Origin of the sequence: Streptomyces sp. NPDC018029 (assembly GCF_044327655.1) — a bacterium.
Taxonomy (GTDB): domain Bacteria; phylum Actinomycetota; class Actinomycetes; order Streptomycetales; family Streptomycetaceae; genus Streptomyces.
On the sequence record NZ_JBIRFV010000002.1, the window covers coordinates 517,825 to 573,842 of the forward strand.

The following is a 56,018-nucleotide window of genomic DNA, read 5'->3' on the forward strand; positions in this document are numbered from 1 at the left end:
CTTCAACCTGCTCGATACGAGGATGGACACGAGGTGGAGCAGGGTCTGGAGCATCGCGATGCCCGCGAGGACCGCGACGCCGACGCGCGAGAAGAACAGGTCGCCCCGGGCCTGGTCCACGATCGCGAGGACCAGGATCAGCAGGGACGCCTCGACGCCGAGGATCAGCCGGTGGAACTTCAGCGCGGCGGCGGCCTTGCGGGCCAGCGCCATGCCGGAGGAGCGCGGCTCGGACGCCGACTCCTTGACCGGCTCCTTGCCCGTCTGGTGCCGGGCGACACCGACGAGGTCGGTCTCGGCCTTGATCAGGATCGCGCCCAGGGCGGCCAGGGTGCCGAGGAAGGCCCACAGCCAGTCGATGCGCCCGGAGCCCCACAGGTCGGCGGCGCGCAGGCCGAAGCCGACCAGGACCGCGGCGTCGCACAGGTAGGCGGCGACCCGGTCCAGGTAGACGCCCGCCATCGAGTACTGCTTCTTCCAGCGGGCGATCTCGCCGTCGACGCAGTCGAGCAGCAGGTACAGCTGGACCGCGAGCACGCCGAGCACGGCGCCCGTGATCCCCGGCACCAGCAGGGCCGGGGCGGCGAGGGCGCCGGCGACGGTCATCACGTAGGTCAGCTGGTTGGGCGTGACCCGCGTGTTCACCAGGTGCCGGTCGATGCGCAGGGAGACCTCGCGCATGTAGAGCCGGCCGGCCCAGTGTTCGCCGCTGCGCCGGTCCTTCACCCCCGGGGGGTGAACAACCGGGCGGAGCTCAGCTACCGATGGCTTTTGCATAGTCGGCGTATGCGTCCCTGATCTGGTCGGTGGACAGGTCGAGGTGTTCCAGGATCGTGTAGCGGCCCGGCCGGGTCTGCGGAGCGAACTCCACGACCCGCACGAACTCGTCCACGGTGAACCCGATCTCCTCCGGCAGCACGGGCAGGCCGTGGCGGCGCAGCACCTGGGCCATGTACGCGGACTCCTCGCGGGCACCGCGCAGGTGCATCGCGAAGGCCGCGCCGAGGCCGCACTGCTCGCCGTGGCTGGCGGCGCGCTTGGGGAAGAGGAGGTCGAAGGCGTGGTTGATCTCGTGGCAGGCGCCCGACGCGGGGCGGGAGTCGCCCGAGATCGACATCGCGATGCCGGTGAGCACCAGGCCCTCGGCGAGCACCTGGAGGAAACCGTCGTCGCCGACGCCGCCGGGGTGGCGCAGGACCGCCTCACCGGCCTGCCGGGCCATCGCGGCCGCGAGGCCGTCGATGTCCTCGCCGCGCTCACGGGCGGCGAGCTCCCAGTCGCGGATCGCGGAGATGTTGGACAGCGCGTCGCCGATGCCGGAGCGGACGAAGCGGACCGGGGCCTCGCGGATGATGTCGAGGTCGATGACGACCGCGATGGGGTTCGGCACGCCGTACGAGCCGCGGCCCGCGTCGTTGTCGAGGGTCGCGACCGGCGAGCAGAGGCCGTCGTGCGACAGGTTCGTCGCGACGGCGACCAGCGGCAGGCCGACGCGCGCCGCGGCGTACTTGGCGCAGTCGATGATCTTTCCGCCGCCGAGGCCGACGATCGCGTCGTAGCGGCCGGACTTCTTGATGGCGTCGGCGAGCTTGATGGCGTCGTCGAGCGTGCCGCCACCGACCTCGAACCACTCCGCGCCGCTCAGCGAGGGCATCAGCCGCTCGCGGAGCACCGCGCCCGAGCCACCGCTGATGGCGATGGCGAGTTTGCCGGTCGACGAGCAGATCCGCTGGTCGGCGAGGACACCGGCCAGGTCGTCGATCGCCCCCGGCCGGATGTCGACGACGACCGGCGAGGGGATGAGCCTCGTCAGTACTGGCACGCGATCTCCCGGCCCTTGGCGAGGTCGTCGTGGTTGTCGATCTCGACCCACTTGACGTCGCCGATCGGGGCCACGTCGACCTTGAAGCCGCGGTTGACGAGCTCCTGGTAGCCGTCCTCGTAGTAGAGGTCGGGGTCGCGCTCGAAGGTGGTCTTCAGCGCGTCGGCGAGCTCCTCGGCGGCGGAGCCCTCGATGAGGGTGACGCCGATGTACTCGCCGGTGGCCTCGGAGGGGTCCATCAGCTTGGTGATGCGCTGCACGCCCTTGGCGTCGTCGACGATGACCTTCATCTCCTCGTCGGCGAGCTGCTTCACCGTGTCGAGGGCGAGGATGATCTTCTGGCCGTTGCCGCGGGCGGCGAGCAGCGTCTTCTCGACGGAGACCGGGTGCACGGTGTCGCCGTTGGCGAGGATCACGTCGTGCTTGATGGCGTCACGACCGCACCACAGGGAGTAGGCGTTGTTCCACTCCTCGGCCTTGTCGTTGTCGATCAGGGTCAGCTTGAGGCCGTACTTCGCCTCCAGAGCCGCCTTGCGCTCGTAGACGGCCTCCTTCTTGTAGCCGACGATGATCGCGACCTCGGTCAGACCGATCTCGGCGAAGTTGCCGAGCGTCAGGTCGAGGATGGTGGTCTCACCGTCGACGGGCACCAGAGCCTTGGGCAGGGTGTCCGTGTAGGGGCGAAGACGCCGTCCGGCGCCGGCCGCCAGCACGAGGCCGATCATGCGGGTTCTCCTTCATCGTGTACGGCGGGTGCGCCCTGTTTCTCGGCGGCGACCCAGAAGCGGATGCTCTCGACGAGCACCACGAGTGCCACGGCCACGGCGAGTGCCGTGAGCGCGACGGGAAAATCTGTGGCGGGCAGCAGGGCTGCGGCCAGCGCGACCACGAGGATCCGGCCTTCCTGGCCGCCGATCGCCCGCACCAGCCAGCGCGGAGGCGCGCCGGCGCCGCCCTTGATGCGGTACACCGTGTCGTAGTGATGGTAGGCGACCGCGGCCACCAGCCCGAAAGCCGCCGGAAGGGCTCCGTTCACCTCGGCCTTGGCCGCGAGGACCAGGATCGTGCCGTATTCGGCGGCGCGGAAGAACGGCGGGACGAGCCAGTCGAGGGGGGCCTTGAGGGGCAGGATCAGGGCGAGGCCCGACAGGGCGATGTACAGCGCGGCGGCGGCCACGACCACGGGGCTGCCGTAGGGGTTGGCCAGCGCCGTGCCGACGAGCCCGGCGCCGCCGACGAAGGCGAGCACCGGGGCGGGACGCAGCCAGGTCACCCGTGGCCGGAGGGCGGAGAAGGCCGAGGCGAGGGGGCCGTTGTCGGCGAGGTCGGACAGCGCCGTCGCGGCGCGGTCGGTGCGGGTGGCCTTGCGGGTCAGCGACCGCAGGACGCGTCCGGCGGTGGTGTAGCAGGCGGCGAGGGCGCAGCCGATGAGCAGGACGACGAGGGTGATGCGCGGGGTGGTGAGCGCGGTGAGCACCGCGATCATCGCCCAGCGTTCGCCGATGGGCAGGACTATCATCCGGCGCACCCAGACCGTCCAGCCGACGCTGTCGAGCTTGTCCGAGAGGGCCGCCGTGGGGCTGGTGTTGGCGGTCGCGTCGTGGTTCGCCTCGTTGAAGGAGAAGTCGACGACGTGCCGGCAGGTCTGCAGGACCATCGCGCCGAGCGCCAGCGCCCACACGTCGTCGCCGCCGCGTGCGGCGCCGAGCGCGAGACCCGCGTAGTAGGCGTACTCCTTGGCGCGGTCGAACGTCGCGTCCAGCCAGGCGCCGAGCGTCGAGTACTGCAGGGAGTAGCGGGCGAGCTGCCCGTCGGTGCAGTCCAGGACGAAGGAGAAGAGCAGCAGCAGGCCGGCCGCGACGAAGCCGCCGCGCGTCCCGGTCGCCGCGCAGCCCGCCGCGATCAGGGCGGTGAGCAGCGAGGCGGTGGTGACCTGGTTCGGGGTGAGGCCGCGGCGGGCGCACCAGCGGGCGATGTAGCGCGAGTACGGGGAGATGCAGTACGTCGTGAAGAAGCCGTCCCGTGACTTGACCGCGGTGCGCAGGCGTACCGCCTCGTCGTCCACGGCCGCCACGGCCTGGCGTGCCTCGTTCCGCGTCTGGGGGTCGCCGGGCACGGTGGCGACGAGGGTGCCGAGCTCGGGGCGGTGCACGTCCGTGGCGCCGGACTCCATGGCCGCGGCGACGGAGTCCGGGAGCGCGTCGAGCGTCACGACGCCGTTCGCCGTGCCGACGGTGGCCCGCAGCGCGCGCGTCAGTGCGGCGCGGGCCGCCGGCTTGGCCGTGACGGCGCCGGGCAGCGCGGCGGCGGCGAAGCGGGGGTCGGTGAGGGCGAGGCGCAGCGCGTGGACGTGTCCGACGAAGCGCGCGTCGACGACCGCGACCCGCTGGTCGGCGGGGACGGCGGCGAGCAGCGCCTCGGCGTCCGCCGCGTCGGAGGCGACCCGCACGTCGAAGCCGAGGGACCGCAGATCGCCTTCGAGCGGCGACCCGGGGACCGGCTGACCGGTGAGGATGGCGGTCGACAGACGAACTCACTCCTTGAGTACCGGCGCGGCTCGCGCCGGGCACATGCGTAAGGGGAGCGCCCCTGGCCATGGCGGCCGGGCGGCACGTCGGCAGAGGCTATCGGATGATGGGAAGCGGGCGTTCATCACCCGTTCACGCCCTGATAGAGCCTGTGTCAGGCTCCTGGGGCGGCCTGCGAGGGCCTCGGCCTTCACGATCATCATGGTGGATGGGGGGCCGCGCCCACAAACCGCGCCCGTCCCGTGCCCGGCTTGCCCGGATAGGGGCCACATGCCCGGCGCCCCGGGCCCGCACAGGGAGTTCGCTTAGGGTGGGCGCCCATGACATGGCTGATCACAGGCGGGGCTGGATACATCGGGGCACATGTGGCGCGGGTCATGGCCGGTGCCGGGGAGGACGTCGTCGTGCTCGACGACATCTCGTCGGGGGTGCCGCGGCGGCTGCCCGCGGACATGCCTCTCGTCAAGGGCTCCTCGCTGGACGGGGAGCTGCTGCGCCGGGTCTTCGCCGAGCACCGCGTCACCGGTGTGGTGCATCTCGCGGCCCGCAAGCAGGTCGGGGAGTCGGTGGAGCAGCCGTTGCGCTACTACCGGGAGAACGTGGGCGGTCTGACGACGCTGCTCGAAGCGGTCGCCGAGGCCGGCATCAAGCGGTTCGTGTTCTCCTCGTCGGCCGCGGTGTACGGCAATCCGCCGGACGTCGAGCTCGTCCGTGAGGACGCGCCCTGCGTCCCGGTCAGCCCTTACGGCGAGACCAAGCTCGCCGGTGAGTGGCTGGTGCGGGCGGCCGGGCGGGCGCACGGCATCGCGACCGTATGCCTCCGCTACTTCAACGTGGCGGGCGCCGCGGCGCCGGAGCTGGCGGACACCGGCGTCTACAACGTGATCCCGATGGTCTTCGACCGGCTGCGGCGCGACGAGGCGCCGCGGATCTTCGGCGACACGCATCCGACGCCGGACGGCACCTGCGTGCGCGACTATGTGCACGTCTCGGATCTCGCCGAGGCCCACCTCGCGGCGGCCCGCAGGCTGACGGGAGGCGCCGAAGGTGATCTGACCGTGAACATCGGCCGAGGTCGCGGTGTTTCCGTACGCGAACTGGTCACGCTGATCGGCGAGGTGAGCGGCGACACCCGGCCCGCGCTCGTCGAGCCGGCCCGGGCCGGTGACTCGCCGCGCGCCGTGGCCGACGCGAGCCTGGCGGCCGAGGAGCTCGGCTGGACGGCCCGGCGCGGGGTGCGCGAGATGGTCGAGTCGGCCTGGGCGGGATGGTGTCTGCACCACCCCGAGGCGCGCCGCGACTGATCGTCGCGAGCCCCTGACCTGCACCCCTCGGCTTGACGGCAATCGTTGCCATTTTCGCAGGTCAGCGGAGTGATAACGGTGTTCAGTGCCGCGTTGCCAGATACCCCCCACCCGTAGTTCACTGTGGCTCGCGACCAGCGAACAGCAGACCGATGACCGACGCGGGAGGGCCGCTCCATGGGGGCTGGGCACGATCACGGACACACGCACGGGGCGCCCGCCACGGGCACCGCGGCCAACGCCTACAAGGGGCGGCTCCGGACAGCGCTCTGCATCACGATCACCGTGATGCTGGCCCAGATCGTGGGCGGCATCGTCGCCGACTCGCTCGCGCTCGTCGCGGACGCGACGCACATGGCCACGGACGCCGTCGGCCTCGGCATGGCCCTGCTCGCGATCCACTTCGCGAACAGACCGCCCACCGAGAACCGTACGTTCGGCTACGCCCGCGCCGAGATACTCGCCGCGCTCGCGAACTGTCTGCTGCTGCTCGGCGTGGGCGGCTACGTGCTCTTCGAGGCGGTCGAGCGGTTCATCACGCCCGCGGAGACCGAGGGCGGCCTCGCGCTCTACTTCGGTGTGTTCGGTCTCGTCGCGAACGTGATCTCGCTCTCGCTGCTCATGCGCGGCCAGAAGGACAGCCTCAATGTGCGGGGCGCCTTCCTGGAGGTCGTCGCGGACACCCTCGGCTCGGTCACGGTCATCGTCGCGGCGGTCGTGATCATGCTCACCGGCTGGCAGGCCGCCGACCCGATCGCCTCGCTCGTCATCGGCTTCATGATCGTCCCGCGCACGGTGAAGCTCCTCAAGGAGACGCTGAACGTGCTCCTGGAGTCGGCGCCCAAGGACGTCGACATGGCGGAGGTGCGGGCCCACCTGCTCGACCTGCCGGGCGTCGAGGAGGTCCACGACCTGCACGCCTGGACGATCACCTCGGGCATGCCCGTGCTCTCCGCCCACATAGTGGTGAGCTCCGACACCCTCGACTCCATCGGGCACGAGAAGATGCTGCACGAGCTCCAGGGCTGCCTGGGAGACCACTTCGACGTCGAGCACTGCACCTTCCAGCTGGAGCCGAGCGGTCACGCGGAGCACGAGGCGAAGCTCTGCCACTGACGGCGCCTCCCCCGGCCCCGGTGCTAGAGTCGGTGGAGTTCTTGGGTTCCCGGAGGTGGGTCGATGACTGTCACGGCTGACGCCGCTCTGCGCGGCGACACGTGCATCCCCACTTCCCGGGCGCGCGTCTGACCTCACGTACCCCTCAGTTCGTACGTCAGGTCCGCGGGTCCTCCACTCAAGGATTTCCACGTTGACTGACAACGCTTCCCTCAACCATGCCTTCTTCGCCCTGCACCACCGTCTGCCGCGGCAGGGCCCCGGCTCCGACGCCACCACCCGGCGGCTGCTCTCCCTCGCGGGGGCGCTGCCCGAGCGGCCGCGCGTGCTCGACCTGGGCTGCGGGCCCGGCCGGGCCGCGCTCCTGCTCGCCGCCGAGGCCGGCGCCGAGGTGACCGCCGTCGATCTCCACGAGCCGTTCCTCGACGAGCTCCACGCGGCCGCCGAGGCGCGCGGGCTCAGCGGATCGATCACCACCGTCAAGGCCGACATGGCCGAACTCCCCTACCCCGACGGGTCGTTCGACCTCGTCTGGGCCGAGAGTTCGGTCTACGGCATCGGCTTCGACACCGCGCTGCGCGCTTGGCGGCGGCTGCTCGCGCCCGGCGGGGCGCTCGTCCTCACCGAGTGCGAGTGGACGGCCGCCGAGCCGTCCGCGGCGGCCCGCACCTTCTGGGAGCGGCACTACGCGCTCCGCACGGGCGAGGCGAACATGCGGGCCGCGACCGGCGCCGGGTACTCCGTGCTCGGCGTGCACCCGCAGCCGGAGTCCGACTGGGACGAGTACTACGGCCCGCTCGGCGCGCGGGCCGACGCGGCGGACCCGAGCGCTCCCGGCATGGCCGAGGCGCTCGCCGCCACCCGCGAGGAGATCGCGATGCGGCGCGAACACGGGAGCGAGTACGGCTACACGGGGTACGTCCTGCGGCCGACGGACTCCTGGCCGACCCGCCCGGAGACCGCGGCCGACGTCGCCGCCGTGCACGCCGTGAACGCCGCCGCCTTCGAGACGGAGGCGGAGGCCGACCTGGTCGACGCCCTGCGCACGGACCCCGAGGCGTGGCTTCCCGGCCTGTCGTACGTCGCGGAGGCGCCCGACGGTTCGGTGGCCGCCTACGCGCTGATCACCCGCTGCCGGGTGGGCGGCGCGCCCGCGCTGGCGCTCGCGCCCGTCGCCACGCTGCCCGAGTACCAGCGGACGGGGGCCGGTTCGGCGATCGTGCGGGCCGTGCTCGACGCGGCACGCGCGCGTGGAGAGCGGCTCGTCCTCGTGCTCGGGCATCCCTCGTACTATCCGCGGTTCGGTTTCAGGCCCGCTTCGGGGTACGGGATCCGGCCAGGTTTCGAGGTGCCCGACGAGGCGATGATGGCGCTCGTCCTGGACGGGGCCGACGATTCCGCGCGGCTGCCGCGGGGCATGATCCAGTACCCGGCCGCTTTCGGGGTCTGACGCTCCGGCGGGCGCACGTCTGACAGCGCCCCGCGTGTGTCCCGCCGTGCTCCGGCTCGGCGGGACATGCGGGTCCCATGAGTGCCCGGGGTGTCCGGAACGTACGGCAGACTTGGGACTCGAAGACCGAAGCGAAGGATGCGTATGCCGATCACACCTGCCACCGCGGCGAACACCTCGTCGAGCGGCACCGGAGAAGCCATCTTGCTCGAACTCGTCGACGAGGACGGCAGGACCATCGGCACAGCGGAGAAACTCTCCGCGCATCAGGCGCCCGGGCAGCTGCACCGGGCGTTCTCCGTCTTCCTCTTCGACGAGCAGGGGCGCCTGCTGCTGCAGCAGCGCGCCCTCGGCAAGTACCACTCCCCCGGTGTCTGGTCGAACACCTGTTGCGGCCATCCCTACCCGGGCGAGGCGCCGTTCGCCGCGGCGGCCCGGCGTACGTACGAGGAGCTGGGGGTCTCGCCGTCGCTGCTCGCCGAGGCGGGCACGGTGCGCTACAACCACCCGGACCCGGCCTCGGGGCTCGTCGAGCAGGAGTTCAACCACCTGTTCGTGGGCATGGTGCAGTCGCCGCTGCGCCCCGACCCCGCCGAGATCGGCGGGACCGCGTTCGTGACGGCCGCGGAGCTGGCCGAGCGGCACGAGCGCGAGCCGTTCTCCGCGTGGTTCATGACCGTGCTCGACGCGGCACGGCCCGCGATCAAGGAGCTGACCGGCCCCGCCGCGGGCTGGTAGCCGGTCCGTCAGCCGAGGCCGGGCTTGAGGGGCAGAGCCGCCCAGATGACCTTGCCCCCGCTCGCGGTGTGCTCGACGTCGCAGGCGCCCCCCGCCTCCGCCGTGATCTCACGGACGAGCAGCAGCCCCCGCCCGCCCGTCTGGCCGTGGTCCGCCACCAGGGCCGTCGGGCGGTAGGGGTGGTTGTCCTCGACGGACACCCGCACCCACTCGGCGCCGACCGCGACCTCCACCGCGAGCATCGGCGAGAGCAGCGCCGCATGGCGCACCGCGTTGGTGACCAGCTCGGAGACGATGAGCAGCAGGCCCTGCAAGAGGTCGTCCGGAGCCGGTACGCCCTGCCGGGCCAGCAGGTCGCGCACCGCGTGCCGCGCCTGGGGGACGGAGGCGTCGACGGCGGGGGCGGTGAAGCGCCACACGCCCTCGTACGGCGCCGGCCCGCCGCCTCTGGGGAGTGGATCGGGCCCGCTCCCGTCGCTCTGCATCGTCCGGTCGCCGTCCTCGCGCTCGATTGTCGCCACACATCGAGTGTTGGGAAAGCTCTGGTCCGGACCGCGCCACTGACCAGAAGTCAGCGACTATCGACGGATTTTGACCGACGGCGCATGACGCCGTCAGCTGTGCGACTGGTCCTGCTCGCCCTGCCGTGCATGGTTCGCCTTCGCGTGTTCTTCAGGTTGTACGAGGCTGACGATGCGGCGTCCGCCGATGCCCGTGGCGAGCAGGCCGAGACCGTCGAAGAGCAGCGTCAGGGAGAAGAAGCACCCGATGACGTACTGGCTGCTGCTGGGCCACTCGGCGAGCACCAGGATGCCGATCAGCAGGCCGAAGGCGCCCTGCAGGAGCGTCAGGGCGAACTGCGGGCCGCGCACCACCAGGCTGCCGACCAGCCGGAACACCCCGCCGGTGAGGAAGAGCAGGGCCGCGAACATGGTCAGCGCCTCCGCCGCCACCTCGGGTCTGCGGATGATCACGACGCCCGCCGCGAGGTTCAGCGCGGCGACCACGACGCCCAGCCAGAAGAAGCTGCTGCCCCGCGACTGGACGGCGTGCAGCAGGCCGACGACGCCGCCGACGAGCAGGAGCCAGCCGAACAGGAGCATCGAGGTCAGCGTGGCGAAGCCGGTGTAGACGAGGCCGACGACGCCGGCCACCGCGAGGATCACGCCGAGCAGGGCGAGCCAGCCGAAGCTGCGGCTGACCGTCCTGGCCTCCGTGGTGGCTCTGTCGTCCCTGGGTCCGGCCATCGGCGTCTCCCTCTCGCTCGGCCCCCTTCTTGATCGTACGTTCGAGGGGTGCGGATAGCATCCGGCGCATGGAGCCGCAGCTGAGGCAGACCGTCACCGACGGCGTCGCCACCGTCCTCATCGACCATCCGGCCAAGCGCAACGCCATGACCGCGGACATGTGGCGCCAGGTGCCGCCGCTCTGCGCCGCGCTCGCCGCCGACCCGGCCGTGCGCGCCGTCGTGCTCACCGGCGCGGGCGACACCTTCTGCGCGGGCGCCGACATCTCCACGCTGCGTGAGTCCCCGGGCACCGCGCAGGAGCTCGCGGTGCGGGCCGAGGAGGCCCTGGCCGCCTTCCCGAAGCCGACGCTCGCGGCGGTGCGGGGCTACTGCGTGGGCGGCGGTGCGCAGCTGGCCGGGGCGTGTGACCTGAGGTTCGCGGACGAGGGCGCCTCGTTCGGTGTCACACCCGCCAAGTTGGGCATCGTCTATCCGGCGTCGTCCACCCGGCGCCTGGTGTCCCTGGTCGGGCCCGCGACCGCCAAGTACCTGCTCTTCTCCGGGGAGTTGATCGACGCGGAGCGGGCGCTGCGGACCGGCCTGGTGGACGAGGTCCTGCCCTCCGGCGAACTGGCCAAGCGCGTCGCGGAGTTCACCCGCGTCCTCGCGTCGCGCTCGCAGCTGACGCAGGCGGCGGCCAAGGAGTTCGCGGCGGGGCGCACGGACCGGGACGCGTACTGGACGGAGCAGGCACGCGGGAGCGGCGACACCGCCGAAGGTGTCGCCGCGTTCCTGGAGCGGAGAAAGGCGCACTTCACCTGGACCGCGCGGGGCGAGTGAGCCCGGCGGGGCCGATCGCCCACTGGTGAGCCCGGCGAGGCCGGGCGCCTACCGGAGGAAGGGGCTTTCCTCGCGGAACTTCGCGACGAGGTGCGCGGGCGCCTTCTCCGGGGACCCCGCGTCGTAGGGCGGCTGCGGGTCGTACTCGGTCAGCAGCTGTACGGTCTGCGCGTGCTCGTCGCCCGCGATCCGGCCGGCCAGGGTGAGGCCCATGTCGATGCCCGCGGAGACGCCGGCCCCCGTGACGTACTTTCCGTCGAAGACCACCCGCTCCCCCGTCGACTCGACGCCGAGCCGGTCCAGTTCGGCGAGGGCGAGCCAGTGGGAGGTGGCGCGGCGGCCCTTGAGGAGGCCCGCGGCGGCCAGGGCGAGGGAGCCCGTGCACACGGAGGTCGTCCAGGTGGTCGTGGCGTCGACCGCGCGGAGCCAGCCGAGGAGCGGCTCGTTCTCCAGCTGGTCGCTCCGTCCGGGGCCGCCGGGGACGACGACGATGTCGGGGCGCCGCACCTCGGCGAAGGACTTGTCGGCGACGAGGGCGAGGCTGCCGGTGTCGTCGCGCACCGGGCCCGCCTGCTCGGCCACGAAGACGGTCTCGGCGCCGGGGAGGCTGCTCAGGGTCTGGTAGGGGCCGATGGCGTCCAGGACGGTGAAGCGCTCGTACAGGGCGATGGCTATCTGCATGGGGTCTCTGACTCCTGTCGGTGTGGAACGGCGGAAGGAACGGTCGGAACAGGGTGGAAGCGGCGGCGGTACTCGGCGGGTGCGGCGCCGAGGACCTTGACGAAGGCGCGGCGCATGGCCTCCGGGGTGCCGTAGCCGCAGGCGCGTGAGACCTCCTCGATCCCGTCGGAGGTGTCCTCCAGGAGCCGGCGGGCGTGTTCGACGCGGACGCGCTCGACGTACTTGCCCGGCGTCAGCCCGGTCTCCGCCAGGAAGGCACGGGCGAAGTGGCGGGGCGAGAGCCGGGCGCGCGCGGCCAGCGCGTCGACCGAGAGGTCGTCGGCCGGGTGCTCGGTGATCCACTGCTGGACCTCGCGCAGCGGTTCGCGCCGTGCGGTCTGCGCGGCGAGCTGCGCGCTGAACTGCGCCTGGTTTCCCGGGCGCCGCAGGAAGACCACGAGATGGCGGGCGACCGTGAGCGCCACCTCGCGGCCGAGGTCCTCCTCGACGAGCGCCAGGGCGAGATCGATGCCTGCGGTGACGCCTGCGGACGTCGCGACATGGCCGTCGCGCACGTAGATGGGGTCCGGGTCGACCTCTACGCCCGGGTGCTGTTCGGCGAGGCGGTCGCAGTACGCCCAGTGCGTCGTCGCCCTGCGCCCTTCCAGCAGGCCGGCCTCGGCGAGCCGGATCGCTCCGGTGCAGACCGACACCAGGCGCTCCGCGCGCGGGCCGTTCTCGCGCAGCCAGCCGGTCAGGCCCGGGTCCGCCGAGCACGTGCCGAGACCGCCCGGGACCACCAGGGTGTGCGGCGCCGGGGCGTCCGCCAGGGTGGAGTCAGGGGTCAGGGTGAGGCCGCTGGACGTGCGGACGGGGCCGCCGTCGAGGGAGGCGGTGCGGACGAGATAGCCGCCCTTGCGGTCGGCGAGGCAGAGGTCAGCGCCCGTGAAGACCTCCACGGGCCCGGTGACATCGAGGCTCTGGACGCCGTCGAAGAGGACGACCAGGACGGTTCGCTGGGCCATGTCTCCGAGTCTTGTCCCGCCGCCCGATGTCCGCAATGACGAAGAACCCACCTTTCCTGCCATACCGGGGAGCCGGTCCGGGGAGCCGGTCCGGAGACGGCGTGTGAGCCGACCTGTGAGCCGACCTGGGGACGCCATACCAACCAGTAGGTATCGTGCGGGCATGACCTCTTCGACTACCTCGTCCGCGCCCGCCGCCCTGGAGCCGCGCGCCGGCCGCCGCTGCCACAACGTGCTCAACGCGCTCCACTCGACGCACTACTTCTCGCCCGACGTCGGGCGGGAGCTGGGCGCCCTCGGGATAACCCACCGGCACGCCGTCAACTTCGCCGTGCGCGCGGCGGCCCTGGGCGCCGTCGGCCCCGGGACCGTGGCCGCCACCTTCTACAACTACAAGTACGAGCTCGTCGCCGCGCACGTCCCCGGGATCTGGCGGACGGCCTCCCCCGAAGACGTCCTCGCGGCGCGGCTGCGGGCCGTCGACACGACGCTGCGGCGTCTCCTCGGCGACGAGCTCGTCGCCTCGCCGGAGATGGCGGAGGCCGCGGGCCTCGCGCTGCGCGCCGCCGAGGCCTGCACCCGCGGCGCCCGTCCGCTGTACGCAGCCCACGCCGACCTGCCCGTCCCCGAGGAGCCGCACCTCGCCTACTGGCACGCGGCGACGCTGCTGCGCGAGCACCGCGGCGACGGGCACCTGACCGCGCTGCTCGACGCCGGACTCGACGGTCTCGAAGCCCTGGTGAGCCACACCGCGACCGGCAAGGGCACCAGCCCCAAGTGGGTCTTCTCCACCCGCGGCTGGAACCAGGAGGAGTGGGACGCCGCCACCGAGCGGCTGCGCGCACGCGGAGTCCTCGACGGCGAGGGCGAGTTGACGGAGGACGGCGTGGCGCTGCGCCGGGACATCGAGGCGCGGACGGACCACCTGGACCGGGCCCCGTACGAGCACTTGGGCGCGGCGGGCGTCGAGCGTCTGACCGAACTCGGCACCCTGATCACCGGCACGGCGCTGCAGGCCGGCGCGTTCCCCGCGGATCTGCTCGGCAAGCGCTGAGCGCCGTTCAGGCATGGCTTGGCCGAGCTGAGGTACCCGGTCGTCTCCTGGCCGCCACCCCGGCCGTGTCGGGAGACGAAAGGGGAAACCTCATGTTCCGTGCCATCGCGGACGTCCTGCGCCAGATAGCCGGCGCCATCGCCACCGTCGTCACCCTGCCGTTCCGGGCCCTCGCCCGCCTGTTCGGCGGAGCTTCCAGCACCGCGGGGCGGGCCGGGCGCGGCGGCGGCCGCCGATCCGGGCGCATGGGCCGGGCCCGCCGGGTCTGATCCTCTCTGTCGGCGCCACCTGCCACAATTGCCCGGCAACCTGAGCGAGAAGGCGGTACCGGAACGTGGCAGCTTTGAAGACGTCCACCCCAGCGTCCATCGAGAGCAGGATCGCCGAGGAGCTCGGCGTACGGGAGCGGCAGGTGAAGGCCGCCGTCGACCTGCTCGACGGCGGCTCGACGGTGCCCTTCATCGCGCGCTACCGCAAGGAAGCGACCGAGATGCTCGACGACGCGCAGCTGCGCACGCTCGAGGAGCGCCTGCGCTACCTGCGCGAACTGGAGGACCGGCGCGCCGCCATCCTCGAATCCGTCCGCGAGCAGGGCAAGCTCACGGACGAGCTCGAGGCGCGGATCCGCGAGGCGGACACCAAGGCGCGGCTCGAGGACATCTATCTGCCCTTCAAGCCGAAGCGGCGCACGAAGGCGCAGATCGCCCGCGAGGCGGGGCTCGAGCCGCTGGCCGACGGGCTGCTCGCCGACCCGACCGTTGAACCGCACGCCGCCGCGGCCGCGTTCGTCGCCGCCGACAAGGGCGTCGCGGACTCGCAGGCCGCGCTGGATGGGGCCCGGGCGATCCTCGCCGAGCGGTTCTCGGAGGACGCCGACCTGATCGGTGAGCTGCGCGAGCGCATGTGGGTGCGCGGCCGCCTCGTGGCGAAGGTGCGGGAGGGCAAGGAGGAGGCGGGCGCCAAGTTCGCCGACTACTTCGACTTCGCCGAGCCCTTCACCGAGCTGCCCTCGCACCGCATCCTCGCCATGCTGCGCGGCGAGAAGGAGGACGTCCTCGACCTCGTCCTGGAGCCGGAGGAGGCCGACGCCACGCCGGGCACCCCTTCTTCGTACGAGGGGATCGTCGCGCACCGCTTCGGCATCGCCGACCGGGGGCGCCCGGCCGACAAGTGGCTCCAGGACACCGTGCGCTGGTCCTGGCGTACCCGGATCCTCGTGCACCTCGGCATCGACCTGCGGCTGCGCCTGCGGACGGCCGCCGAGGACGAGGCCGTCCGGGTCTTCGCGTCCAATCTGCGCGATCTGCTGCTCGCGGCGCCCGCGGGCACGCGCGCGACGCTGGGCCTCGACCCCGGTTTCCGTACGGGTGTGAAGGTGGCCGTCGTCGACGCCACCGGCAAGGTCGTCGCGACCGACACGATCCACCCGCACGTCCCGGCGAACAAGTGGGACCAGTCCCTGGCGACGCTCGCGCGGCTCGCCAAGGAGCACGACGTCGACCTGATCGCCATCGGGAACGGCACGGCGTCCCGCGAGACCGACAAGCTCGCCGGTGAACTCATCGCCAAGCACCCGGAGTTGAACCTCACGAAGGTGATGGTCTCCGAGGCGGGCGCCTCGGTGTACTCGGCTTCGGCCTTCGCCTCGCAGGAGCTGCCGGACCTCGACGTCTCGATCCGCGGCGCGGTGTCCATCGCGCGGCGCCTCCAGGACCCGCTCGCCGAGCTGGTGAAGATCGACCCCAAGTCGATCGGCGTCGGCCAGTACCAGCACGACCTGTCGGAAGTGAAGCTCTCGCGCTCGCTGGACGCGGTCGTCGAGGACTGTGTGAACGGCGTCGGCGTGGACGTGAACACGGCGTCCGCCCCGCTCCTCGCGCGTGTCTCGGGCATCGGCTCGGGCCTCGCGGAGAACATCGTGGCGCACCGCGACGCGAACGGCCCGTTCAAGAGCCGCAAGAGCCTCAAGGACGTGCCCAGGCTCGGCCCGAAGGCGTACGAGCAGTGCGCGGGCTTCCTCCGCATCCGCGGCGGCGACGACCCGCTGGACGCCTCCAGCGTGCACCCCGAGGCGTACCCCGTGGTGCGCAAGATGGTGAAGTCGGCGGGGGGTGAGGTCGCTTCGCTGATCGGCAACACGAGTGCGCTGCGCTCGCTGAAGCCGGAGCAGTTCGTGGACGACGTCTTCGGTCTGCCCACCGTCACCGACATCCTGAAGGAGCTGGAGAAGCCCGGGCGCGACCCGCGTCCCGCCTTCAAGACGGCGACCTTCAAGGACGGCGTGGAGAAGATCTCCGACCTGACCGCCGGGATGATCCTCGAAGGCGTCGTGACGAACGTCGCCGCGTTCGGTGCCTTCGTGGACGTGGGCGTCCATCAGGACGGTCTGGTGCACGTCTCCGCCATGTCGAAGACGTTCGTCAAGGACCCGCGGGACGTCGTGAAGCCCGGCGACATCGTCAAGGTGAAGGTCATGGACGTCGACGTCGCTCGTAAGCGGGTCTCGTTGACGCTGCGTCTCGACGACGAGGCGGCTGCTTCCGGCGCCTCGGACGAGACGCAGCCCAAGCGGGGCGGGCGGCCGCCCAGGCAGCGGCAGCAGGGCGGCCAGGGGCAGCGCTCCGGTCAGGGGCAGCGCGGTCAGCGGCAGCAGCAGCGGCAGGGGCCGCCGCCCGCCAACGACGCGATGGCCGAGGCGTTGCGGCGGGCCGGGCTCGTGGATCCCAAGCGGGGCTGACGCTCAGCAGCGGGGCTGACGTGCGGCGCCGGGCGTGAGGTGCGCGGAGGTCAGAGTGGCGGTTCCGTCACTTTGCCCTCCGCCACCGCCAGGCGGCGCGTCACCCGGACCGCGTCCAGCATCCTGCGGTCGTGCGTGACCAGGAGCAGCGTTCCCTCGTACGCCTCCAGGGCCGACTCCAGCTGCTCGATCGCCGGCAGATCCAGGTGGTTCGTCGGCTCGTCCAGGACGAGGAGGTTGACCCCTCGGCCCTGGAGCAGGGCGAGGGCCGCACGGGTCCGCTCGCCGGGAGAGAGCGTGGCCGCCGAGCGCAGCACGTGGTCCGCCTTCAGGCCGAACTTGGCGAGCAGCGTGCGCACTTCGGCCGGCTCGGTGTCCGGTACGGCCGCGCAGAACGCGTCCAGCAGGGACTCCTTGCCGTGGAACAGCGCGCGCGCCTGGTCCACCTCGCCGACGAGGACGCCCGAGCCGAGGGCCGCGTGGCCCGCATCCAGCGGGACGCGTCCCAGGAGGGCGGCGAGCAGCGTCGACTTGCCCGAGCCGTTCGCGCCGGTGATGGCCACACGGTCCGCCCAGTCGATCTGCAGCGTGACCGGGCCGAGCGTGAACGCGCCCCGGTGCACCTCCGCGTCGCGCAGGCTCGCGACGACCGCGCCGGAGCGGGGTGCCGCCGCGATCTCCATGTGGAGCTCCCACTCCTTGCGGGGTTCCTCGACGACGTCGAGGCGCTCGATCATGCGCTGCGTCTGGCGGGCCTTCGCCGCCTGCTTCTCACTGGTGTCGCTGCGGAAGTTCCGGCCGATCTTGTCGTTGTCGCCGCCCTTGGCGGCCTTGCGGCGGGCGTTCTTGACGCCCTTGTCGGCCCAGGAGCGCTGCATCTGGGCGCGGCTCTGGAGCGCCGCCTTCTTGTCGGCGTACTCCTCGTAGTCGCCGCGGGCGTGGCGGCGGGCCGTCTCCCGCTCCTCCAGATACGCGTCGTAGCCGCCGCCGTAGAGGTTGATCTGCTGCTGGGCCAGGTCGAGTTCGAGGACCTTGGTGACGGTGCGGGTGAGGAACTCGCGGTCGTGCGAGACCACGACGGTGCCGGCGCGCAGCCCTCGTACGAAGCTCTCCAGGCGCTCCAGGCCGGCCAGGTCGAGGTCGTTGGTCGGCTCGTCCAGGAGGAACACGTCGTAGCGGGAGAGGAGGAGCGAGGCGAGGCCCGCGCGGGCCGCCTGGCCTCCCGAGAGCGACGTCATCGGCTGGTCCAGGCCCACGGTGAGGCCGAGCGAGTCGGCGACTTCCTCGGCGCGCTCGTCGAGGTCCGCGCCGCCGAGCGCCAGCCAGCGCTCCAGGCTGGTGGCGTACGCGTCGTCCGCGCCCGGGGCGCCGTCGACGAGGGCCTGGGTCGCGTCGTCCATGACGCGCTGGGCCTCCGCCACGCCGGTGCGGCGGGCCAGGAAGGCGCGGATGCTCTCGCCGGGGCGGCGGTCGGGCTCCTGGGGGAGGTGTCCTACGGAGGCGGCGGGCGGCGAAAGCCTCAGCTCACCCCCTTCGGGGGCATCCACCCCCGCGAGCAGCCGCAGCAGGGTGGACTTCCCCGCTCCGTTGGCCCCGACGAGACCGATGACGTCGCCGGGGGCGACGACGAGATCCAGTCCGGAGAACAGGGTGCGGTCGCCGTGGCCGGCGGCGAGATCTTTGGCGACGAGGGTTGCGGTCATCAGGGGGTGATTGTAGGTGAGGGGTGGGTGGGGGGTGCATCGGGTTTTGGGCGGGGCGGGGCGGGTTCTGGCGGGGCGCCTTGGGCGGGGGCGCCTTTGCTTCGTCTGTGGGTGCGGGGCCGCGGGGGTATGTACGTACTCGCCATCACTGCGCGCCACGCCTCAAGAACAAAGACGCCACAGTGCGCTCAGTGCTCCGTGCGCACATACCCCCACGTCCCCTCCCGTCTCCATCGCGGCTGCGCCCCGGTGGGGGTTCACCACCCCTTCGGGCGCGGTTGCGCCTGTGGCCCGGTTGGGGTTCACCACCCCCTCGGGCACGTTTGCGCCTGCGGCCCGGCGGGGGTTCCTCGGGCGCACCTCGCCTTCGCTCTCCTGCACGGCAGCTGCGTCACGGGGCGACCCCCACCCGCCCGTCCCCACCCCCCGGGGCGTCGCGGGGAACACCGGCCCACCCGCCCCTACCCCCGGCGGGACGTCGCGGGGCAAACGGGTGGGTGGGTGGGAGGTATCCGCCGCGGAGCGGCGGGCTTGGGGGCCTACCCCAGCGGGGCGGGGCAGGCCGGGGTCACCAGGACGCTGGTGGAGGTTCGGGCTACCACGTAGGCGTTGCCCTTCGTGGACTTGGGGGCGAGGGGAACCTCGTGGTGGCCCGGCTCCAGGACCTCGTCGAAGACTTCGTGGACATGCGTGCGGGAGAGCCGGTCCACGCGGTACGTCGTGAGTCGGACCCGGCACGTGGAGGTGACGTCCAGCTGTGCCGAGGCCGGATCCGCCGCGAGACGGGTGAGGCGGCGCTGTTCCCGCGGGCTGCGGTCCAGCGCGTACTCGATCTGGGCGACGAGGAGCGGGATGATGGGCGCGAGGCCGTCGACGTAGGCGACGTCGACACCGGCCGCGTCGAAGGCCGACCGTACGGCCCGGCGCGTGGCGTCGGGGATCGTGGGTCCGAAGGCGACCGCCCCGTACGTGCGGAGCTCGTCCTCCGGGACTCCCTCCGCGTCCGCCGCGATCTCCGCGCCGATGCCGATCGTGCGGAGCGCCGCCGCCAGCTTGGCGAGCACCGCCACGCGGGCGCCGATCAGCAGGACGCGGCGGCGGGTCTGCCGCTCGCTCTCGGAGAGCAACTGGTGCAGCGCGGCACGGTATTCGGCGCCCCGGAAGCGGAAGGGCCCTATGCCGTGGTAGCCGTTGAGCTCCAGATCGGCGGGTTCGGCCGTCTGCCAGGCGAAGTCGCGCCAGACGAAGTCGTCACTGCCGTCGCCGCTCCGCTCGATCACCGCCGTGACGGCGCCGCACTCGAGACCCTCGCACTCGGGGCAGCCGTATATGACGTACCGCCCGTCGCCCAGCGGCGCCTCGGCCTCCAGGAGCAGCCTGCGGACGTGCGCGGTGAAGATCGCCGGGGGGATGTCGGCGGCCAGCGGCGACACCGCGTCGAGGTCGGAGAGCTGGAAGAGGAGGGGGCGCCCGTTCACGATGAAGTCGACGAAGTCGCGGTGTACTTGGTAGTCACCGTTGGCGAGAACTCCACCGGCGCGCATGGCCGGTGCCAGACCGAAGGTCGCGTACTCGGCAGACATGCTGTGAGTATCCCCACCTGACGTGCGATGTGAGCACGGCATCACGGATTCCGCTGCGGGGCGTGCCCGGCGGAGCGGAATGAGTGGGCCCAGGAGGCGGCGCGGACGGTGGGCCCCGCCTCCTGGGGCGGCCGGGTCAGCGGGGGTCGGCCGGGTCGTTGTCCTGTTCCGGTCCGTCACCGTCGCCGGTGTCGTCGCGGGCGGGGCCGATCCGGAGCTCGAAGTCACCGTCGTGGTGCTCGTGGCCTGCGATGACGGCCTTTTCGAGGACCTCGGTGCCGTGCTCGCCGCGGACGATCAGCGGGTCGTGGCGCAGGTCCCGCATGAGGGACACGCACATGCCGATCATGACGAGGGTGAACGGTGCGGCGACCAGGATCGTGAGGTTCCGCAGGCCCGTGAGCGCGTCGTCCGAGCCGTCGCCGATCAGCAGCATGATCGCCGCGACGGCGCCGGTCACGAGGCCCCAGAAGACCACGACGAACCGGCCGGGTTCGAGGGCACCCTTCTGGGAGAGCGTGCCCATCACGATGGACGCGGCGTCGGCACCGGAGACGAAGAAGATGCCGACGAGGATCATCACGAGCAGGCTGGTCACGGTGGCGATCGGGTACTCGTGGAGGAGGCCGAAGAGCTGGGCCTCCTGGGACATGTCGCCCTTGAGCCCGCCGCGGTCGGAGACGGTCATGGCGCTGCCGCCGAACACCGCGAACCAGATGAGGCTGACGGTGCTGGGCACCAGGATGACGCCGCCGACGAACTGACGGACCGTACGGCCGCGGCTGATGCGGGCGATGAACATGCCGACGAAGGGCGTCCAGGAGATCCACCAGGCCCAGTAGAAGACCGTCCAGCTGCTCAGCCAGTCCGCGACGCCCTTGCCGCTGGACGCCTCGGTGCGGCCGATCAGCTGCGGCAGGTCGTTGAGGTAGGCGCCGATCGACGTCGGCACCATGTCGAGGATGATGACCGTCGGGCCCGCGATGAAGACGAAGACGACGAGCAGCCCGGCGAGCACCATGTTGATGTTGGAGAGCCACTGCACGCCCTTCTCCACACCGGAGACGGCGGACGCCACGAACGCCACGGACAGCACGGCGATGATCACGACGAGCAGGCCGGTGCCCGCGGTCTTCATCCAGTCGAGCTCCTCGATGCCGCTGCCGATCTGCAGGGCGCCGAGGCCCAGCGAGGCGGCCGAGCCGAAGAGCGTGGCGAAGATGGCGAGGATGTCGATGACCCGTCCCCAGGCGCCGCGTGCGTGCTTCTTGCCGATGAGCGGCTCGAAGACGGCGCTGATGGTCTGCCGGCGGTTGCGGCGGAAGGTGCTGTACGCGATGGCGAGGCCCACGACCGCGTAGATCGCCCACGGGTGGAGCGTCCAGTGGAAGAGGGTGGTGGCCATCGCGGTCTCCATGGCCGCGGGCGCGTCCGCCGGGTCGGTGCCCGGCGGTGGCGTGGTGAAGTGGGCCAGGGGTTCGCTCACCCCATAGAACATCAGGCCGATGCCCATGCCGGCACTGAACATCATGGCGACCCAGGAGACGGTGCGGAACTCCGGGTCCTCGCCCTCCCGGCCGAGCGTGATCTTCCCGTACCGGCTGACCGCCAGCCAGAGCGCGAAGACGACGAACCCGGTGGCGGTCAGCATGAAGAACCAACCGCCGTTGTGCATCAGACCGTTGAGCATGTCCGTGGAGACATTCTCGAGCGAGTCCGTCGACACCGCGCCCCAGATCACGAACGCGAGGGTGAGCACGGCGGTCACGCCGAAGACCACCCGGTCCGTCTGTGGGGACCGACCGCCGGGGGCGGGCGCCATGATGTCCGGCGACCCTCCCCCGTCGTCCGCTTTATGTTGATCCTGCGTCACAAGTGACACCTTTCAAGGGGTCGATTGGGTCGAGACTTTGTTCTCCGCTACCCCCTACCACATGTGACGCACCTCTCACCTGCTCAACAGACCATGTCGGGCCGACCTGTGACCATGTGATACGGCGCACGCTCGTCGAGCAGCAGCGGCACGAGAGCCCGTGCCGACTGCCGCAGCGGGACGTACGCGCCGGACTTGAGGCGCTTCACGGTGACCCCGTGCAGGGCCAGTTCGTCCTTGATGTCGCCGTACTGGGCGGCGGTCAGGCGGTAGCCGCAGGGCGGGTTCTGGATGGTCTCCGACGGCTCGGCGGGGTCGTTGTCGGCGCCGCCGACGTAGACCGGGCCGCGGTCGCGGTAGCCCTCGGCGCGGGCCGCGCCGGTGGCCGCCTCCAGCTGTCGGCGGCGTTCGTCCGTGTAGTCGAACAGCCCGCCGAGCGCCGACAGCTGGGACGTCACGCGGCGCCGGTTGTTCAGCGCCTCGTCCTTCTTCTCGGCGTCCGTCAAGGGGTCGACGCGGCTCTCGATCAGGAGGCCCGCGGCGTGCTTGATGCCGGACATGTTGCGCAAGATGCGCTCCTGGCCGTCGCCCGCGACCTGCTTGATGGGCTCGCCGGTGACGGGGTCGGTCCAGATTCCGTACGTGCCGGTGGTGTGGCCGTCGCGCTCGGCGGCCGGTCGCACGTACGCCTTGGACAGGGTCTGCGCCTCGCCGTGCACGGCCTCGTCGGTGTTGAGGTTGCGCGGCCAGAGGTCGAACAGGTCCTTGTCGTAGAACTTGGGGGTGGCGCCGTACTCGTGCAGGTCGTAGATGACGTCCGGCTTGCGGTCGCGGATCACGGCGGCCAGGGCGCGGGCCTCCGCGGTCTTCAGGGAGAGGTGGTCGCGGTTGATGTCGACGCCGTCGGAGTTGCCGCGGGTGTCGGCGGCGCGGCCGTCCGGGTTGGCGGTGGGCACGACGAGGAGCGTGGTGCGGGAGAGGAAGCGCTTGGTCTTCTTGTCCTTCGCGTAGGCGAGGTCGCGGATCGTGGACAGGCATGCCTCGCGGCCCGAGGGCTCGTCGCCGTGCTGGCTGCAGATCAGCAACACGGTGTTCTTCGTCGGGCGTTCGCCGATGCGGACCAGCTGGACGGGGCGGTCCTGCTTGGTGGTGCCTATGCGGGCGACCGAGACTCTCTTCGCGGCTTTGTCCACCGTGGCGAGGAGGTCCTGTTCCTCGGGCTGACTGGTCCAGCGCGCGCCGTTCGTCTCCTCGAATCCGGTACGGGGCGGGGTCGGCGTCGCCTGTGCGGGCGCCGTCAGGAGCGGTGCGGCGAGCGCGGCGGCGGCGCAGGCGAGCGCCAGGGTGCGGATGCGGGGTGTCATGAAGTGGTGCCTCCGGGGATGGGGTTGAGCGGACGCGGCGGGGCCACGCCGTCGAGGCGGGACTCGCGGGGAGCGACGGACTCGGTGGTCGTGAACGCCTTCGCGCCGCCGGCCAGCGGCACCTTCGCGTAGGTGCGGGCCAGGTCGAGGGTGAGCGTCGGTGTGTCCGCGGGCGGCTCGATCAGGTTCCTGTCGGTGCCCGCGACGATCAGTGCGAGCCGGTGGCCCTTGGGTACGACGTGGTCGGTCGCGGCGAGGTCGAGGGTGATGGTGTGCGGTTTGCCCGGGGTGAGCGGGCGGCCGTGCCGGGCGTCGGCCCAGTTGCCGAGGTCGGCCCAGCCGCGGCTGAAGATGGTGTAGTCGACGGCGGCGGTCTTGGCGCGCGTCTCCTTGAAGCAGGAGCTGTCACCCGTGGTGCTCGCGCCCCAGCAGGTGCGTTCGGGGAGGGTGGTGATGCCCTCGCCCGCGGCGGCGTAGTCGCGGATGGTGTCGGGTCCGAGGTCGACGAGGACCGCGGAGAGATGGGCGGTGCGGGTCGTCGGGGTCGCGGTGACGGTCACCGTCGATGAACCGGACAGGCGCAGGTCGCGGGCGAGCGGCTTGCTGACGAAGCCCGCCTTGCTCGGAGTCGATGTGTCGATTCGCTCGGCCCAGTCGGTCTCGTCGAGACCCGGGTCGTCGGTGAAGGTCTCGGTGCCCTTGCCCGGGCGGGTGCCGAGGGTGCCCACGCCGGGTGCGGCGCCCTTGGCGGGGCGCAGCTTGACGGCGTGCGTGCCGCGCGGGGGCCAGACGCGGTCGGTGCTCCAGCGGTCCGGGGCGCGCTCGATGTCGGCCATCGGTTCGCGGTCGATGCCGTTGTCGTATCCGAGGAGTTCGTGGTCGAACCAGCGGTGCAGCGTGCGCACCCACTCGGCGCGGCGGAAGTCGAAGGGGTCGACGTGGCCGGCCTGGCTGAGCCAGATCTTGCGGTCGACGCCGTGCTCGGCGAGGGCGTCCCACCACTGGCCGAAGTGCTTGGTGCGGACGTTGAGATCCTGCATGCCGTGGACGACGAAGACGCTGGCGCGCACCTTGTCGGCGTCCGGTACGTGGTTGCGCTCGCTCCACAGCCGGGTCCAGTCGCCGGTGCGGGGCGCACCGTCGATCAGCCGCTGCTGCACGGCGCCGCAGCGGGCGCGGGCCTCGGGGCTCTCCACGTAGTTCGACAGCCACTCGGGGCCGCCGTCGTAGAGCGGGGCGCCCTTGGCGAAGTAGTAGTCGTACCAGGAGGAGATGGCGCCGATGGGCACGATGGTCTTGAGCCCCGGCACTCCCGTGGCGGCGACGCCCTGCGCGACGGTTCCGTCGTAGCTCTTGCCGACCATGCCGGTGGCGCCGTTGCTCCACGACGCCGTCGCGCGTTCCCCGCCGGTGCGGCTGGTGTAGCCGCGGGCGCGGCCGTTCAGCCAGTCGACGACGGCCTTGGCGGACCGGACGTCGGAGCGTCCGCCGACGTCGACGCAGCCGTCGGAGCGGTTCGTGCCTGCGAGGTCGACGGCGACGTAGCCGTAGCCGCGGGGCACGAAGTAGTTGTCGTAGTAGAGCGGGAAGCGGACGGGGTCGCCGTTCTCGTCGTACGTCTTCTTCTGGCTCTCGTTGCCGCGTCCGCAGCAGGCGTAGTACGGGCTCGCGTCCATGATCACGGGTATCCGGCGGCCAGTGCGGTCGAGTTCACGGGGTCTGACTATGTCGACGGCGACGCGGTCGGTCCTGCCGTCCGCGTCGCCGTCGATCCTGGTGTCGACCCATACGGATTCGCGTATCGCGTCCTCGTACGAGTACACGGGTCTGCTCTCGCCCGGCTTGCGCGGGGCCGGGGCGGCCCCCTGCGCCGCGCCCGGGGACATGAGGGTGGCCATCAGGGCGGCCAGGGCCGCCGTAAGCAGCGTTCTCCACAGGAGTCGGGTGCGTCGCGCACGTATCGGCATGGCGCGGAAGGTACACCGGTGAACCCCCGTGCGACAGAGGGCCGCACGCGGTCGCGACAGGTGCATGGGACAACCAGGCACATGTCGGCCGAATGGCGATCGTGTGACGTCCGAGGCCATGGACATGACGTGTGCGGGCGGGGCTGAATAGGCTCCAGGACCAAGACGAACAGATGTTGTGCCCCTACGACTTGGAGCTCTTGTGCACCGCAGACTCATCGCCCCGGGCGCGCTCGCGGCCTCTCTCCTGCTGGCGATCCCGGCATCGGCGGCGGACTTCTCCCCCGGGGCGCCGGGCATCGGCGACCCCTACTACCCGGCGAGCGGCAACGGCGGATACGACGTCTCGCACTACGACCTGCGGCTGAAGTACCAGCCCAGGACGGACCTTCTCGAAGGCACGGCGACACTCAACGCCCGCACCACGCAGGACCTCTCGCGCTTCAACCTCGACTTCGGGCTCAAGGTCTCCGAGGTGCGGGTCAACGGCAAGAAGGCGAAGTTCAAGAAGACCGGCGACCAGGAGCTGGAGATCACCCCGCAGGCCGGGCTGCCGAAGGACACGGCCATCACGGTCGTCGTGCGGTACGCGGGCAAGCCGTCCGAGCTGAAGATCAACGGTTACACGGCCTGGCACCGGACGCCGGACGGCGGCGTCGCGGCGCAGGAGCCGGAGGCCGCCGTGTGGTGGTTCCCCTCCAACGACCACCCGCTGGACAAGGCGACGTACGACGTCTCCGTCTCCGTGCCCGACGGCACCCAGGCGATCTCCAACGGCGTGCTCCAGGCGCAGAGTTCCCGCCTCGGCTGGACCCGCTACAGCTGGCGGTCGAACAAGCCGCAGGCCAGTTACCTCGCGACGCTCGCGGTCGGCAAGTTCGACATCACGACCGACAAGACGGAGAGCGGCCTGCCCGTCCTGAACGCGTACAGCAAGGATCTGGGTGACAACGCCGGTGCGGCACGGGCCAGCATCGAGCGGACCACCGAGATCACCGAGTGGCTGGAGACGGTCTTCGGGAAGTACCCCTTCAACGCGCTCGGCGGCTACGTGCCGAACGTGAAGAGCAGCTACGCCCTGGAGACGCAGACCAGGCCCTTCTACAGCCCCGCCGCGTTCGCGAACGGCTCCAACGCGTCGATCGTCGTCCACGAGATCGCCCACCAGTGGTACGGCGACAGCGTCTCCGTGCACCACTGGAAGGACATCTGGGTCAACGAGGGCTTCGCCCGCTACAGCCAGTGGCTGTGGTCGGAGAAGGAGGGCGAGGGCACCGCGCAGGAGCTTGCGGACTACGTGTACTCCCTGCGCCCCGCGGACGACCCGTTCTGGAAGGTCAAGCCGGGTGACCCCGGCCCCGACAACCAGTTCCACGGCGCGGTCTACGACCGGGGCGCGCTCGCGCTGCAGGCGCTGCGCAACGAGGTCGGCGACGAGGCGTTCTTCAAGATCCTGAAGGGGTGGCCGAAGAAGCACGCGTACGGCAACGCCAAGGTCGGCGACTTCGTGAAGTACGCCGAGAAGATCTCGGGCAAGCCGCTCGCGGAGCTGTTCGACACGTGGCTCTACCAGCCGTCGCGCCCGGCGGCTCCCGCCGCGCGGGACGCCGGGATCGCCCGGTCGTCGGCCGCCCCGGCGAAGCCGAAGTCGTGGAAGCAGATCGCCGCGACGAACGGGGTGCACGACCACGGCCACTCCGACAAGCACGGTCACTGAGGACCGGGTGCGCCGCGCCGTCGGGGTCTACCGCCCGGCGGCGCGGTGCCGTGCCCTCGCCTTGCGGGCCGCGGGCAGATAGCGCAGGCGCTCCGGCAGGAGGGGCACCACGGTGCGGACCACCCGGCCGAAGCGGCGCAGCCTGCGCTCCTGCGCGGCGGTCCAGGGCAGGCCTATCGCCTCGCGGGCGTCCGGCGGCATCAGGCCGATCGTGACGAAGCGGCGGAAGCGGGCCAGCGGGGGCAGCAGTACGGGCCACAGGGCGCGCAGCAGCAGGCGTACGGGGAGCGGGCCGCGGTCCGGTGGCGGGACGGGCTGGTCGGTGGCGGTCAGTTCGGCGGCCACCCGCGTGAGTTCGAGCTCGTCGGCGAGGACCTTGCGGTAGTACGGCCAGAACTCCTCCAGCGTCTGCGGCATGTCCCGGTCGTGGAGGCCGAGGACGCGCCCGACCCTGAGCCACTCCGCGTACAGCTGCCGTTCCTGTGCCTCGGTGAAGGGTCGGCCGAGGTACCTCTGCGCGTGCTGGTAGACGGGGAAGCCGGTGGCGTGGACCCATGCGTAGTTCGCGGGGGTCAGTGCGTGGTAGCGGCGGCCGCGCGTGTCCGTGCCCTGGATGGTGCGGTGCAGTGCGCGCAGCCTGCGGCCCTCCGCGGCGGCCTCTTCCCCGCCGTACACCCACAGCAGGACCGAGCGCACCGAGCGCTCGCCCCTCCCCCACGGGTCGGTCCGGAAGACGGAGTGCTCGTCGACGCCCGCGCCGACCGCCGGGTGCGCGACCTGCATGGTGAGCGCGGGCGGCAGCATCAGGAACATGCGGATGTCGCCCGCGATGCTCCAGAGGATGCCACCGGGCGGGGGCGGTTCCGGGTCGCGGTCGTCGGCGTGGTGGTTCATGTGACGTGCTCCTCGGCCGTGCCCGGTACGTGCGTGTTCCAGTATGCGACCGCGGGCGGACGGGCCGTCAGCGCGCCAGGGCGTACGCGTCCAGGATGACGTCGAGGACCGCGTCGGGTTCGCGGACCGTCGGGAAGTGGTCGCTGTGTTCGAGGCGGACGAGGCGGCAGCCGGGGATGCGCTGCGCCATCGTCTCGTTCACGCGGACCACCTCGGGCTGGTCGAGTTCCCCAAGGGCCAGGACGCACGGAACGTCGAGCTCGCCGAGCCGGTCGTAGACGGGCGGGTCGGGGACGTTGTGGGGGTGGTTGGCGAACCAGGCCGGGATCACCGCCCTGATGTGGGCCTCCACCTCCGGGTCCGCTCCCCCGGCGCCCGCGGCGCCCGACGTGCGCCTGAGCAGGGCCACGATGCCGTCGATGTCGCGCGCCTCGGCGAGCCGGCCCATCTCGGCCATGAACTCCGCCGGGACCAGGTCGGCGGCACCGGTGACACCCGGGACGACCAGGGCGAGGCTCGCCACCCGCCCCGGGTCGCGGAGCGCGAGGCTGAGGGCCGTCGCGCCGCCCATGCTGGAGGCGGCCAGGACCGCGCGGGCCACCCCGTAGTGGTCGAGGACGGCGATCAGGTCCTCCACCAGGGAGTACGAGGAGGTCGGGGCCGGCGACCTGCCGTACCCCCGCGCGTCGTAACGGATCACCCGGTGCCGCTCCGTGAGGCTCGGCAGGATGCCGTCCCAGATGCGGGAGTCGCCGACTCCGGGGTGCAACAGGACCAGGGGAAGGCTGCCGCCTTCCGTGCCGCTCGGTTCACCCGAGTCGTGCGACCACAGTTCGCCGTCCTTGACCGAGACCATGACGTCCATGTCCCGAGTCTCCGGCTGCGGGGGCCGGGCCACCAGTGGGGGCGGCGGACGAGGGCGTGAATGCGTACGCCTAGCGACCGGAACCCGTCGGATCGGGCCCCGGCTCGGACCACGCGTCGGCGCGTGGGGCGGTCCGCGGGGCCTCCGCGATGCGGCCCGCCACTTCGGACGCCCACTCGGAGATCTGGCGGCGCAGCTCCGCCTCCGCCTCGGCACGCTCGGCCTCCTCGCGGGCCTGGCCGGTGGCGAGGGGTCCTGCGTCCTCCCACGGCCCGTCCGCGCGCGCCTCGGAGAGCAGCATTCCGCGCGGCTCCCGCCGGCTGCCGTCCACCGGCGGCGCTGCAAGTACGGGGACCCGGCCGGCGCCGGACAGGAGACGTACGGCGAGGAGGCAAAGGGCACAGAGCAGGGCGATGGGGCCGAGCTGCGTGGGGCCGAGCCACGTGGGGACGAGCTGCACGGGGATGAACTGCATGTCGGGGCTCTACCCGCTCATCCGTGCGCAACAACGCACACATGCGGGCCAGTTGCCCGGTGCGACCGATGCCGCACCGGGCCGAGCCGTCCTCCGCGCAGCGGCGCGCTGTCAGCTGTCCTTCGGCACCGTGAGGCTCTGCGCCTCGCGCTCCACCCGGCGCCGCACGCCGAACCAGCCGACGACCAGGGCCGCGCCCACGACCGGGATGAGGAACAACGTCTTGCGGCCGACCTCGGCGTCCTTCCACATCAGGCAGAGGACGGCGAGCAGGAACGCGATCGTCACGTACTCGGTGATGCCGCTGAAGGGGAGCTGGAACTTCGGCCGGGTGATCTCGCCGCGCTTCGCGCTGCGCACGAAGGCGAGGTGGCAGACCATGATCGTGATCCAGGTGCCGATGATGCCGAGCGAGGCCACGTTCAGGACGATCTCGAAGGCCTTGCCCGGAACCACCTTGTTGAGGCCGACGCCGACGACACCGAGGGAGGCGGTGAGCAGGATGCCGCCGTAGGGCACCTGGTTCCGGTTCATCTTGGCCGTGAACCTCGGGGCGGACCCCGCCATGGCCATCGATCGCAGGATGCGGCCCGTGGAGTAGAGGCCGGAGTTCAGCGAGGACATGGCGGCGGTGAGGACCACGAAGTTCATCACGTCGCCGGCGGCCGGTACGCCGATCTTGGACAGGACCGTCACGAACGGGCTCTGGTCGGCCGAGTACACCGTGCCCGGCAGGAGCAGCGCGAGCAGGACGACGGAGCCGACGTAGAAGAGGCCGACGCGCCACATGATCGAGTTCACCGCGCGCGGGACGATCTTCTGCGGCTCGGCGGTCTCGCCCGCCGCGACGCCGACCAGCTCCAGCGAGGCGTACGCGAAGACGACGCCCTGCATCACGATCACGACCGGCATCAGACCGTTCGGCATGAGGCCGCCGTGGTCGGTGATCATGTTGAGGCCGGGCGTCTCGCCGCCCACCTTGTGCTGGCTGGCCAGCAGGAAGATACCGATGATCATGAAGGCGCTCAGTGCGGCCACCTTGATGATCGAGAACCAGAACTCCATCTCGCCGAAGTACTTCACCGAGACCAGGTTCACCGACAGCACGACCGCGAGGGCGATCAGCGCGAGCACCCACTGGGGTATGTCGGTGAAGAAGCTCCAGTAGTGCGTGTACAGCGCGATCGCCGTGATGTCGGCGATGCAGGTGGTCGACCAGTTGAGGAAGTACATCCAACCGGCGAAGAACGCGCCCTTCTCGCCCAGGAACTCACGCGCGTACGAGACGAACGAACCGGACGAGGGCCGGTACAGGACCATCTCGCCGAGCGCCCTGACGACGAAGAACGCGAAAATGCCGCACACGAGGTACGCGAGGGCGAGCGCGGGGCCCGCCGAGTGGAGGCGGCCGCCCGCCCCCAGGAAGAGGCCGGTGCCGATCGCGCCACCGATCGCGATCATGTTGACGTGACGGGCCTTGAGGTCCTTGCTGTAACCGGCGTCGCCCGCGTCCGCGGGGGCCTGGCGCGCATCGGTGCGGGATGCGTCCAGGACGGCCGAATCTACGGCTTCCTTGCTCACGTGGGGGATCTACTCTCTGGTGCCCGGAAGAGCTCCGGGGTCCGGATGTGCTCCGGCCCGCGACACCCCTGACGCGCGCGGACCGACGGGACACCTTCCCCCACACATCGCCCCCCACGCGGTGGCACACGTCACATAGCGGGACTTCTCACATGCTGGTCAGGGGGTGTACAGAGCATCGATGACCTGCATGTACTTGTCACGGATGACCCGGCGGCGCAGCTTCAGGGACGGCGTCAGCTCGCCGGTCTCCGGGCCCCACTCCTCGGCGAGCAGCCGATAGCGCTTGATCTGCTCGGTGCGGTTCAGGCGCGCGTTGGCGGCCTCCACCGCGCGGGCCACTTCCGCGAGGACCGCCTCGTGGGTGACCAGCGTGGCGAGCTCCCCCTCGATGCCGCGCGCGGCGGCCCAGGCGGGCGCCATCTCCGGGTCGAGGACGAGCAGCGCCACCAGATACGAGCGGCCGTCCCCGTGGACGAGGGCCTGCCCGATCAGCGGGTGCTCCTTGAGCGCGCTCTCGACGAGGGCGGGCGCGACGTTCTTGCCCGTCGAGGTCACGATCATTTCCTTCTTGCGGTCGGTGAGCCAGAGGTAGCCGTCCGTGTCGAGCCGCCCGATGTCGCCGGTGGCGAACCAGCCGTCGGCGTCCCGCGCGTCGTCGACGCCGCCGTCCGGCCGCAGGTATCCGTCGAAGACCGTCGCGCCGCGCACCAGGATCTCGCCGTCGTCGGCGACGCGTACCTCCAGGCCTTCGAGGGGGCGGCCCACCGAGCCGATCCTGAACCCGTCGGGACCGTTCGTCGTGACGACGCCGGAGGTCTCGGTGAGCCCCCACGCGTCCATGATCACGAGGCCGAAGCCGGCCCAGAACCTGGCCACGTCCACCGGCATCGGCGCCGACGCGCTCGCCGTCCACACGAGGCGGTCGAAGCCGGCCAGGGCGAGCAGCGGGTCGAGCACCTTCTCCTTGGCCTCCGCATACGCCGCCGCCAGCTCGGCGGGCGGCTCCTCCCCGCGCTCCCGGCAGGCGACGTGCGCGCGTGCCGTCTCGTTCGCCGCCTCGATGGCGCGGCGCCGCTCCTCCGGCAGCCCGGCGAGCGCGGCCCGCACGGAGGCGGCGAGCTTCTCCCACACGCGCGGGACGCCGAAGAACTGGGAGGGACGCAGCTCGCGCGCGGTGGCGGCCACGTGCGCGGGGTCGGCGCACAGATAGACGTGGGCGGCGCGGAGCACCGGCAGGTAGATGCCGAGCAGACGCTCCGCGATGTGCGCGAAGGGCAGGTAGCAGATGTGCCCGACGTGTGCGGGGAGCTCGACGACGCCGTCCAGGGCGATGCCGTTGAGGATCACGTTGCGGTGGGTGAGGCGGACGCCTTTGGGGTCGCCGGTGGTGCCCGAGGTGTAGACGACGGTGAGCGGGTCGGTCGGGCGGTTCTCACGCCAGGCCTTCTCGAAGGCGTCGGGGTTGAAGAGGCGGCTGCCGGTGGCGTGCAGGGAGCCGTACGTGCGGTGTTCGCCCGCATCGGCCGCCTCCACGACGACGAGGCGCTCCAGCGGTGCCGTGGCGTCCGACAGGAGGGGTTCCCAGCGCGGCAGTTCGCGGGCGCCCTCGACGATCGCGAAGCGGGCCCGGCTGTGCCGGACGATGTGCGCGACCTGCTCGGGGGCCGACGTGCCGTACACGGTGACGGGCACGGCACCGAGGTGCACCAGGGCGAGGTCGCTCAGCCAGTGCTCGGGGCGGTTGCCCATCATCATCAGGACGTGCTCGCCGCGCTCGACGCCGAGCGCGGCGTAACCGGCGGCGAGGACGGCCACCTTGCGCCGCGCCTCGCGCCAGGTGAGCGTCGACCACTCCTCCCCCGCACGCCACGAGAGCGCGGGCAGGTCGCCGTGGTCCTCGGCGTTGCGGAGCAGCAGGGCGGGGAGCGTGATGTCGGCAGGATCTCCGGGGAGTCGCAGGATCGTGGTCATGACCGCCTCCTGGTGCCATCGATTGGGCCGGAGGGTTTCACAACACTGGTGTGCCAGCAATACTGTTGCACCGGATTGACGCACGAAGCGGGGAGACGTCCCCCGAGCCGACCGGGGAGGGATGGCGCCGCCATGACGACCGACACCGAGGGTGTCGCGACCGGGGCCGAGGAGCCGACGCTCACGGTCGACGAACTCGCCGCGCGCGCGGGCGTCACGGTCCGCACGATCCGCTTCTACAGCACCAAGGGGCTGCTCCCGCCCCCGGTCATCGGGCCGCGCCGCGTCGGCCACTACGGCCAGGAGCACCTGTCCCGGCTCGCGCTCATCGAGGAGCTCCAGCACCAGGGCATGACGCTCGCCGCGATCGAGCGGTATCTGGAGCAGCTGCCCGCGGACCTGAGCGCGCACGACCTGGCCATCCACCGTGCCGTGGTGGCCTCGTGGGCGCCCGACTCGGCGGAGGACGCCCCGCACGCCGAGCTGGAGCGCAGGGCGGGCCGCGCGCTCGACGACGAGGACCTGGACCGGCTCGCGGCGATGGGCGTGATCGCCCGCACCCCGGTGCCGGGCACGTACCGCGTGGACCTCGGCCTGCTGCGCCTCGGGGTGCAGCTCCTGGACGTGCCGATTGCGCACGAGACGATCCTGGCGGCGCGCACGGTCCTGATGGAACACACCCGCGAGGCCGCGCACGAGCTGTCCCGGCTCTTCCGTGACGAGGTCTGGGGGCCCTACCGCGAGCGTGAGTCGGACCCCGAGCACGTGGCGGCGATGCGGTCGCTCTCGGCCCATATGCAGCCGATGGTGGTGCAGGCGCTGGTGACCGCGTTCCAGCGGTCCCTCAAGGAGGAGCTGCGGGAGTGGCTCAAGGAGGGCTGAGCCACTCCCGCGGACGGTGACGGGCGACGGACGACAGGTCAGTCGTCGCTGAACGTCTCGCCGTTCTCCGCCTTCTCGATGAGCAGCGCGGGCGGCGTGAACCGCTCTCCGTAGCGCTCGGTGAGCTCACGCGCGCGTGCCACGAATCCGGGCAGACCGCCTTCGTAGCCGTTGATGTACTGCAGGACGCCGCCCGTCCAGCCCGGGAAGCCGATGCCGAGGATGGAGCCGATGTTGGCATCGGCGACCGACGTCAGGACGCCCTCCTCCAGGAGGCGTACGGTGTCGAGCGCTTCGGAGAAGAGCATGCGCTCCTGCATGTCCTTGAACGGGATCTCGTGCCCCGGCTTGGTGAAGTGCTCGCGCAGGCCCGGCCAGAGCTTGGCGCGCTTGCCGTCCACGTAGTCGTAGAAGCCCGCTCCCCCGCTCCTGCCGGGGCGCTCGAACTCGTCGACCATGCGGTCGATCACGGTGTCCGAGGGGTGGCCCGCCCAGGTGCCGCCCGCCTCCTCGACGGCCTTCTTCGTCTCGTTGCGGATCTTGCGGGGCAGGGTGAGGGTCAGCTCGTCCATCAGGGACAGGACCTTCGCCGGGTAGCCCGCCTGGGCCGCCGCCTGCTCGACGGACGCGGGCTCGATGCCCTCGCCGACCATCGCGACGCCTTCGTTGATGAAGTGCCCGATGACGCGCGAGGTGAAGAAGCCGCGCGAGTCATTGACGACGATCGGCGTCTTGTTGATCTGGCGCACCAGGTCGAAGGCGCGGGCGAGCGCCTCGTCGCCGGTCCGCTCGCCCTTGATGATCTCGACGAGCGGCATCTTGTCGACGGGCGAGAAGAAGTGGAGCCCGATGAAGTCGACGGGCCGCGAGACGCCCTCCGCGAGCGTGGTGATGGGCAGCGTGGAGGTGTTGGAGCAGAGCAGCGCGTCCGGTTCGACGATGTCCTGGATCTCCTGGAACACCTTGTGCTTGAGCGAGGTGTCCTCGAAGACCGCCTCGATCACGGCGTCACAGCCCGCGAGGGCCTGCGGGTCCGCGGTCGGCGTGATGCGGGCGAGCAGCGCGTCCGCCTTCTCCTGGGTCGTACGGCCCCGCTGGACGGCCTTGGCGCAGAGCTTCTCGGAGTACCCCTTGCCCTTGGCTGCGGCTTCGGCGGAGACGTCCTTGAGGACGACCTCGATGCCCGCGCGGGCGCAGGAGTACGCGATGCCGGCGCCCATCATGCCCGCGCCGAGCACGGCGACCTTGCGGACCTGGCGCGGCTCGATGTCCTTGGGACGGTTGGCGCCGGAGTTGACGGCCTGGAGGTCGAAGAAGAACGCCTGGATCATGTTCTTGGCGACCTGGCCCGTGACCAGCTCGGTGAAGTACCGGGCCTCGATGGTCAGCGCGGTCTCGAAGTCGACCTGGGAGCCCTCGACGGCCGCCGCGAGGATGTTCCGCGGGGCCGGGTAATTGGCCCCCGCGGTCTGCTTCTTGAGGTTGGCGGGGAAGGCAGGGAGGTTCGCCGCGAACTTGGGGTTCGCCGGGGTGCCGCCCGGGATGCGGTAGCCGGGCCTGTCCCAGGGCTGCTGCGACTCGGGGTTGGCGTCGATGAAGGCGCGGGCCTTCTCGATCATCTCCTCCGGAGTGGCGGCCACTTCGTGGACGAGGCCGTTCTCCAGGGCGCGCTTCGGGTTGTACTGCGTGCCCTGGAGGAGCACTTTGAGGAGTGCGTCCGTGATGCCCATGAGGCGCACGGTGCGGGTGACGCCGCCGCCGGCCGGGAGCAGGCCGAGGGTGACCTCGGGCAGGCCGATCTTGGAGCCGGGGGCGTCGAGGGCGATGCGGTGGTGGGAGGCGAGGGCGATCTCGTAACCGCCGCCGAGGGCCGCGCCGTTGATGGCGGCGACGACGGGCTTGCCCAGGGTCTCGATGCGGCGCAGCGAGTTCTTGATCGCGTTGCCCGTGTCGAACGCCTGCTGGGCGTTCTCCGGGCCGACCTTGATCATGTCCTTGAGGTCGCCGCCCGCGAAGAAGGTCTTCTTCGCGGAGGTGTAGATGAACCCGCGGATGGCGTCCTTGTCGGCCGCGACGGCGGCCTCCGCGCGGTCGGCGATCGCCGCGATGGAGTCCTTGAACGCCTGGTTCATGGTGTTCGCGGACTGGTTGGGGTCGTCGAGGACGAGGGTGACGACACCGGTGTCGTCCTGTTCCCAGCGGATCGTTGTGCTTGCGGTCATGTCTGTTTCTCCGTGAAGTCTGTGGCAGGCGGAATCTGGGAGGAGATCGCCGGGGCTCGTGGCCGACTGGCGGTGGGTGGGGGCTGGTCGCGCAGTTCCCCGCGCCCCTGAAAGGCGCACTTCGTGCGCCGTCTCAGGGGGCGCGTCCGGGAAAGGCGCGGCGAAGCCGCAGGCCTTCAGGGGCGCGTCCGGGGAAGACTGCGGCGAAGCCGCGTGTCTTCAGGGGCGCGGGGAACTGCGCGAGCAACCACGACGCACCCGCGGTCGGCGACGCACCCCGGCCCCTACGGCGCGACCCCTACAGCCGCTCGACGATCGTGGCGATGCCCATCCCCCCGCCCACGCACAACGTGGCCAACCCGTACCGGAGATCCCTGCGCTCCAGCTCGTCCACCAGCGTCCCGAGGATCATCGCCCCGGTCGCCCCCAGCGGGTGACCGAGCGCGATCGCACCCCCGTTGACGTTCACCTTGTCCAGGGACAGCCCCATGTCCTTCACGAAGCGCAGCACGACCGCCGCGAACGCCTCGTTGATCTCGACGAGGTCGATGTCGTCGATGGTGAGCCCGGCCTTCGCGAGCGCCTTGCGGGTCGCGGGCGCGGGCCCGGTCAGCATGATCAGCGGCTCGGAGCCGGAGACCGCCGCGGAGACGATCCGCGCACGCGGCGCGAGGCCGTACCGCTCGCCGATCTCCTTCGTGCCGATGGCGACCAGTGAGGCGCCGTCGACGATGCCGGAGGAGTTGCCCGCGTGGTGGACGTGGTCGATCTCCTCGACCCAGTGGTACTTCTGCAGCGCGACCGCGTCGAAGCCCCCCATGTCGCCGATGTCCTTGAAGGACGGCTTCAGCTTGGCCAGGGAGTCGGCGGTGGTGCCGGGCCGCATGTGCTCGTCGTGGTCGAGGACGACGAGGCCGTTGCGGTCCTTGACCGGTACGACGGACCTGTCGAAGCGGCCGTCCTTCCAGGCCGCGGCGGCGCGCTCCTGCGAGAGGGCCGCGTACTCGTCGACGTCGCGCCGCGAGAAGCCCTCGATGGTGGCGATGAGGTCGGCGCCGATGCCCTGCGGCGCGAAGCCGGTCTCGAAGTTGGTCATCGGGTCGTTGAACCAGGCGCCGCCGTCGGAGGCCATCGGCACCCGCGACATCGACTCGACGCCGCCCGCGAGCACCAGGTCCTCCCAGCCCGAGCGGACCTTCATCGCGGCGAGGTTGACCGCTTCGAGGCCGGAGGCGCAGAAGCGGTTCTCCTGGACGCCGGCGACCGTGTCGGGCAGGCCGGCGGCGATGGCGGCGATCCGCGCGATGTCGGAGCCCTGGTCGCCGACCGGGCCGACCACGCCGAGGACGATGTCGTCGATGGCGGCCGGGTCCAGGTCCGGGAACCGTGCCTGGATCTCGTGGATCAGGCCGACGACGAGGTCGATCGGCTTGGTGCCGTGCAGGGCACCGTTGGCCTTGCCGCGTCCGCGCGGGGTGCGGATCGCGTCGTATACGTACGCTTCGGTGGTCACGCGTGAGCCTTTCGGGGGTGTCCGGGAGGGTCCGGGGTGTCCGGGAGGGTCGAGGGGCCTGAGAGGTCAGCCGAGGAGCGAGCGGCCGATGATCTCCTTCATGATCTCGGTCGTACCGCCGTAGATGGTCTGGATGCGGCCGTCGGTGAAGGCCTTGGCGACGCGGTACTCCGCCATGTAGCCGTACCCGCCGTGCAGTTGCAGGCAGCGGTCGGCGACCCGCTTCTGCAGCTCGGTGGCCCACCACTTCGCCATCGACGCGTGCACGGCGTCGAGTTCGCCGTTCGAGTGGTCGACGATGCACCGGTCGAGGAACGTGCGGGTGACGGCGCACTCGGTGGCCATCTCCGCGATCTCGAAGCGGATGTGCTGAAGCTTGGCCAGCGGCCGCCCGAAGGCCTCCCGCTCCTTCACGTAGGTCGTGGTGATGTCCAGGAGGTGCTCGGCGGCGGCGATCCCGGCGACGGCGATGCCCATGCGCTCCTGCGCGAGGTTCGTCATCAGGTGGATGAAGGCGCCGTTGAGCTCGCCGAGCAGGTTCTCCTTGGGGACGCGCACGTCGTTGAAGAAGAGCTCCGCCGTGTCCTGGGCCTTCTGGCCGATCTTGTCGAGGTTGCGGCCCCGCTCGAAGCCCTCCGTGCCGCGCTCGACGACGAGGAGCGACAGTCCGTGGGCGCCGCCTTCCGGGGACGTCTTGGCGACGACGATGACGAGGTCGGCGAGGATGCCGTTCGAGATGAACGTCTTGGAGCCGTTGAGCACCCAGTGGTCGCCGTGGTCCTCGGCACTGGTGCGGATGCCCTGGAGGTCGGAGCCGGCGCCGGGCTCGGTCATCGCGATGGCCGTGATGGTCTCGCCGGTGCAGAAGCCGGGCAGCCAGCGCCGCTTCTGCTCCTCGGTGGCGAGCGAGGTCAGATAGGGGCCGATGATGTCGTTGTGCAGGCCGATCGCGAGCCCGGCGGCGCCCGCGCGCGTGAACTCCTCGGCGAGGACCGCGGAGTAGCGGAAGTCGTCGTTCCCGCCGCCTCCGTACTCCTCGGGGACGGCGAGGCCGAGCAGGCCCTGCTTGCCGGCGGCGAGCCAGGCGTCACGGCTGACGATCCCGTCCTTCTCCCACTGCTCGTAGTGCGGCAGCACCTCCTTGGCGAGGAAGGTGCGGACGGTCTCGCGGAACGCCTCGTGTTCCGCGGAGAAGATCTGTCGCTTCACGTACGGCCTCCTAGAGCCAGCCCTTGACGGTTTCGATCAGTGCGGCCGGCTCGGGGCCGACGGGTATGACGTTGAGCATGGTGACGCCCGCGGCGCGGAAGGCCTCGACGCGTTCGCGGACATAGCCTTCGGGGCCGCAGAGCGACATGAGCTCGCAGAACTCGTCCGGGACGGCGGCCTCGGCCTCCTTCTTCTTCCCTGCCAGGTAGAGCTCCTGGATGCGCGCGGCCTCTTTTCCGTAGCCGTACGCGACCGCGAGGTCGTTGTAGAAGTTCTTCCCCTTCGCGCCCATGCCGCCTACGTAGAGGGCGATCTGGGGTCGCGCGAGGTCCCGTGCGGCCGCCGCGTCGTCGCCGATGGCGAGCAGTCCCCCGGCGACGGTCCGGAGCGGGCCGAGGGCCGGATCGCGCTTCTCCTTGCCGGCGGCGAGCGCGGCGCCCCACACCTCGTGCGCCTTCTCCGGGATGAAGAGGGTGGGCAGCCAGCCGTCGGCGACCTCGGCGGTCATGCGGACGTTGGCGGGGCCCAGGGAGGCGACGTACAGCGGTACTTCGGGGCGCACCGGCTTCGTGAGGATCTTCAGGGGCTTGCCGAGCCTGCCGCCCTTCTCCGGAGGCAGCGGCATGTCCGTGATGCCGTGGTGGTCGATGACCTCGCGGCGCAGGATGCGGCGGGTCAGCTCGATGGTCTCGCGGGTGCGGCCGAGCGGCTTGTCGTACGCCTTGCCGTGCCAGCCCTCGACGACCTGGGGGCCGGAGGCACCGAGGCCGATGATGGCGCGCCCGCCGGAGACCGCGTCGAGTCCGGCGGCGGTCTGGGCGATGAGGGCGGGGGTGCGGGAGTAGACGTTGAGGATGGCGGCGCCGATCTTCATGCGCTCCGTACGCGCCGCGAGGTAGCCCATGATCGTGGGCGAGTCGAAGCCGTACGCCTCCGCGACCCACACGGCGTCCAGGCCCGCGGACTCCAGCGCGGCGACGTTGTCGGCCGCCTCGCGGGGGTCGCCGGCGTAGGCGAGGGGTGAGGACAGCTCCATCAGTCGTCTTCCTTCTCTGGCTGCTCTGTCGCGAGCGCCGGTACGTCCCAGTCGCGGGCCACCTCGGCGGTGTCGGCGCCGGGCTGCGCGGGACCCGTGCGGACCCGCGTCGGGGTCGCGGAGAAGCGGGGCGCGGGGGCGGGCTGGGTGATGCCGCCGTGGTCGACGAAGGTGCCGCGCGCGGCGAGGTGCGGGTGGGCGGGCGCCTCGCGCAGGGACAGCACGGGCGCCACGCACGCGTCGGAGTCCTCGAAGACGGCCGTCCACTCGTCGCGCGTACGTTCCCTGAAGCGGGTGGCGACCGCCTCGCGCAGCTCGCCCCAGCGGGCCAGGTCCTTGCGGGCGGGTGCCACGTCGGCGAGGCCGAGCAGGGCGATGAACTCGTCGTAGAACTGCTGCTCCAGGGAGCCGACCGCCATGTAGCCGCCGTCCGCGGTTTCGTAAGTGCCGTAGAACGGGCAGCCGCCGTCGAGGAGGTTGGCGCCGCGGCGGTCCTGCCAGCCGCCGGCCGCGAGCATGCCGTGGATCATCGCGGAGAGGTGGGCCGCGCCGTCGACGATCGCGGCGTCCACGACCTGCCCGGTGCCGTGCACGCGCGCGTGGTTGAGCGCCGCGAGGACGCCGACGACCAGATAGAGCGAGCCGCCCGCGTAGTCGCCGACGAGGTTCGCGGGGATCGCTGGCGGCTCGTCGGCGTTGCCGATCATGCCGAGGGTGCCGGTGATGGCGATGTACGCGATGTCGTGCCCGGCACGCTGTGCGAGCGGTCCCTCCTGGCCCCAGCCGGTCATCCGGCCGTAGACGAGCGCGGGGTTGCGGGCGTGGCAGGCCTCGGGGCCGACGCCGAGGCGCTCGGCCACGCCCGGCCGGTAGCCCTCGATGAGGACGTCGGCGCGCTCGGCCAGGTCGAGGACGCGGGCCGCGCCGTCATCGGCCTTCAGGTCGATGACGACGGAGCGTTTGTTGCGGTTGGTCACGTCGTAATCGGGATCGATCGCGAGGCCGCCGCCGCGGGGGCGGTCGACGCGCACGACGTCCGCGCCGAGATCGGCCAGCAGCATGGCCGCGAACGGGCCGGGCCCGATGCCCGCCAGCTCCACCACGCGCACTCCGGCGAGCGGTCCGTGAACGCTCTTGCCCGGCACTGCCATTGAGCCCCCAGCGCTATGACCCAGCTATGACACAACTGATGTAACACCAGTGATGCTAAGAACGTGTTCCACCGTGCACAAGCCCCTGGCGAGCAAGCGCTTAGCCAATTCCGGGGCGCCGCCCACTCCCGGCCGTGCGGCGCCTAGCCTGGAGGCATGGATTCCGTACTGGTCAGCGCATGTCTGCGGGGAGTGCCCTGCCGCTACGACGGCCGGGACAAGGCCTTGCCGGAGCTCGACGAGGCGGTGGCGGGCCGCACGGTCGTGTCGTTCTGCCCCGAGGCCGCCGGGGGCCTGCCGACGCCGCGCCGCCCCGCCGAGCTCGTCGGGGGCGACGGGCATGACGTCCTTGACGGCACCGCGCGGGTGGTCGAGGACACCGGACGCGACGTGACGGCCGAGTTCGTGGACGGCGCGCGGCGCGCGCTGGCCGCCGCGCGGCACGGCGGGTGCACGGAGGCGCTGCTGATGCCGCGCAGCCCGTCGTGCGGCCGTGGGACGGTGTACGACGGGTCGTTCGGCGGGGAGTTGGTGGCGGGCGACGGGGTCACCGCGGCCCTGTTCGAGCGGAACGGCCTCAAGGTGCGGCCGGCGCCGGGGGTGTAGGCCGGGCTCCGGCGCGCGCACGCTAGCCTCGGCCACTCACGACCGCACGGGGGCGTACAGCGGAGAGGTGTCATGACCAGTCAGCACGGCGAAAGCGACGGGAACGACGAGACCGGCGCGAAGACGGAACGCGCCTACGACATCGTGCTCTTCGGAGCGACCGGCTTCGTGGGGGTGCTCACCGCCGAGTACCTCGCCTCGCACGCCCCTGAGGGGTTGCGGTGGGCCATCGCGGGGCGCGACACGGGGAAGTTGGAGCGGCTGCGCGAGCGCCTGGCCGCACTCGACCCCGCGTGCGCCGAACTCCCCCTGGTGCGCGCCGATGTGGCGGACCCGGAATCCCTGCGGGAGATGGCCGCCCACGCGCGCGTGGTCGCCACGACCGTCGGCCCCTATCTGACGTACGGGCAGGACCTGGTCGCCGCGTGCGCGGAGGCGGGCACGGACTACGTGGACCTGACGGGCGAGCCGGAGTTCGTCGACCTGATGTACGTGAAGCACGACTCCCGCGCGCGGGAGACCGGCGCGCGCTTGGTGCACGCCTGCGGCTTCGACTCGGTCCCGCACGACCTGGGTGCGTACTTCACCGTGCAGCAGCTGCCCGAGGGAGTGCCGCTGCGCGTCGACGGTTTCGTGCGAACCAACGGCCAGTTCTCGGGCGGCACGTTCGCCTCCGCGCTCAACCAGTTCGCGCGGGCCCCGCAGATGCTGGCCGCCGCGAAGGAGCGACGGCGCCACGAGCCGCGCCCGACGGACCGCAAGGCGTACGCCCCGCCGAGCGCGCCCCGGTACGCAGCTGAAGTGGGCGCGTGGGCACTGCCGTTGCCGACGATCGACCCGCAGGTGGTGCAGCGCTCGGCGCGCGCCCTGGAGCGGTACGGGCCCGACTTCCGCTACCGGCACTACGCGGCCGTGAAGACGCTGCCGGTCGCGCTGGGCGCACCGGTGGCCCTCGGCGGTCTGCTGGCGGCCGCGCAACTGCCGCCCGCGCGACGGTGGTTGTCGGGCCGGCTGAAGCCCGGCGACGGGCCGAGCCAGGAGCGGCGGGCCAAGACGTGGTTCTCGGTGCGGTTCGTCGGCGAGGGCGGCGGCAAGCGGGTCTTCACCGAGGTCTCGGGCGGCGACCCCGGCTACGACGAGACGGCGAAGATCCTCGCCGAGTCGGCGCTGTGCCTCGCCCTCGACACCCTGCCGCCGACCGCGGGGCAGGTGACCACCGCAGTGGCGATGGGCGACGCGCTGCTCGCGCGGCTGCGGGCGGCGGGGATGTCGTTCCGGGTCGCCTCGGTGCGGTAGCACGGCGCGCGCAGATGCCCCGCACGTTCCCGTGCGGGGCATCCATCGGCAGGTCAGACCACCGGCACCGGGTAGGTCGGGTACTCCACCCCGGAGACGTACTGGACGACCCGGATGACCTGGCACGAGTAGCCGAACTCGTTATCGTACCACAGGTAGAGGATCGCGTTGTCGCCGTCGACCTTGGTGGCGCCGGCGTCGACGATCGAGGCGTGGCGCGAGCCGATGAAGTCGTTGGAGACCGCGTCGGGGGCGCTGGTGAAGTCGATCTGACGCTTGAGCGGCGAGGTCAGCGACACGTTGCGGAGGTAGTCGAGGACCTCGTCGCGGGTCGCCTCGCGGCCGAGCCGCAGGCTGAGGATGGCGATCGAGACGTCCGGCACCGGCACGCGGATCGAGCTGCCCGTGATCGGCGCCTTGAGGTCCGGCAGCGCCTTGGCGACGGCGGAGGCGGCCCCGGTCTCCGTGATGACCATGTTGAGCGGCGCGGAGCGGCCTCGGCGGTCCGCCTTGTGGTAATTGTCCAGCAGGTTCTGGTCGTTGGTGAACGAGTGGACGGTCTCCACATGGCCGCGCACCACGCCGTACTCGTCCGCCATCGCCTTGAGCGGCGGCACGATCGCGTTGGTGGTGCAGGAGGCGCAGGACAGGATCTGCTCGTCCGGCTTGATCGTGTCGTGGTTGACGCCGTGCACGATGTTCGGGACGTCGCCCTTGCCCGGGGCGGTCAGGACGACCTTGTCGATGCCGGGGCGCAGGTGCTGCGAGAGGCCCTCGCGGTCCCGCCACTTGCCGGTGTTGTCGATGAGGATGGCGTCCTTGATGCCGTACGCCGTGTAGTCGACCTCGGAGGGGTCGTTGGCGTAGATCACCTTGATCTCGTTGCCGTTGGCGACGATCGTGCTGTTCGCCTCGTCGACGGTGATCGTGCCCTGGAACTGGCCGTGGATGGAGTCGCGGCGCAGCAGCGAGGCGCGCTTGACGATGTCCTGCTCTCCACCACGGCGCACGACAACGGCACGCAGTCGCAGGCCGTTGCCGGAGCCCGCCTTCTCGATGAGCAGGCGGGCGACGAGGCGGCCGATGCGGCCGAAGCCGTAGAGGACGACGTCGCGGCCCTCGCGGCACTCGATCTTGTTCTCGCCCGTGGCGCCGGCGACGGCCTCGGCGGTGAACTCCTCGACGCTCAGACCGCGGTCGTCGGTCCGGTACGTCGCGGCGAGCATGCCGATGTCGATCTGCGAGGGGCCGAGGTCGAGGGTGGTGAGCGCCCGCAGGAACGGCAGCGTCTCGGTGACCGAGAGCTCCGCGCCGGCGATCTGCCGGGCGAATCGGTGGGTCTTCAGGATGCTGACCACCGACTTGTTCACCAAGGAGCGGCTGTGCAGCAGGACCGTCACGTCCCGCTCGCGGTGCAGCTTCCCGATGATCGGGATCATCGACTCCGCGATCTCCTCGCGGTGCTTCCAATTGGTGAACGAGTCGTCATTGACAGTCACAGAAGTATCTTTCGAGCTAGGCGGCGCTCATATGCTAACCCGCCCCTCATTTGATCGTTCAACCCGGTCACTCACGCTCCGGTCGCCTCCCGCAGAGCCTTGCGGCACAGGGCGTCCGCGCGCCGGGTGGACTCCGGGAGGCGGTAGCGGGGCGTCAGCCGCAGGACGTGCTCGCAGGCGTTGGCCAGGCTCACGCGGTGGCCGACCGAGACGAAGACCGGCTTCACACCCTCTCGGGTGCGCAGCGCGCGGCCCACCTCCTCGGCGCCGTCCAGCAGCGGCGCCCCGCTCCCCCGCGCGGCGGCCGGGGCGTCGTACGAGAAGGTGAAGGGGTTCTTGGCGACGCCCAGCGTGGGCAGCCCGGTCAGGACGCCGAGGTGGCTCGCGAGGCCGAAGCGGCGCGGGTGGGCGATGCCGTAGCCGTCGCAGACGACGAGCCCGGGGTCGGCCCGCAGCCCGTCGAGCGCGGCGCGGACCGCCGGGATCTCGCGGAACGCCAGCAGGCCCGGCACATAGGGGAACGCCACCGTGCCGACCGCCGTCGACTCCTCGACCACGTCGAGCGTCGCGGCGTCCAGGACGACGACGGCCGCGGCGACGACGTCCCGTTCGTCGTCGTAGGCGACGTCCACCCCGGTCACGTGTCCCGTGCCGGGCGGCGGGCCCTCTTCGTCGAGGACGACGCGAGCGCGCAATTCGTCCTGGACGGCGCGGGCCGTCCGTTCGTCGGTGGGCCAGTCAGGGGGCAGTGTGTGGCTGATCATGGTGCGGGCCAGCCTAGTTGGGCGCCGACGAGGGACGACGACCGCCAGAGGCGGCCCGGATGTCCGGCATCACGGACCTGGATGTCCGGCATTAAAGAAGCGTAAAGATTGCCGGAAGCAGGCAATGTCAGAGCTTTTGCCGCCGTGCCAGGATCGCCCCGTACCGAGGTGAACGGCTTGACGGGGGAAGTGATCCGATGACGGTGTTTCTGGTTCTCGGCATCACGGGGATCGTGCTGCTGGCGCTCTCGCTCGTCCTCGACGGGGTGCTCGACAGCCTCTTCGGCGGGGCGGGCGCGCTGGACGGGCTCTTCGACGGCCTCCTCTCACTGCCGGTCGTCGCCGGGTTCGTGTCCATGCTCGGCTTCGGCGGGGCGCTCGTGCTCGGCACCACCGGACTCGGCGCGGGCCCCGCCACCGTCGCGGGAGCCTGCGCCGGGACCGGCGCGGGCTGGGTGACGTGGAAGTTCACCCGGGCCCTGATGCGTGACCAGACCGCCCGCACCCCGCGCGGCGACGACCTCGTGGGCACCCCGGGGTCCGTGGTCACCGCGATCCCGGCCGACGGCTACGGCGAAGTGCTGCTGCACCTCGCGGGCCAGCGCGTGAAGTTCGCGGCCCGCAGCTCCGCCGCCGTGGCGCGGGGCACCGAGATCTGGGTCGACGCGACGCTCTCGCCGACCTCGGTGACCGTGCGGCCCGTGGAGCGCTGACCCGGCGCACGCCGACCGGTCACCCGCCGGCCGCACACCCGACCCATCACGAAACCGATCTGCCGTCCCCGGGCGGCAGGGGGGAACGCACCATGAGCCCAGTCCTGATCTCCGTCGTCGGAGTCGTCGTACTCCTCGTCCTGTCGGCGCTCGTCGTCATCACGCGCTACAAGGTCGCCGGGCCGAGCGAGGCCTTCATCGTGACCGGCCGGCGCGGCAAGAAGTCCACCGACCCGGACACCGGCCGCGTCATGACCGACAACAGCGGCCAGAAGGTCGTGGTCGGCGGCGGCGTCTTCGTCGTGCCGTTCGTGCAGCAGAAGTTCACCCTCGACCTGTCCTCGCGGCACATTCCGATCGCCGTGCGCGGCGCGGTCACGCTGCGCGGCGTGAAGGCGAACCTCGAAGGCGTCGCCATCGTGAAGGTCGGCGGCACCGAGGACTCGATACGGGCCGCGGCCCAGCGGTTCCTGGTGCAGCAGGACGGCATCGTCGGCTTCACCCAGGAGGTCCTGTCCGGCGCGCTGCGCTCCATCGTGGGGCGGATGTCGGTCGAGGACATCATCAGGGACCGCGCCGCGTTCGCCGGGCAGGTCGCCGAGGAGGCCGAGGCCAGCCTGTCCGGGCAGGGCCTCGTCCTGGACGCCTTCCAGATCCAGGACATCACCACCGAGGGCTCCTACCTGGAGGACCTCGGGCGGCCCGAGGCGGCCCGCGCCAAGCAGGAGGCGGACATCGCCGAGGCGGTGGCGCGCCGCGCCGCCGAGCAGGCGCGGCTGAAGGCCGAGGAGGAGATCGCGATCGCCCAGCGGACGTTCGCGCTCAAGCAGGCCGAGATCAAGGCGGAGACGGACGAGGCCGCGGCCCGCGCCGCCGCCGCGGGACCGCTCGCCGAGGCGGCCCGGCAGCAGGACGTCCTGTCCGAGCAGGAGAAGGTGGCCCAGCGCCAGGCCGCCCTGACCGACCGCGAGCTGGACACCAAGGTCCGCAAGCCCGCCGACGCCGCGCGCTACCAGGCCGAGCAGGAGGCGGAGGCCCGCAGGATCGGCCTGGTCAAGCAGGCCGAGGCCGACGCGGAGCGGGCCCGTCTCACCGGTGAGGGCGAGAAGGCGCACCGCGCCGCGCTCGCCGACGCCGTGCGCCTGGAGGGCGAGGCGGAGGCCGCCGCCATCGGCGCGAAGGGGACCGCTGAGGCGGAGGCGATGCACAAGAAGGCCGACGCGTTCACGCGGTACGGCGACGCCGCCGTCCTGCAGATGCTCGTCGAGGTCCTGCCGAGCGTGGTCGCCAAGGCGTCCGAGCCGCTCAGCGCGGTGGACAAGATGACGGTGATCTCCACGGACGGGGCCAGCCAACTCTCGCGCACCGTGGCCGACAACGTCGCCCAGGGCGTCGAGCTGCTCAACTCCACCACGGGCGTCGACCTCGCGGAGCTCCTGAAGAACCTCACCGGAGGCAAGGCGCCGGCACCGGCGCCCGCACCCGCGCCCGTCAACGGCCGGATCGAAGTGACCGACTAGCCGCCGCTCACTCCCGTACGCCGCATCACGAGCGCCAGCGTGTCGTCCTGGTGGAGCACGTCACCGAGCAGGTCCCCGGCCAGCAGGCCGGGGATCTGCTCGGTCGGCCGTGCGCGGTGCCGGCACAGGGCCTCCTTGAGCCGGGCCTCGCCCGCGATGGGGTCCCTGCGGCTCTCGGTGAGGCCGTCCGTGTAGAGGAGCAGCACGTCGTCGTGGGCCATGGTGGTGGTCAGGACGCGGTCGCTGCCGGGCAGAGGAAAACCGATTCCGCGCCCGCGCACCTCGAGATAGGTCGCGCTGCCGTCCCCGTGGGCGAGCAGGGCCGGGGGGTGGCTGCCGTTGGCCAGGGAGAGGCTTCCGTCGACCGGGTCGAGGCGGGCGAGGAGCAGGGTGGCCATGACGTTCTGGTCGAAGGGCGCCAGGATGGTGTCGGTCCGCGCCACGATGCTCTCCAGCGGGTGGCCTTCGAGGGCGAGGGTGCGCACCGCGTGGGTGACGGTCAGCGCGGTGCGGGTGCTGGTGATGCCGTGCCCGATCGCGTCGACGACGGTGATGTGGACGGTGCCGTCCGGGAGGGTGAACCAGTCGTACAGGTCGCCGCCGGTGGGGGCGTCGTCGCTGGCCGGGGCGTAGTGCACGGCCAGTTCCAGGCCGTCGACGTGCAGCGGTCTGGGGCGCAGCGCGTCCTCCAGGGCGCGCAGGGTGCGGCCGTGCGCCGTGCGCAGCTGTTCGTCGCGTTCTTCGAGCTGTACGTAGAGGGCGAGGACCCCGCTGTTCGTCTCGGCCAGCTCGTGCTTGAGCCGCTGGTGTTCGTCGGCCAGGGCGTCCGCGCGGGCCAGCGCCGCCCGGAGCTCCTCCTCCAGCAGGGCGACGTCGGTCTCGCCGTGCTGCGCGGGGGCGGCCGGGGGGCGGCTCGGCTGCCACCCGCCGACGTAGGGTGTGCCGGGGCCGTGCGAGCCGGCGGGCGGCAGGGGCAGGTTCCATACGAACGTGCCGTCCGGCTCGGTCATCGCGCGCAGCGGCAGGCGGTCCGTCGCCACCTGCGCGCCGGTGCTCTGGTGCGGCAGGCGCAGGGCGAAGGTCAGCCGGTGGGCGCCGTCCTCGCCCGTCTCGCGTCCGCTCAGCAGGGTGACCGGACGGCCGTGGCCGAGGGCCGAGGCGGCCACCTCGCTCAGTGACAGGACGAGGCGCGCCCGGTCGTCGGCGGGCAGCCGGTGCCCCAGGGCGATGCTTCGCACGGTGTGCCGGAGGGCCTTGAGCGTACGGACGGTTTCGCGGGTCATCTCATTCCCAGGTGCGGGCCGAGGGCCAGGATGGTGGCGTCGTCACGACGGCGGCGGTGGGTGTGGGCCAGGGAGGCCGCAAGCAGCACCGGGGGCAGTGTGAGGCGCGCGTCGGTGGGGGCGTGGGTCCACCGGTGGTCGATGCCGTCGGTGTACAGGACCACGGTGGTGTGCTCGGCGAGGTCCACGAACCGGCTCCTGGGTTTGGGGAGGTTGTAGCCGACGATGCCGGCGTGCCCGGTGAGCTGGTGGTGGATGCCTCGGGGGGACAGGGTCGTGGCGCGGACGTTGCCGATGCCGCAGAACTCGATCCGGTCGCCGGTGGTGCGCAGCACGGCGGCGGCGGCGCCGCGGGTGTGCCGCAGCGCCTTGTGCAGTGCGGCGATGATGTCCACCAGGGGGGCGGTGGGGTTCGCCAGGAAGGTGCGTTCGGCGCGCTGGGCGGCCGTGGCGGCCTCGGCGCCGTGACCGAGCCCGTCGATCACCAGCACGGTCCGGGTGCCGTCGTGTTCGGCGACGGCGTATCCGTCGCCGCTCTCGTGCTCCCCGTCGGCCGGCAGGCACAGGCTTCCCAGGGCGGCCGGGGCGCGGGGCTCGTCCGGCTCGGCGAGGCGGGCGTGGGCGAGCGTGCCGAGTCCGCCGTCCGAGCGGATGGCGAAGTCGGTGGCGATGCGGCGCGCGGCGCCGAGCCCCGCCCCGATCGTCTTGGTGGTGCTGTAGCCGTCCCTGAGGCTCAGGGCGACATCGGGCATGCCGGGGCCGCTGTCGACGGCGACGATGTCCATGCCGCCGCGCAGGGGCGAGCGCTGGATGAACAGGGCGCCGTTCCTGGCGTGCTTGACGATGTTGCTGGCCAGCTCGCTCGCGAGCACGGCCGCCTGGTCGGGCAGCGCTCCTGGCATGCCGCGCGCCGCCGACCGGGCCTGATCGGCCGCGCTCTGCACCGCGCTGGGGTGGTCTATGGCGATGTGCAGGGTGCGTGCCGCCGCGTCGGTGTTCACCGTCGTCCGTTCCACCGCACGGCGGTGATGGTCGTGCCCTGGCCCGGCGCGGTCTGCACCTTGAACTCGTCCATGAGGCGGCGTGCGCCGCCGAGCCCGTGGCCGAGCCCTGCACCGGTCGTGTACCCGTCGACGAACGCCTGGTCGAGGTCGGCGATGCCCGGCCCCTGGTCGGTCACCGAGAGGCGCAGCCCGCGTCGGCCGCCCTGCCCGATGATCTCCAGGGTGACGGAGCCTCCGCCGCCGTGGACGTAGGCGTTACGGGCCAGTTCGCTGGCGGCCGTGACGATGCGCGTCTGGTCCACGAGCCCGAAGCCGGCCCGCAGGGTCGCTTCGCGCACCGCGTGCCGCACCGCGAGCAGGTCTTCCTCGGCCCGGATGGCGTGCTCGCTGCGGAGGGGCTCGCCCTCGGCACGGGTCTGGGCGGGGACGGTGCGCTTTTCTTCGAGGTCACCGTAGAGGGACACCACGGCTCCCCTTGGATGATCGGGCAGGCTGCCAGCCGAGTGCGATCATCCCCTGCTCCGCGTTGAGGGTGGTCTCCACACCGGACAGCTCCAGCCCCAGTTCCACCAGGGTGATCGCGACCGCGGGCCGCATGCCGGCCACTATCACCCGGGCGCCCAGCAGCCGCGCCGTGGTCGTCAGCTCCATCAGCGTACGAGCCACGAACGAGTCGATGATCTCCAGCCGGGAGATGTCGATGAGGATCGCGCGCGCACGGTCGGCGACGATGCGCTGCGTCAGCTCCTCGGTGAAGGCGATCGCCGCCCTGTCGTCGAGTTCGTTCAGCAGACCGGTGACGAGCACGTCACCGAGCCGCAGGATCGGTACGCCGCTCAAGTCGCCGCTCACCGCGCGTCCGCGAACGAGGCCCGCTGCTCCGGCTGGTCGGTGAGCAGCGGGATGGCGGCGGCGAGGGCGTCGGCCAGCGTCGCACGGGTCAAGATGGCGGACAGGTCGATGCCGAGCTGCGCGATGATCTGGGCGATCGGCGGGCGGATGCCGCTGATCACACAGTCGGCGCCCATCAGCCGCACCGCGTTGACGGTCTGCATGAGGTGGTGCGCGACCGCGGTGTCCACCGTGGGAACACCGGTGATGTCGATGATGGCGACCTGCGCCTCGTCCCGCTCGATGGCCTCCAAGAGGTTCTCCATCACGACCTGGGTGCGGGTCGTGTCGAGCGTCCCGATCAGCGGGACGGCGAGGACCCGGTCCCAGATGCGCACCACGGGCGTGGACACTTCCAGGAGCTGGCGGCTCTGTCGCCGGATGATCTCCTCTCGGCCCTCGACGAAGGTCTCGAAGGAGATGGCGCCGGCGTTGTCGAGCAGGCGGTTGATGAACAGGGCGGCCTGGTAGAGGGCGGTGACGTCCCGCGTGTCCTGCTGCACCGCTTCCAGCAGCGCTTCCTTCAGCGCCAGCACGGCCATGTAGATGGACGTGGGGTTCGCGCCTCCTCTGGCGCGGCGCAGCGAGAGGTCCATGATGGCCTGCCGCAGACTGCGGTGCGAGACCACGACTTCCTGCACGGGACAGTCCGTCTCCAGGCCGGCGAGCAGCGTCTCGACCAAGGAGTCGGCTTCCTCGTTCAGCTCGTCCTCGGTGATGCCTGTCTCCAGGACCGCCTGTTCCGACTGAAGCTGCACCCAGCGATCGGCGACTTTCTCCCCCTGCTCACGCAGGGCGGCAATGACGCGCGACCGGGCCTCGGGCTCACTGGTGTTCATTCCATCCACCTTAGCAATTGTTGTCGCACGGCAAATGTTAACCGAGGTCGACGATCTTCCGCAGGCAGAGGCTACGACGCGTCAACTGCGCGCACCAGCAGCACCGTTGTCACCGTGATCGGTCCACGACCGTCTGCGAGTACCTGGATACGCCGGAAGTAAACCCACGCGATCAGGCGAACATCCACCGGCCGGCCGACGCTCCGGACTCTGCCGCGGTCAGGCGGACTCCGCCGCGCGGTCACCCGTCGTGCCGGGCCTCGGCGCCGTGCACTCCACCGACCTGTTGAACCCGCTCAATCCCTCGACCAGGGCGGAGCGTTCCGCAGGCCGCATCTCCGAGATGGCTTCGAGCAGCGCACTCTCCCGGCGGGCCCGCAGTTCGTTGAGGTAATTTTCTCCCCGGCTCGACAAGCGGAGTTCGAGCTCTCGGCGACTGGCTGAACTGAGGGACCGCTCGATGAAACCCAGGGCATGGAGGCGGTCACACATACGACTCACCGAAGACGGCGCCGACCCCAGGTACTCACCGAGAGTGCGGAGGTTGATCCCCTGCGCACCGTCCAGGGCGTAGAGCACTCGCAATTGCGACGACGACACCGGTGCCGTCGTGGTGATGTCCCTGCCCCTGCTCCACAGCACCTCGAGCAGTTCGATGACTTCCCGAGCAGCATGCGCGGCCGCATGCCGGCTGCCTCCGGCGGAAGTTTCGGAATCCATGCCCTCAACTGTGACACTTCGCAATGATCCTGTCAGTCGCTGGGACATGGCAGGCCGACAGCTCCTTCACAAGCTCTTCCCGTATCAGGAATGACCGAACAGGAACAGGTGGTACCCGACAAGTGGACAGACACACGGCCGTGGAACGTGCGCTGCGCAGATCCGCACCGCACGCTCTCATCGAAGCAGTGCGGGACGCGCTCGCCGTTCACTACGCAGCCGACTCCGTGGAACTGCTCATGGCCGACTACGCGATGACCATACTCCAACCGGTCAACGCCCCTCCGGAGACCGCGACACCCGTGCCGGTCCACACCGGTGCGCCCGGCCGCGCGTTCGGCTCGCAGGAACCCCGTGTCGAGACGGACACCCACGACGGCCTGGCCACCGCCCACCTCCCCGTGACCGTACGCGGCGACCGCATCGGTGTCCTCAGCGTGCGGCTGCCCGCCGAGACCTGCGACCCCACCACCGTCCGCGAACTCGCCGAGGCCGCCGAGGCGCTGGCCCACGCGATCGTCGTGGCGGACCGCGACACCGACTTCTACCTGCGGGCCCGCCGGGCCGACCGGCTCACGCTCGCCGCCGAGATGCAGTGGCAGTTGCTGCCCGGCTGCTCCAGCTCCCGTCCCGAGTACGACATCGGCGCCCAGCTCGAACCGGCGTACGCCATCCACGGCGACAACTTCGACTGGTCGTCATCGGCCGACCAGCTCACCCTCACCGTCACCAACGGAATGGGCGAGGGCATCCAGGCCGCCCTGCTCACCAACCTCGCGGTCAACGCGCTGCGCAACGCCCGGCGCGCCGGGCTGTCCCTCGTGGACCAGGCCTGCCTGGCCGACCAGGCCGTCTACGGCCACTTCCAGGGCGCGGTTCACCTCTCCGTGCTGCTCCTGCGCTTCGATCTCACCACGGGGGACGTGGAGATCATCGACGCGGGCTCGCCGAAGATGTGGCGGATGCGGGACGGCAGGCCCGAGCCCATCGAACTGGACGCACAGCTGCCGCTCGGCATGTCCGAGGACACCCCTTACGTCACGGAGCACTTCCGGGTCCGGCCGGGCGACCGGCTCCTGTTCGTCAGTGACGGCGTCTACAACACGGCGTCGCCGACGGGAGAGCGGTACAGCGAGCGCGCGCTCACCCGGGCGATGACAAGCACCCGCCTCCTGCCGCCCTCCCAGGTCCCGCGCGCGGTGCTCAAGGAGCTCTCGGGGTACCGCGGGCCGATCGACACCGACGACGACGCGATGATCGTGTGCCTCGACTGGCGGGGCCGCGGCTGAGCGCGTCGCGCCGCAGAACAAGGGCGTTGAACCCGCCACTTTTCGGGCAAGAGTTCCTTTCGTACGGCCATGAATCGGGATGGCCGACCCGATCGAGGAGGAGGCTCATGCGGACACAGCACATACCGCTCGACACCGGACCGCCGGCAACCGCCACCTTCGACAAGAGGCCCGCCGCGGTCTCGGACGCGAGGGACCTGACCCGCGGCTACCTCGCGGGGCTCACCCCTGCCGTGGACGGCGAGAACGCCGCGAGCATCGAACTCGTCGTCTCCGAGCTCATCACCAATGTGGTGCGCCACGCCCGCGGCACGCTGTGCTCCCTGCGGCTGCACGCGCGGCCCGGTGTCATCACGGTCGCCGTCTCCGACGCCGACCCGCGGCCGCCGCGGGAGCGGGCCCCCGACTTCGACGGCGGGACCGGCGGCTTCGGCTGGCCCATGGTCCAGCAGCTGGCCAGAGCCGTCGGCGTCACGCGCGACCGGCACGGCAAGACGGTCCGGGCGGAGCTGGCGCGCTAGCACCCCCGGCGTCCGGCCGCGCACCCCGCGCGGTGATACTTCGATCATGGATTGGGTGCTGCGCTCCGCACGGACGGCGGACATCGAGACCATCGCCGAGCTGCGGGCCACGGTGCTGCGACCGGACCTGGAGCGGCTCGAACGCTTCGATCCGCACCGGGCTCGGCAGCGGCTGCGGGACTCGTTCTCCGCCGCGCACACGTCGGTGATCGAGACGGCGGGCGCCTTCGCGGGCTGCGTGACGCTGAGGCCCGCCGCGGACGGGCGATGGCTCGAGCACTTCTACCTGGCGCCGCGGTGCCAGGGCAGAGGCATCGGCTCGGCCGTCCTCGGCCATCTCCTGGAACTGACCGACGCCGAGGACACGACGGTCCGCCTCGACGTGCTGCGGGGCAGCCCCGCGCGGCGGCTGTACGAGCGGCACGGGTTCACCGTCGAGGACGAGGATCCAATTGACGTGTTCATGGTGCGGCATCCAGGGGGGCGGCGGGCCTCGGCCGACGCCTGTGGCGCCCGGTAGCCTCGCGATCATGTTCATTCTCGAATTGACCTACACCGCGCCGGTCTCCGCCGTCGACGAGCAGCTTGCCGCCCATGTCGAGTGGCTCGACAGGCAGTACGAGGCCGGGGTCTTCATCGCCTCCGGCCGCAAGAACCCGCGCGACGGCGGCGTGATCATCGCCGTCGCCGACGACCGCGCGCGGATCGAGGAGCTCGTCGCCGAGGACCCGTTCACGACGGCCGGGGTGTGCGAGTACCGGATCACCGAGTTCTTCGCGACGAAGACGGCCCCGGCCCTCGCCCCGTACCGCGAGCAGCTGCCCGCCTAGGCGCCGCTCTCGCTAATGCCCCCGCAGCCGGGCGATGCGGCCCTTCTCCCCCGCGGCCCAGCAGCCCCGGTCCCGGGCGCAGTCGACGGTGTCGTACGACCCCGTGTCGACCGTCCGCCAGCTCCGGCCGCCGTCCGTCGTGACGTCGGTGCCCGTCGGGCCGACGGCGAGGGCCGTGGAGCGGCTGTGCGGGAACCAGGTGACGCCCGAGCGGTAGGCGGGCGGCGGGCGGTCCGCCGGGCCCCAGTGGCGGCCGCCGTCCCGGGTGACCGCGGCCGCCTTCGGCGAGGCCTGGCCGGCGCGGTAGTCGCCGCCGACCGCGATGCCGTGCGTACGGTCGCGGAAGGCGAGGCCGAAGACGCCGCGGGCCGGGTCGCCCGCGGGGACCGGCGCGTCGGTGGCCGTCCAGGTCTGCCCGCGGTCGGCGGAGTGCAGGACACGCGCGCGTGCCGCTCCCCCGGTGGCCAGCCACACGTCTCGCGGCCCGGAGCTCACCAGGCACTGGCCGCTCGCGGCAAATCCCGCCTCGCCCTCCTGGGCGGCGGGCATCCCCGCGCTCGGCAGGACCCGCCAGGAGCGGCCGCCGTCGGCGGTGGACAGGATGCGGAATCTGCCGTCGACCGGGTCGCTCACCGCCAGTCCGTGGCGGCGGTCGAAGAAGGTCATGCAGTCGTAGAAGGCTCTGGCGTCGGTGTTGCGGAAGGACTCCGTCCAGGTGGCGCCGCCGTCCTCGGTGCGCAGCACCCGGGACGCCTCGCCCTCGCCGATGGCGAGCACCACCGCGCGGCGGCCGTCGAAGGCCTCGATGTCCCGGAACTCCAGATCGGCGGCGCCGGGCGGGGAGACTTCACGCCAGCTCTCGCCGCCGTCGGATGTACGCAGCACGGTTCCCCCGGTGCCGGCCGCCCAGGCCGTGTCACGGCTGACGGCGGCGAGACCGCGGAAGCGGGCGTCGGTGCCGCTGTCCGTGAGCTGCCAGCGCGGATCCCGGTCCGGGCGGTGCGTCCGCGTGTCCGCCCCGGCGGCGCCGGGCGCCGCGAGGACGCTGCCGGCGAGTGCCGCCCCGCACAGTCCCGCGAGTACCGTCCGCCTCATCGCCTTCGACTTCCCCATGCCCCTCATGGCGGGCGAAGCTAGCCGACGCGCCGGGGCTCGTCCAGATGGCCGGAAGGCCTGCCCCATGAGGTGATCGCCGGGAACCGCGGGCGCCGCCACGGTGTCGCGGTGACAGAGGTCACTCGGTCTCGCGCACTCTTCGTGTGCACGGATCTCGTCATTCCGTCGTCTAGTCAAGTGCCGACCCCAGTCGTCCAGCAGTCAGTGAGGGAGCAGGCGTTGTCCACCGTCATCGAGCAAGCCGTAGAGGCCCGCCTCGTCGCCGCCGCGCCGCGGATGCCGAGCATTCCCGCAACGCTCCACTACGACCGGCGGGATCCCTTCGCCGTACGGATGAGCTTCCCCGCCCCCGCGACCCTCGAGGGCGTCGAGGTGTACTGGACCTTCGCCCGCGAGCTGCTCGTCCAGGGCGTCGAGCGCGCGGTCGGCGACGGCGACGTGCGCGTGCGGCCGTACGGCTTCGACCGCACCGTCGTGGAGTTCCACGCCCCCGAGGGCACCGCGATCGTCCACATCCGCACCGGGGAGCTCCGCGGCTTCCTGCGCCGCACGACGGCGCTGGTGCCGGTCGGCCAGGAGCACCGCCACGTCGACCTGGACCAGGACCTGGCCGAGC

Annotated in this window: 50 protein-coding genes and 1 pseudogene (2 of these 51 only partly in view); 19 read left to right on the plus strand and 32 right to left on the minus strand. The window is 71.6% G+C overall.

Features of this window, described 5'->3' with window-relative positions; translation table 11 throughout:
* The 4 genes in view from ACH4D5_RS06475 to ACH4D5_RS06490 are tightly spaced (each overlapping or abutting the next) and all read right to left on the minus strand, a layout consistent with a single transcriptional unit that may run on beyond the window.
* Positions 1 to 777, minus strand: the 5' portion of a protein-coding gene (locus tag ACH4D5_RS06475; RefSeq protein ID WP_223778111.1) for a CDP-alcohol phosphatidyltransferase family protein. Its footprint begins 3 nt before the window's first position; only the first 777 of its 780 coding nucleotides appear in the window; it begins with the start codon at positions 775 to 777; the stop codon falls past the left edge of the window.
* Positions 755 to 1,822: an iron-containing alcohol dehydrogenase family protein gene (locus ACH4D5_RS06480; RefSeq protein WP_398299221.1), complete on the minus strand. Its 1,068-nt coding sequence runs from the start codon at positions 1,820 to 1,822 to the stop codon at positions 755 to 757. Before ACH4D5_RS06480 ends, ACH4D5_RS06475 begins: the two co-directional genes overlap by 23 nt.
* Positions 1,810 to 2,547, minus strand: coding sequence for a phosphocholine cytidylyltransferase family protein (locus ACH4D5_RS06485; RefSeq protein WP_362995153.1), 738 nt, complete (start codon positions 2,545 to 2,547; stop codon positions 1,810 to 1,812). Before ACH4D5_RS06485 ends, ACH4D5_RS06480 begins: the two co-directional genes overlap by 13 nt.
* Entirely contained in the window at positions 2,544 to 4,349 is a 1,806-nt protein-coding gene (locus tag ACH4D5_RS06490; protein ID WP_398299977.1) for a DUF5941 domain-containing protein, read from the minus strand. The genes ACH4D5_RS06485 and ACH4D5_RS06490 overlap by 4 nt, the downstream gene beginning before the upstream one ends.
* A gap of 321 nt (positions 4,350 to 4,670) precedes the next feature.
* Between ACH4D5_RS06490 and galE the strand changes: the two genes are divergently transcribed.
* From galE to idi, 4 genes are all read left to right on the plus strand, one after another.
* Complete coding sequence (gene galE, locus ACH4D5_RS06495; RefSeq protein WP_398299223.1) at positions 4,671 to 5,654, plus strand: UDP-glucose 4-epimerase GalE; 984 nt, start codon at positions 4,671 to 4,673, stop codon at positions 5,652 to 5,654.
* Positions 5,655 to 5,831: 177 nt separating this feature from the next.
* On the plus strand, positions 5,832 to 6,770 hold the full coding sequence (locus ACH4D5_RS06500; RefSeq protein ID WP_398299225.1) for a cation diffusion facilitator family transporter: 939 nt from the start codon (positions 5,832 to 5,834) through the stop codon (positions 6,768 to 6,770).
* A gap of 193 nt (positions 6,771 to 6,963) precedes the next feature.
* Positions 6,964 to 8,220: a GNAT family N-acetyltransferase gene (locus tag ACH4D5_RS06505; RefSeq protein WP_398299227.1), complete on the plus strand. Its 1,257-nt coding sequence runs from the start codon at positions 6,964 to 6,966 to the stop codon at positions 8,218 to 8,220.
* A gap of 144 nt (positions 8,221 to 8,364) precedes the next feature.
* Positions 8,365 to 8,958, plus strand: a complete 594-nt coding sequence (gene idi / locus ACH4D5_RS06510; protein WP_398299229.1) for an isopentenyl-diphosphate Delta-isomerase — start codon at positions 8,365 to 8,367, stop codon at positions 8,956 to 8,958.
* 8 nt (positions 8,959 to 8,966) lie between these two features.
* On the opposite strand, the gene ACH4D5_RS06515 is transcribed toward idi, so the two are convergent.
* Both ACH4D5_RS06515 and ACH4D5_RS06520 read right to left on the minus strand, forming a co-directional pair.
* Positions 8,967 to 9,479 carry an ATP-binding protein gene (locus ACH4D5_RS06515; RefSeq protein ID WP_398299231.1) on the minus strand — a complete coding sequence of 171 codons (513 nt, stop codon included), beginning with the start codon at positions 9,477 to 9,479 and terminating at the stop codon, positions 8,967 to 8,969.
* 93 nt (positions 9,480 to 9,572) lie between these two features.
* The gene (locus tag ACH4D5_RS06520; protein ID WP_398299233.1) at positions 9,573 to 10,205 is read right to left on the minus strand and encodes an HdeD family acid-resistance protein; all 633 of its coding nucleotides are present in this window, start codon (positions 10,203 to 10,205) and stop codon (positions 9,573 to 9,575) included.
* Positions 10,206 to 10,273: 68 nt separating this feature from the next.
* Between ACH4D5_RS06520 and ACH4D5_RS06525 the strand changes: the two genes are divergently transcribed.
* Positions 10,274 to 11,026, plus strand: coding sequence for an enoyl-CoA hydratase/isomerase family protein (locus tag ACH4D5_RS06525; RefSeq protein ID WP_398299235.1), 753 nt, complete (start codon positions 10,274 to 10,276; stop codon positions 11,024 to 11,026).
* A 48-nt stretch (positions 11,027 to 11,074) separates the two neighbouring features.
* Here ACH4D5_RS06525 and ACH4D5_RS06530 read toward each other — a convergent pair whose 3' ends face one another.
* Both ACH4D5_RS06530 and ACH4D5_RS06535 read right to left on the minus strand, forming a co-directional pair.
* Positions 11,075 to 11,707 carry a DJ-1/PfpI family protein gene (locus ACH4D5_RS06530; protein WP_398299237.1) on the minus strand — a complete coding sequence of 211 codons (633 nt, stop codon included), beginning with the start codon at positions 11,705 to 11,707 and terminating at the stop codon, positions 11,075 to 11,077.
* Positions 11,698 to 12,711 carry a GlxA family transcriptional regulator gene (locus ACH4D5_RS06535; RefSeq protein WP_398299239.1) on the minus strand — a complete coding sequence of 338 codons (1,014 nt, stop codon included), beginning with the start codon at positions 12,709 to 12,711 and terminating at the stop codon, positions 11,698 to 11,700. Before ACH4D5_RS06535 ends, ACH4D5_RS06530 begins: the two co-directional genes overlap by 10 nt.
* A gap of 163 nt (positions 12,712 to 12,874) precedes the next feature.
* On the opposite strand from ACH4D5_RS06535, the gene ACH4D5_RS06540 reads away from it, so the two are divergent.
* The 3 genes and pseudogenes from ACH4D5_RS06540 (at position 12,875) to ACH4D5_RS06550 (ending at position 16,502) form a co-directional block, all read left to right on the plus strand.
* Complete coding sequence (locus ACH4D5_RS06540) at positions 12,875 to 13,765, plus strand: hypothetical protein (protein WP_398299241.1); 891 nt, start codon at positions 12,875 to 12,877, stop codon at positions 13,763 to 13,765.
* A gap of 92 nt (positions 13,766 to 13,857) precedes the next feature.
* Positions 13,858 to 13,971 (plus strand): annotated as a pseudogene (locus tag ACH4D5_RS06545) (LPFR motif small protein); the annotation flags it as partial.
* Positions 13,972 to 14,099: 128 nt separating this feature from the next.
* On the plus strand, positions 14,100 to 16,502 hold the full coding sequence (locus ACH4D5_RS06550) for a Tex family protein (protein WP_398299243.1): 2,403 nt from the start codon (positions 14,100 to 14,102) through the stop codon (positions 16,500 to 16,502).
* A gap of 50 nt (positions 16,503 to 16,552) precedes the next feature.
* Here the strand turns inward: ACH4D5_RS06550 and ACH4D5_RS06555 are convergent, their stop codons facing one another.
* The 5 genes from ACH4D5_RS06555 to ACH4D5_RS06575 form a co-directional block, all read right to left on the minus strand.
* The gene (locus ACH4D5_RS06555) at positions 16,553 to 18,205 is read right to left on the minus strand and encodes an ABC-F family ATP-binding cassette domain-containing protein (RefSeq protein ID WP_398299245.1); all 1,653 of its coding nucleotides are present in this window, start codon (positions 18,203 to 18,205) and stop codon (positions 16,553 to 16,555) included.
* A 539-nt stretch (positions 18,206 to 18,744) separates the two neighbouring features.
* The gene (locus ACH4D5_RS06560) at positions 18,745 to 19,788 is read right to left on the minus strand and encodes an oxidoreductase (RefSeq protein ID WP_398299247.1); all 1,044 of its coding nucleotides are present in this window, start codon (positions 19,786 to 19,788) and stop codon (positions 18,745 to 18,747) included.
* Between the two features lie 136 nt (positions 19,789 to 19,924).
* Positions 19,925 to 21,610: a BCCT family transporter gene (locus tag ACH4D5_RS06565; RefSeq protein WP_398299979.1), complete on the minus strand. Its 1,686-nt coding sequence runs from the start codon at positions 21,608 to 21,610 to the stop codon at positions 19,925 to 19,927.
* A gap of 134 nt (positions 21,611 to 21,744) precedes the next feature.
* Positions 21,745 to 23,025, minus strand: coding sequence for a M14 family metallocarboxypeptidase (locus tag ACH4D5_RS06570; protein WP_398299249.1), 1,281 nt, complete (start codon positions 23,023 to 23,025; stop codon positions 21,745 to 21,747).
* Positions 23,022 to 24,992 (minus strand): Xaa-Pro dipeptidyl-peptidase, encoded by a 1,971-nt coding sequence (locus ACH4D5_RS06575; protein WP_398299251.1) that lies wholly within the window; start codon positions 24,990 to 24,992, stop codon positions 23,022 to 23,024. The genes ACH4D5_RS06570 and ACH4D5_RS06575 overlap by 4 nt, the downstream gene beginning before the upstream one ends.
* A 202-nt stretch (positions 24,993 to 25,194) precedes the next feature.
* On the opposite strand from ACH4D5_RS06575, the gene ACH4D5_RS06580 reads away from it, so the two are divergent.
* Positions 25,195 to 26,709: a M1 family metallopeptidase gene (locus ACH4D5_RS06580; RefSeq protein ID WP_398299253.1), complete on the plus strand. Its 1,515-nt coding sequence runs from the start codon at positions 25,195 to 25,197 to the stop codon at positions 26,707 to 26,709.
* Between the two features lie 27 nt (positions 26,710 to 26,736).
* Here the strand turns inward: ACH4D5_RS06580 and ACH4D5_RS06585 are convergent, their stop codons facing one another.
* The 5 genes from ACH4D5_RS06585 to ACH4D5_RS06605 all read right to left on the minus strand — a co-directional run bounded on the left by ACH4D5_RS06585 (position 26,737) and on the right by ACH4D5_RS06605 (position 32,498).
* On the minus strand, positions 26,737 to 27,603 hold the full coding sequence (locus ACH4D5_RS06585) for an oxygenase MpaB family protein (RefSeq protein WP_398299255.1): 867 nt from the start codon (positions 27,601 to 27,603) through the stop codon (positions 26,737 to 26,739).
* Between the two features lie 67 nt (positions 27,604 to 27,670).
* The gene (locus ACH4D5_RS06590) at positions 27,671 to 28,468 is read right to left on the minus strand and encodes an alpha/beta fold hydrolase (protein ID WP_398299257.1); all 798 of its coding nucleotides are present in this window, start codon (positions 28,466 to 28,468) and stop codon (positions 27,671 to 27,673) included.
* A gap of 70 nt (positions 28,469 to 28,538) precedes the next feature.
* Positions 28,539 to 28,943 carry a hypothetical protein gene (locus tag ACH4D5_RS06595; RefSeq protein WP_398299259.1) on the minus strand — a complete coding sequence of 135 codons (405 nt, stop codon included), beginning with the start codon at positions 28,941 to 28,943 and terminating at the stop codon, positions 28,539 to 28,541.
* A gap of 111 nt (positions 28,944 to 29,054) precedes the next feature.
* The gene (locus tag ACH4D5_RS06600; protein WP_398299261.1) at positions 29,055 to 30,524 is read right to left on the minus strand and encodes an amino acid permease; all 1,470 of its coding nucleotides are present in this window, start codon (positions 30,522 to 30,524) and stop codon (positions 29,055 to 29,057) included.
* 159 nt (positions 30,525 to 30,683) lie between these two features.
* Positions 30,684 to 32,498, minus strand: coding sequence for an AMP-dependent synthetase/ligase (locus tag ACH4D5_RS06605; protein ID WP_398299263.1), 1,815 nt, complete (start codon positions 32,496 to 32,498; stop codon positions 30,684 to 30,686).
* A 132-nt stretch (positions 32,499 to 32,630) separates the two neighbouring features.
* On the opposite strand from ACH4D5_RS06605, the gene ACH4D5_RS06610 reads away from it, so the two are divergent.
* Positions 32,631 to 33,380: a MerR family transcriptional regulator gene (locus ACH4D5_RS06610; RefSeq protein ID WP_398299265.1), complete on the plus strand. Its 750-nt coding sequence runs from the start codon at positions 32,631 to 32,633 to the stop codon at positions 33,378 to 33,380.
* A gap of 38 nt (positions 33,381 to 33,418) precedes the next feature.
* On the opposite strand, the gene ACH4D5_RS06615 is transcribed toward ACH4D5_RS06610, so the two are convergent.
* From ACH4D5_RS06615 to ACH4D5_RS06635, 5 genes are all read right to left on the minus strand, one after another.
* A complete protein-coding gene (locus tag ACH4D5_RS06615; RefSeq protein WP_398299267.1) occupies positions 33,419 to 35,602 on the minus strand; it encodes a 3-hydroxyacyl-CoA dehydrogenase NAD-binding domain-containing protein in 2,184 nt (727 codons plus the stop codon).
* Positions 35,603 to 35,900: 298 nt separating this feature from the next.
* Complete coding sequence (locus tag ACH4D5_RS06620) at positions 35,901 to 37,115, minus strand: acetyl-CoA C-acetyltransferase (RefSeq protein ID WP_398299269.1); 1,215 nt, start codon at positions 37,113 to 37,115, stop codon at positions 35,901 to 35,903.
* A 66-nt stretch (positions 37,116 to 37,181) separates the two neighbouring features.
* On the minus strand, positions 37,182 to 38,324 hold the full coding sequence (locus ACH4D5_RS06625; RefSeq protein ID WP_398299271.1) for an acyl-CoA dehydrogenase family protein: 1,143 nt from the start codon (positions 38,322 to 38,324) through the stop codon (positions 37,182 to 37,184).
* A 10-nt stretch (positions 38,325 to 38,334) separates the two neighbouring features.
* Positions 38,335 to 39,360 carry an LLM class F420-dependent oxidoreductase gene (locus tag ACH4D5_RS06630; RefSeq protein WP_398299273.1) on the minus strand — a complete coding sequence of 342 codons (1,026 nt, stop codon included), beginning with the start codon at positions 39,358 to 39,360 and terminating at the stop codon, positions 38,335 to 38,337.
* Positions 39,360 to 40,511: a CaiB/BaiF CoA transferase family protein gene (locus ACH4D5_RS06635; protein WP_398299275.1), complete on the minus strand. Its 1,152-nt coding sequence runs from the start codon at positions 40,509 to 40,511 to the stop codon at positions 39,360 to 39,362. Before ACH4D5_RS06635 ends, ACH4D5_RS06630 begins: the two co-directional genes overlap by 1 nt.
* A 156-nt stretch (positions 40,512 to 40,667) precedes the next feature.
* Between ACH4D5_RS06635 and ACH4D5_RS06640 the strand changes: the two genes are divergently transcribed.
* Both ACH4D5_RS06640 and ACH4D5_RS06645 read left to right on the plus strand, forming a co-directional pair.
* Positions 40,668 to 41,117, plus strand: a complete 450-nt coding sequence (locus ACH4D5_RS06640; protein WP_398299277.1) for a DUF523 domain-containing protein — start codon at positions 40,668 to 40,670, stop codon at positions 41,115 to 41,117.
* A gap of 72 nt (positions 41,118 to 41,189) precedes the next feature.
* Complete coding sequence (locus tag ACH4D5_RS06645) at positions 41,190 to 42,413, plus strand: saccharopine dehydrogenase family protein (protein ID WP_398299279.1); 1,224 nt, start codon at positions 41,190 to 41,192, stop codon at positions 42,411 to 42,413.
* A gap of 53 nt (positions 42,414 to 42,466) precedes the next feature.
* Here ACH4D5_RS06645 and ACH4D5_RS06650 read toward each other — a convergent pair whose 3' ends face one another.
* Positions 42,467 to 43,912 carry a glyceraldehyde-3-phosphate dehydrogenase gene (locus ACH4D5_RS06650; protein WP_398299281.1) on the minus strand — a complete coding sequence of 482 codons (1,446 nt, stop codon included), beginning with the start codon at positions 43,910 to 43,912 and terminating at the stop codon, positions 42,467 to 42,469.
* A 71-nt stretch (positions 43,913 to 43,983) separates the two neighbouring features.
* A complete protein-coding gene (nfi, locus tag ACH4D5_RS06655; RefSeq protein ID WP_398299283.1) occupies positions 43,984 to 44,676 on the minus strand; it encodes a deoxyribonuclease V in 693 nt (230 codons plus the stop codon).
* 197 nt (positions 44,677 to 44,873) lie between these two features.
* Here nfi and ACH4D5_RS06660 point away from each other — a divergent pair, with 197 nt between their 5' ends.
* Positions 44,874 to 45,389, plus strand: coding sequence for a hypothetical protein (locus ACH4D5_RS06660; RefSeq protein ID WP_398299284.1), 516 nt, complete (start codon positions 44,874 to 44,876; stop codon positions 45,387 to 45,389).
* A gap of 92 nt (positions 45,390 to 45,481) precedes the next feature.
* Positions 45,482 to 46,909 carry a flotillin family protein gene (locus ACH4D5_RS06665; RefSeq protein ID WP_398299286.1) on the plus strand — a complete coding sequence of 476 codons (1,428 nt, stop codon included), beginning with the start codon at positions 45,482 to 45,484 and terminating at the stop codon, positions 46,907 to 46,909.
* Here the strand turns inward: ACH4D5_RS06665 and ACH4D5_RS06670 are convergent.
* The 6 genes from ACH4D5_RS06670 to ACH4D5_RS06695 form a co-directional block, all read right to left on the minus strand.
* Positions 46,906 to 48,192, minus strand: a complete 1,287-nt coding sequence (locus ACH4D5_RS06670) for a PP2C family protein-serine/threonine phosphatase (RefSeq protein ID WP_398299288.1) — start codon at positions 48,190 to 48,192, stop codon at positions 46,906 to 46,908. The genes ACH4D5_RS06665 and ACH4D5_RS06670 overlap by 4 nt on opposite strands.
* Positions 48,189 to 49,208: a SpoIIE family protein phosphatase gene (locus ACH4D5_RS06675; protein ID WP_398299290.1), complete on the minus strand. Its 1,020-nt coding sequence runs from the start codon at positions 49,206 to 49,208 to the stop codon at positions 48,189 to 48,191. Before ACH4D5_RS06675 ends, ACH4D5_RS06670 begins: the two co-directional genes overlap by 4 nt.
* Positions 49,190 to 49,573 carry an anti-sigma regulatory factor gene (locus tag ACH4D5_RS06680; protein ID WP_362995182.1) on the minus strand — a complete coding sequence of 128 codons (384 nt, stop codon included), beginning with the start codon at positions 49,571 to 49,573 and terminating at the stop codon, positions 49,190 to 49,192. The genes ACH4D5_RS06675 and ACH4D5_RS06680 overlap by 19 nt, the downstream gene beginning before the upstream one ends.
* Positions 49,574 to 49,643: 70 nt before the next feature.
* Entirely contained in the window at positions 49,644 to 50,048 is a 405-nt protein-coding gene (locus tag ACH4D5_RS06685; protein ID WP_398299292.1) for an STAS domain-containing protein, read from the minus strand.
* Positions 50,045 to 50,926, minus strand: a complete 882-nt coding sequence (locus tag ACH4D5_RS06690; protein WP_398299294.1) for an STAS domain-containing protein — start codon at positions 50,924 to 50,926, stop codon at positions 50,045 to 50,047. The genes ACH4D5_RS06685 and ACH4D5_RS06690 overlap by 4 nt, the downstream gene beginning before the upstream one ends.
* Positions 50,927 to 51,145: 219 nt before the next feature.
* Positions 51,146 to 51,646 carry a MarR family winged helix-turn-helix transcriptional regulator gene (locus tag ACH4D5_RS06695; protein ID WP_398299296.1) on the minus strand — a complete coding sequence of 167 codons (501 nt, stop codon included), beginning with the start codon at positions 51,644 to 51,646 and terminating at the stop codon, positions 51,146 to 51,148.
* 122 nt (positions 51,647 to 51,768) lie between these two features.
* Here ACH4D5_RS06695 and ACH4D5_RS06700 point away from each other — a divergent pair, with 122 nt between their 5' ends.
* From ACH4D5_RS06700 to ACH4D5_RS06715, 4 genes are all read left to right on the plus strand, one after another.
* Positions 51,769 to 52,935 carry a PP2C family protein-serine/threonine phosphatase gene (locus tag ACH4D5_RS06700; RefSeq protein ID WP_398299297.1) on the plus strand — a complete coding sequence of 389 codons (1,167 nt, stop codon included), beginning with the start codon at positions 51,769 to 51,771 and terminating at the stop codon, positions 52,933 to 52,935.
* Positions 52,936 to 53,042: 107 nt separating this feature from the next.
* Positions 53,043 to 53,456, plus strand: coding sequence for an ATP-binding protein (locus tag ACH4D5_RS06705; protein ID WP_398299299.1), 414 nt, complete (start codon positions 53,043 to 53,045; stop codon positions 53,454 to 53,456).
* Between the two features lie 46 nt (positions 53,457 to 53,502).
* Complete coding sequence (locus tag ACH4D5_RS06710; RefSeq protein ID WP_398299301.1) at positions 53,503 to 53,976, plus strand: GNAT family N-acetyltransferase; 474 nt, start codon at positions 53,503 to 53,505, stop codon at positions 53,974 to 53,976.
* A gap of 10 nt (positions 53,977 to 53,986) precedes the next feature.
* Positions 53,987 to 54,286, plus strand: coding sequence for a YciI family protein (locus ACH4D5_RS06715; RefSeq protein WP_398299303.1), 300 nt, complete (start codon positions 53,987 to 53,989; stop codon positions 54,284 to 54,286).
* Positions 54,287 to 54,298: 12 nt separating this feature from the next.
* On the opposite strand, the gene ACH4D5_RS06720 is transcribed toward ACH4D5_RS06715, so the two are convergent.
* Positions 54,299 to 55,381, minus strand: coding sequence for a WD40/YVTN/BNR-like repeat-containing protein (locus tag ACH4D5_RS06720; RefSeq protein WP_398299305.1), 1,083 nt, complete (start codon positions 55,379 to 55,381; stop codon positions 54,299 to 54,301).
* Positions 55,382 to 55,621: 240 nt separating this feature from the next.
* Here ACH4D5_RS06720 and ACH4D5_RS06725 point away from each other — a divergent pair, with 240 nt between their 5' ends.
* A protein-coding gene (locus ACH4D5_RS06725; protein ID WP_398299307.1) for an SsgA family sporulation/cell division regulator crosses the window boundary here: on the plus strand, positions 55,622 to 56,018 show its 5' portion. The gene runs 20 nt beyond the window's last position; the window shows 397 of its 417 coding nt (coding positions 1-397); it begins with the start codon at positions 55,622 to 55,624; its stop codon lies beyond the right edge, outside the window.

Coding starts and splice junctions, on each gene's coding strand:
- ACH4D5_RS06485 (WP_362995153.1), bottom strand. CDS start 2,547: ATGATCGGCCTCGTGCTGGCGGCCGGCGCCGGACGGCGTCTTCGCCCC.
- galE (WP_398299223.1), top strand. CDS start 4,671: ATGACATGGCTGATCACAGGCGGGGCTGGATACATCGGGGCACATGTG.
- ACH4D5_RS06500 (WP_398299225.1), top strand. CDS start 5,832: ATGGGGGCTGGGCACGATCACGGACACACGCACGGGGCGCCCGCCACG.
- idi (WP_398299229.1), top strand. CDS start 8,365: ATGCCGATCACACCTGCCACCGCGGCGAACACCTCGTCGAGCGGCACC.
- ACH4D5_RS06520 (WP_398299233.1), bottom strand. CDS start 10,205: ATGGCCGGACCCAGGGACGACAGAGCCACCACGGAGGCCAGGACGGTC.
- ACH4D5_RS06525 (WP_398299235.1), top strand. CDS start 10,274: ATGGAGCCGCAGCTGAGGCAGACCGTCACCGACGGCGTCGCCACCGTC.
- ACH4D5_RS06530 (WP_398299237.1), bottom strand. CDS start 11,707: ATGCAGATAGCCATCGCCCTGTACGAGCGCTTCACCGTCCTGGACGCC.
- ACH4D5_RS06535 (WP_398299239.1), bottom strand. CDS start 12,711: ATGGCCCAGCGAACCGTCCTGGTCGTCCTCTTCGACGGCGTCCAGAGC.
- ACH4D5_RS06540 (WP_398299241.1), top strand. CDS start 12,875: ATGACCTCTTCGACTACCTCGTCCGCGCCCGCCGCCCTGGAGCCGCGC.
- ACH4D5_RS06555 (WP_398299245.1), bottom strand. CDS start 18,205: ATGACCGCAACCCTCGTCGCCAAAGATCTCGCCGCCGGCCACGGCGAC.
- ACH4D5_RS06560 (WP_398299247.1), bottom strand. CDS start 19,788: ATGTCTGCCGAGTACGCGACCTTCGGTCTGGCACCGGCCATGCGCGCC.
- ACH4D5_RS06565 (WP_398299979.1), bottom strand. CDS start 21,610: ATGGCGCCCGCCCCCGGCGGTCGGTCCCCACAGACGGACCGGGTGGTC.
- ACH4D5_RS06570 (WP_398299249.1), bottom strand. CDS start 23,025: ATGACACCCCGCATCCGCACCCTGGCGCTCGCCTGCGCCGCCGCCGCG.
- ACH4D5_RS06575 (WP_398299251.1), bottom strand. CDS start 24,992: ATGCCGATACGTGCGCGACGCACCCGACTCCTGTGGAGAACGCTGCTT.
- ACH4D5_RS06585 (WP_398299255.1), bottom strand. CDS start 27,603: ATGAACCACCACGCCGACGACCGCGACCCGGAACCGCCCCCGCCCGGT.
- ACH4D5_RS06590 (WP_398299257.1), bottom strand. CDS start 28,468: ATGGACGTCATGGTCTCGGTCAAGGACGGCGAACTGTGGTCGCACGAC.
- ACH4D5_RS06595 (WP_398299259.1), bottom strand. CDS start 28,943: ATGCAGTTCATCCCCGTGCAGCTCGTCCCCACGTGGCTCGGCCCCACG.
- ACH4D5_RS06605 (WP_398299263.1), bottom strand. CDS start 32,498: ATGACCACGATCCTGCGACTCCCCGGAGATCCTGCCGACATCACGCTC.
- ACH4D5_RS06610 (WP_398299265.1), top strand. CDS start 32,631: ATGACGACCGACACCGAGGGTGTCGCGACCGGGGCCGAGGAGCCGACG.
- ACH4D5_RS06615 (WP_398299267.1), bottom strand. CDS start 35,602: ATGACCGCAAGCACAACGATCCGCTGGGAACAGGACGACACCGGTGTC.
- ACH4D5_RS06630 (WP_398299273.1), bottom strand. CDS start 39,360: ATGGAGCTGTCCTCACCCCTCGCCTACGCCGGCGACCCCCGCGAGGCG.
- ACH4D5_RS06635 (WP_398299275.1), bottom strand. CDS start 40,511: ATGGCAGTGCCGGGCAAGAGCGTTCACGGACCGCTCGCCGGAGTGCGC.
- ACH4D5_RS06640 (WP_398299277.1), top strand. CDS start 40,668: ATGGATTCCGTACTGGTCAGCGCATGTCTGCGGGGAGTGCCCTGCCGC.
- ACH4D5_RS06645 (WP_398299279.1), top strand. CDS start 41,190: ATGACCAGTCAGCACGGCGAAAGCGACGGGAACGACGAGACCGGCGCG.
- nfi (WP_398299283.1), bottom strand. CDS start 44,676: ATGATCAGCCACACACTGCCCCCTGACTGGCCCACCGACGAACGGACG.
- ACH4D5_RS06660 (WP_398299284.1), top strand. CDS start 44,874: ATGACGGTGTTTCTGGTTCTCGGCATCACGGGGATCGTGCTGCTGGCG.
- ACH4D5_RS06665 (WP_398299286.1), top strand. CDS start 45,482: ATGAGCCCAGTCCTGATCTCCGTCGTCGGAGTCGTCGTACTCCTCGTC.
- ACH4D5_RS06670 (WP_398299288.1), bottom strand. CDS start 48,192: ATGACCCGCGAAACCGTCCGTACGCTCAAGGCCCTCCGGCACACCGTG.
- ACH4D5_RS06690 (WP_398299294.1), bottom strand. CDS start 50,926: ATGAACACCAGTGAGCCCGAGGCCCGGTCGCGCGTCATTGCCGCCCTG.
- ACH4D5_RS06695 (WP_398299296.1), bottom strand. CDS start 51,646: ATGGATTCCGAAACTTCCGCCGGAGGCAGCCGGCATGCGGCCGCGCAT.
- ACH4D5_RS06705 (WP_398299299.1), top strand. CDS start 53,043: ATGCGGACACAGCACATACCGCTCGACACCGGACCGCCGGCAACCGCC.
- ACH4D5_RS06710 (WP_398299301.1), top strand. CDS start 53,503: ATGGATTGGGTGCTGCGCTCCGCACGGACGGCGGACATCGAGACCATC.
- ACH4D5_RS06715 (WP_398299303.1), top strand. CDS start 53,987: ATGTTCATTCTCGAATTGACCTACACCGCGCCGGTCTCCGCCGTCGAC.
- ACH4D5_RS06720 (WP_398299305.1), bottom strand. CDS start 55,381: ATGAGGCGGACGGTACTCGCGGGACTGTGCGGGGCGGCACTCGCCGGC.